Annotated in this window: 44 protein-coding genes (2 of these 44 cut by a window edge); 26 read left to right on the forward strand and 18 right to left on the reverse strand. The window is 73.7% G+C overall.

Going from position 1 to position 57,671, the window contains the following annotated elements:
- Positions 1-1,395: the 3' end of a hypothetical protein gene (locus IPL61_08005; protein ID MBK9031265.1), read on the forward strand. Its footprint begins 5,931 nt before the window's first position; only the last 1,395 of its 7,326 coding nucleotides appear in the window; its start codon lies beyond the left edge, outside the window; its stop codon occupies positions 1,393-1,395.
- Between the two features lie 68 nt (positions 1,396-1,463).
- Positions 1,464-2,417 carry a hypothetical protein gene (locus IPL61_08010; GenBank protein MBK9031266.1) on the forward strand — a complete coding sequence of 318 codons (954 nt, stop codon included), beginning with the start codon at positions 1,464-1,466 and terminating at the stop codon, positions 2,415-2,417.
- Positions 2,418-2,568: 151 nt separating this feature from the next.
- On the opposite strand, the gene IPL61_08015 is transcribed toward IPL61_08010, so the two are convergent.
- From IPL61_08015 to IPL61_08025, 3 genes are all read right to left on the reverse strand, one after another.
- Positions 2,569-3,138, reverse strand: a complete 570-nt coding sequence (locus IPL61_08015) for a zeta toxin family protein (protein ID MBK9031267.1) — start codon at positions 3,136-3,138, stop codon at positions 2,569-2,571.
- A 24-nt stretch (positions 3,139-3,162) separates the two neighbouring features.
- Entirely contained in the window at positions 3,163-3,678 is a 516-nt protein-coding gene (locus IPL61_08020) for a helix-turn-helix domain-containing protein (protein MBK9031268.1), read from the reverse strand.
- 201 nt (positions 3,679-3,879) lie between these two features.
- The gene (locus tag IPL61_08025) at positions 3,880-4,362 is read right to left on the reverse strand and encodes a hypothetical protein (GenBank protein MBK9031269.1); all 483 of its coding nucleotides are present in this window, start codon (positions 4,360-4,362) and stop codon (positions 3,880-3,882) included.
- 214 nt (positions 4,363-4,576) lie between these two features.
- On the opposite strand from IPL61_08025, the gene IPL61_08030 reads away from it, so the two are divergent.
- The 7 genes from IPL61_08030 to IPL61_08060 all read left to right on the forward strand — a co-directional run bounded on the left by IPL61_08030 (position 4,577) and on the right by IPL61_08060 (position 13,600).
- A complete protein-coding gene (locus IPL61_08030) occupies positions 4,577-5,278 on the forward strand; it encodes a PASTA domain-containing protein (protein MBK9031270.1) in 702 nt (233 codons plus the stop codon).
- Positions 5,279-5,291: 13 nt separating this feature from the next.
- Positions 5,292-7,457: a hypothetical protein gene (locus IPL61_08035; GenBank protein ID MBK9031271.1), complete on the forward strand. Its 2,166-nt coding sequence runs from the start codon at positions 5,292-5,294 to the stop codon at positions 7,455-7,457.
- Entirely contained in the window at positions 7,442-8,245 is an 804-nt protein-coding gene (locus IPL61_08040; protein ID MBK9031272.1) for a hypothetical protein, read from the forward strand. The genes IPL61_08035 and IPL61_08040 overlap by 16 nt, the downstream gene beginning before the upstream one ends.
- A 914-nt stretch (positions 8,246-9,159) precedes the next feature.
- On the forward strand, positions 9,160-10,797 hold the full coding sequence (locus IPL61_08045) for a DUF4157 domain-containing protein (GenBank protein ID MBK9031273.1): 1,638 nt from the start codon (positions 9,160-9,162) through the stop codon (positions 10,795-10,797).
- Entirely contained in the window at positions 10,788-11,816 is a 1,029-nt protein-coding gene (locus IPL61_08050; protein ID MBK9031274.1) for a hypothetical protein, read from the forward strand. Before IPL61_08045 ends, IPL61_08050 begins: the two co-directional genes overlap by 10 nt.
- A gap of 13 nt (positions 11,817-11,829) precedes the next feature.
- On the forward strand, positions 11,830-12,966 hold the full coding sequence (locus tag IPL61_08055) for a prolipoprotein diacylglyceryl transferase (GenBank protein ID MBK9031275.1): 1,137 nt from the start codon (positions 11,830-11,832) through the stop codon (positions 12,964-12,966).
- Between the two features lie 13 nt (positions 12,967-12,979).
- Complete coding sequence (locus IPL61_08060; protein ID MBK9031276.1) at positions 12,980-13,600, forward strand: YkgJ family cysteine cluster protein; 621 nt, start codon at positions 12,980-12,982, stop codon at positions 13,598-13,600.
- Positions 13,601-13,902: 302 nt separating this feature from the next.
- On the opposite strand, the gene IPL61_08065 is transcribed toward IPL61_08060, so the two are convergent.
- Positions 13,903-15,387: a beta-lactamase family protein gene (locus IPL61_08065; GenBank protein MBK9031277.1), complete on the reverse strand. Its 1,485-nt coding sequence runs from the start codon at positions 15,385-15,387 to the stop codon at positions 13,903-13,905.
- Between the two features lie 64 nt (positions 15,388-15,451).
- Here IPL61_08065 and IPL61_08070 point away from each other — a divergent pair, with 64 nt between their 5' ends.
- The 6 genes from IPL61_08070 to IPL61_08095 all read left to right on the forward strand — a co-directional run bounded on the left by IPL61_08070 (position 15,452) and on the right by IPL61_08095 (position 21,685).
- Positions 15,452-15,970 (forward strand): hemerythrin domain-containing protein, encoded by a 519-nt coding sequence (locus IPL61_08070; protein MBK9031278.1) that lies wholly within the window; start codon positions 15,452-15,454, stop codon positions 15,968-15,970.
- A gap of 39 nt (positions 15,971-16,009) precedes the next feature.
- Positions 16,010-16,441 carry a hypothetical protein gene (locus IPL61_08075; GenBank protein ID MBK9031279.1) on the forward strand — a complete coding sequence of 144 codons (432 nt, stop codon included), beginning with the start codon at positions 16,010-16,012 and terminating at the stop codon, positions 16,439-16,441.
- On the forward strand, positions 16,438-17,736 hold the full coding sequence (locus IPL61_08080; GenBank protein ID MBK9031280.1) for a hypothetical protein: 1,299 nt from the start codon (positions 16,438-16,440) through the stop codon (positions 17,734-17,736). Before IPL61_08075 ends, IPL61_08080 begins: the two co-directional genes overlap by 4 nt.
- A 569-nt stretch (positions 17,737-18,305) precedes the next feature.
- The gene (locus tag IPL61_08085) at positions 18,306-19,697 is read left to right on the forward strand and encodes an efflux RND transporter periplasmic adaptor subunit (GenBank protein ID MBK9031281.1); all 1,392 of its coding nucleotides are present in this window, start codon (positions 18,306-18,308) and stop codon (positions 19,695-19,697) included.
- Positions 19,698-19,721: 24 nt separating this feature from the next.
- The gene (locus IPL61_08090) at positions 19,722-20,468 is read left to right on the forward strand and encodes an ABC transporter ATP-binding protein (GenBank protein ID MBK9031282.1); all 747 of its coding nucleotides are present in this window, start codon (positions 19,722-19,724) and stop codon (positions 20,466-20,468) included.
- Positions 20,465-21,685: an ABC transporter permease gene (locus IPL61_08095; protein ID MBK9031283.1), complete on the forward strand. Its 1,221-nt coding sequence runs from the start codon at positions 20,465-20,467 to the stop codon at positions 21,683-21,685. The genes IPL61_08090 and IPL61_08095 overlap by 4 nt, the downstream gene beginning before the upstream one ends.
- Before the next feature lie 31 nt (positions 21,686-21,716).
- On the opposite strand, the gene IPL61_08100 is transcribed toward IPL61_08095, so the two are convergent.
- The gene (locus tag IPL61_08100) at positions 21,717-22,097 is read right to left on the reverse strand and encodes a hypothetical protein (GenBank protein ID MBK9031284.1); all 381 of its coding nucleotides are present in this window, start codon (positions 22,095-22,097) and stop codon (positions 21,717-21,719) included.
- A 222-nt stretch (positions 22,098-22,319) separates the two neighbouring features.
- On the opposite strand from IPL61_08100, the gene IPL61_08105 reads away from it, so the two are divergent.
- From IPL61_08105 to IPL61_08135, 7 genes are all read left to right on the forward strand, one after another.
- Positions 22,320-23,102, forward strand: coding sequence for a crotonase/enoyl-CoA hydratase family protein (locus IPL61_08105; protein ID MBK9031285.1), 783 nt, complete (start codon positions 22,320-22,322; stop codon positions 23,100-23,102).
- Between the two features lie 148 nt (positions 23,103-23,250).
- A complete protein-coding gene (locus IPL61_08110; GenBank protein MBK9031286.1) occupies positions 23,251-23,970 on the forward strand; it encodes an alpha/beta hydrolase in 720 nt (239 codons plus the stop codon).
- Entirely contained in the window at positions 23,963-25,459 is a 1,497-nt protein-coding gene (locus tag IPL61_08115; protein MBK9031287.1) for a response regulator, read from the forward strand. Before IPL61_08110 ends, IPL61_08115 begins: the two co-directional genes overlap by 8 nt.
- 96 nt (positions 25,460-25,555) lie before the next feature.
- The gene (clpB, locus tag IPL61_08120; protein MBK9031288.1) at positions 25,556-28,168 is read left to right on the forward strand and encodes an ATP-dependent chaperone ClpB; all 2,613 of its coding nucleotides are present in this window, start codon (positions 25,556-25,558) and stop codon (positions 28,166-28,168) included.
- Positions 28,169-28,181: 13 nt separating this feature from the next.
- On the forward strand, positions 28,182-29,018 hold the full coding sequence (locus IPL61_08125) for a DnaJ domain-containing protein (protein ID MBK9031289.1): 837 nt from the start codon (positions 28,182-28,184) through the stop codon (positions 29,016-29,018).
- 90 nt (positions 29,019-29,108) lie between these two features.
- The gene (gene lon / locus IPL61_08130) at positions 29,109-31,595 is read left to right on the forward strand and encodes an endopeptidase La (GenBank protein MBK9031290.1); all 2,487 of its coding nucleotides are present in this window, start codon (positions 29,109-29,111) and stop codon (positions 31,593-31,595) included.
- Positions 31,596-31,603: 8 nt separating this feature from the next.
- Positions 31,604-32,950, forward strand: coding sequence for a prenyltransferase (locus IPL61_08135; protein ID MBK9031291.1), 1,347 nt, complete (start codon positions 31,604-31,606; stop codon positions 32,948-32,950).
- A 235-nt stretch (positions 32,951-33,185) separates the two neighbouring features.
- Here the strand turns inward: IPL61_08135 and IPL61_08140 are convergent, their stop codons facing one another.
- From IPL61_08140 to IPL61_08165, 6 genes are all read right to left on the reverse strand, one after another.
- A complete protein-coding gene (locus tag IPL61_08140; GenBank protein MBK9031292.1) occupies positions 33,186-33,419 on the reverse strand; it encodes a hypothetical protein in 234 nt (77 codons plus the stop codon).
- A gap of 265 nt (positions 33,420-33,684) precedes the next feature.
- A complete protein-coding gene (locus IPL61_08145) occupies positions 33,685-33,963 on the reverse strand; it encodes a hypothetical protein (protein MBK9031293.1) in 279 nt (92 codons plus the stop codon).
- Positions 33,964-34,921: 958 nt separating this feature from the next.
- Positions 34,922-35,611 (reverse strand): hypothetical protein, encoded by a 690-nt coding sequence (locus IPL61_08150; protein ID MBK9031294.1) that lies wholly within the window; start codon positions 35,609-35,611, stop codon positions 34,922-34,924.
- Between the two features lie 50 nt (positions 35,612-35,661).
- Positions 35,662-35,820, reverse strand: coding sequence for a hypothetical protein (locus IPL61_08155; GenBank protein MBK9031295.1), 159 nt, complete (start codon positions 35,818-35,820; stop codon positions 35,662-35,664).
- Between the two features lie 930 nt (positions 35,821-36,750).
- The gene (locus IPL61_08160; protein ID MBK9031296.1) at positions 36,751-38,787 is read right to left on the reverse strand and encodes a hypothetical protein; all 2,037 of its coding nucleotides are present in this window, start codon (positions 38,785-38,787) and stop codon (positions 36,751-36,753) included.
- A gap of 43 nt (positions 38,788-38,830) precedes the next feature.
- Complete coding sequence (locus IPL61_08165; protein ID MBK9031297.1) at positions 38,831-40,831, reverse strand: ATP-binding protein; 2,001 nt, start codon at positions 40,829-40,831, stop codon at positions 38,831-38,833.
- A gap of 164 nt (positions 40,832-40,995) precedes the next feature.
- Here IPL61_08165 and IPL61_08170 point away from each other — a divergent pair, with 164 nt between their 5' ends.
- Positions 40,996-41,991 carry an SUMF1/EgtB/PvdO family nonheme iron enzyme gene (locus IPL61_08170; protein MBK9031298.1) on the forward strand — a complete coding sequence of 332 codons (996 nt, stop codon included), beginning with the start codon at positions 40,996-40,998 and terminating at the stop codon, positions 41,989-41,991.
- On the opposite strand, the gene IPL61_08175 is transcribed toward IPL61_08170, so the two are convergent.
- From IPL61_08175 to rplM, 5 genes are all read right to left on the reverse strand, one after another.
- Positions 41,992-49,713, reverse strand: a complete 7,722-nt coding sequence (locus IPL61_08175) for a DUF4157 domain-containing protein (protein MBK9031299.1) — start codon at positions 49,711-49,713, stop codon at positions 41,992-41,994.
- 82 nt (positions 49,714-49,795) lie between these two features.
- On the reverse strand, positions 49,796-50,215 hold the full coding sequence (locus IPL61_08180) for a hypothetical protein (GenBank protein MBK9031300.1): 420 nt from the start codon (positions 50,213-50,215) through the stop codon (positions 49,796-49,798).
- A gap of 465 nt (positions 50,216-50,680) precedes the next feature.
- Complete coding sequence (cfa, locus tag IPL61_08185; GenBank protein MBK9031301.1) at positions 50,681-51,880, reverse strand: cyclopropane fatty acyl phospholipid synthase; 1,200 nt, start codon at positions 51,878-51,880, stop codon at positions 50,681-50,683.
- A 127-nt stretch (positions 51,881-52,007) separates the two neighbouring features.
- The gene (gene rpsI, locus IPL61_08190; protein MBK9031302.1) at positions 52,008-52,409 is read right to left on the reverse strand and encodes a 30S ribosomal protein S9; all 402 of its coding nucleotides are present in this window, start codon (positions 52,407-52,409) and stop codon (positions 52,008-52,010) included.
- A gap of 22 nt (positions 52,410-52,431) precedes the next feature.
- Positions 52,432-52,884 (reverse strand): 50S ribosomal protein L13, encoded by a 453-nt coding sequence (gene rplM / locus IPL61_08195; GenBank protein ID MBK9031303.1) that lies wholly within the window; start codon positions 52,882-52,884, stop codon positions 52,432-52,434.
- A 135-nt stretch (positions 52,885-53,019) separates the two neighbouring features.
- Here rplM and IPL61_08200 point away from each other — a divergent pair, with 135 nt between their 5' ends.
- The 3 genes from IPL61_08200 (at position 53,020) to IPL61_08210 (ending at position 56,470) form a co-directional block, all read left to right on the forward strand.
- Complete coding sequence (locus tag IPL61_08200) at positions 53,020-53,874, forward strand: NAD(+)/NADH kinase (GenBank protein MBK9031304.1); 855 nt, start codon at positions 53,020-53,022, stop codon at positions 53,872-53,874.
- A 200-nt stretch (positions 53,875-54,074) separates the two neighbouring features.
- Positions 54,075-55,781, forward strand: coding sequence for a DNA repair protein RecN (recN, locus tag IPL61_08205; protein ID MBK9031305.1), 1,707 nt, complete (start codon positions 54,075-54,077; stop codon positions 55,779-55,781).
- Positions 55,782-56,113: 332 nt separating this feature from the next.
- Positions 56,114-56,470: a GFA family protein gene (locus tag IPL61_08210; protein ID MBK9031306.1), complete on the forward strand. Its 357-nt coding sequence runs from the start codon at positions 56,114-56,116 to the stop codon at positions 56,468-56,470.
- An 86-nt stretch (positions 56,471-56,556) separates the two neighbouring features.
- Here IPL61_08210 and hypB read toward each other — a convergent pair whose 3' ends face one another.
- Positions 56,557-57,363 (reverse strand): hydrogenase nickel incorporation protein HypB, encoded by an 807-nt coding sequence (hypB, locus tag IPL61_08215; GenBank protein MBK9031307.1) that lies wholly within the window; start codon positions 57,361-57,363, stop codon positions 56,557-56,559.
- Positions 57,363-57,671, reverse strand: partial view of a hydrogenase maturation nickel metallochaperone HypA gene (locus IPL61_08220; GenBank protein ID MBK9031308.1) — the 3' portion only. The gene runs 54 nt beyond the window's last position; only the last 309 of its 363 coding nucleotides appear in the window; the start codon falls outside the window, past its right edge; the stop codon is at positions 57,363-57,365. Before IPL61_08220 ends, hypB begins: the two co-directional genes overlap by 1 nt.

Genomic DNA, 57,671 nt, shown 5'->3' on the forward strand with positions numbered 1-57,671 from the left:
GACGAGGCCCGCGCCAAGGATCTCGACGAGCGCGAGCGCGACCTGACCCGCGCGATCGCCGAGCGCGACGGCGCCGGCATCGAGAGCGCGGCCCGGGGCGTGCTGACGGTGGCGCCGGCCCACCCGCAGGCGTTCCGGGTCCTGTACGAGCGGGCCGAGGCCCGCAGCGACTGGACCACCGCCGCCGAGCTGTGCGCCGCGCGCGCCGCGGCCGAGAGCGATCCGACCGAGCGCGCCAGCCACTGGTTCGAGCTGGGCCGGCTCCACGCCGATCGCCGCAGCGACATCCGCGCGGCCAAGGCGGCCTGGACCCGCTCGCTCGACACCGAGCCGACGTTCGCGCCCGCGCTCGACAGCCTCGCGGATCTCGCCTACCGCGAGCGCGACCTCGCCGTCGCCGATTCGCTCTACGCGCGGCTGCCGGTCAACACCTCGCGCCTGCCGCCCGACGTCGTCATGCTGCGCCGGGCCGAGATCGCCGAGGCGCTGGGCGAGGACGGCCGCGCGCTGCAGCTGGCGCAGAACGCGGCGCGGCTGGGCCCGTCGCGGCGCGACATCTACGCGACGTGCGCGCGCCTGGCCAGCCGGGTCGGCGATCTCGACGCCGCGCTGCGGGCCGCGCGCAGCGGCCTCGAGCTGATCGTCCCCGACGACATCGCCGCGCTGTCGAGCGCGCGGCTCGAGCTGGCCGAGCTGTGCAAGCGCGCCGGCGACACGATCGGCGCGGTCTACTACCACGAGCTGGTCGTCGCCGACGAGCCGCACCACGCGCGCTCGCTCGAGGCGCTGGCCGATCTCTACGTCGAGCGCGGCAACTGGGCCGGCGCGGCCCGCGCGCTCAAGGGCCTCGCCGCCACCGCGGCCTCGCCCGACCGCCGCGCCGAGATCCTCTACCGGCTGGGCGACCTGACCCTGGCCCGGCTGGGCGACGTCGCCGGCGCCGACGACGCGTTCCTGCGCGCCGCCGATCTCGACCCCAGCCACCAGCCGACGCTGCGCCGGCTGATCGACGTCTACTGGCGCGGCGGCGACGCCGCGGCGCTGCTCGAGATCGCGCAGGAGCTGGCCGCCGCCGGCGCCCTGCTCGAGCCGGCGACCGCCGCGCCCACGCTGGCCCGGGTCGCGATCGCCGCCGCCGCGGCCGGCGCGCTCAACCTCGCCGCGACCGTGGTCCAGAGCTTCGGCGCCGAGGCCCCGGCGCGGCTGGCCGGCGCGCTGGTCGAGCTGGTCGGGCGCGCCGGCGAGCTCGGCCTCGATGGTGGCGTCGCCGCGGTCGCCGAGCTCCACCGACGCGGCCACGGCCCGGCGCTGGCGACCGTCGCCGAGCCGGCCCGCGGGCTCGGCGGCGCCGGCCAGGCCGCGGCCCGGGCGCTCGACCAGGCCGCGCCGCATTGACCGCCCGCATTGACACCTCGCGGCGACGGCGACGTATAGTCGGCGTCTCCCTTCGCTGAGGTCTCGCAATGCTCGCTCGCTCGCGCTCGTTCGCTCGCTCGGTGCTCGGCGCCGCGCTCTCCGTCGCTCTCTCCACCGCGCCGGTGGCGGCCGTGGCCGTCGTCGGCGCCGGCTGCGGCGCCTCGGCCAGCTCGATCGGCGGCGGCGTCCACCGCGGTGGCGCCTCCGACCCGACCGCCTTCGCCGCGGCGATCACCGCCGGCGACGCCGCCTTCGCGCAGCGCGGGGACCGCGCCCAGCTCGAGCTCGCGATCGCCAAGTACGAGGAGGCGGTCAAGCTCAAGGACGACGACTACGAGACCTACGAGAAGCTGGCCCGCGCCAACTACCTCCTCGCCGACGGCTGGCTGTTCTTCGAGCAGGCCGAGAAGAAGGAGCTCTTCCTCAAGACCTACGAGAAGGGCTTCCAGTACGCCGAGCGCGGCCTCAAGGCCCGCTACCCCGGCATCGAGGAGCGGCTCACGGCCGGCGTCGATCTCAAGGACGCCGCGACGCTCGTCGACAAGCCCGGCATCGGGCTCCTGTACTGGTACGCGACCAACCTGGGCAAGTGGGGCAACGCCCAGGACATCACCGTGGTGCTGACCTACAAGGATCGCATCTACGCGATCATGGAGCAGGTCTACAACCTCGACACCCAGTTCTTCTACGGCGCCGCCGACCGCTACTTCGGCGCCTACTACTCGATCGCGCCCAGCTTCGCCGGCGGCGATCTCGACCGCAGCTGGAAGCACTTCGAGACCACGATGAAGATCGAGCCGCGCTACGTGGCCACCTTCAACCTGGTCGCCGAGTTCTACGCGCCCAAGAAGCAGGACGAGGCGCTGTTCGACTCGATGACCCAGAAGGTCCTCGACGCGCCCGTCGACATCATCCCCGAGCTCGCGCCCGAGACCGCGGTCGAGAAGCGCAAGGCCGAGCTCCTGCGCAAGCGCAAGGCCGACGGCGAGTTCCCGTTCTGAGCCGGACGTTGTCGGCGGTGGCGACGAAGCGACCGATGGCGAAGCGATCACCTCGTCGACGCCGCCCCGACGATCCGCGCAAGGCACGGGTTCGCCGCGCGGCTCGGTGAGCGGGCCGGCCCCGCCGTTGAATCCGAGCCACGCACCAGGCTCAGCGCGCGACCGGGCGGGCGATCGCTGGCGGCAACCACGACGGAGCGGGGGTCGCCAGGTGGACGCAGGTTCCGCGCTGAAACTCAGCGACGAGGATCGGCGCTGCGTCGGAGCCATCGTAGAGGTGGCTGAGATCGAAGACCGCGATCGCCGCTGGTAGGTTTCGGAGACTCCCGTCGTAGATCTCTCGGAGCCGCGCCGGAGGCGCGCTGTGGCCACCATCGAGCGCGCGCAACGCGACCCGTTCGATGTTGACTGCGACGTCGGAGGTCGCGATGTAGACGAGCTGTGTCAGGAAGCCGCCCGCCTTGGCCGCCACGGCCTGCCGGATCGCAGCGTCGCTCCGGAGGGTCGTCTCGACCGCGAAGCTGATCCGGCCGGCGATCTGCGCCGTGACGAAGGCCTCGCATTCCTGTTGCGCCTGCGTCCGCACATGGTCAGGGATAGCCACGTAGGAGCCGTGGAGCGCGCGACATCGGTCGTCGATATTGAAGTGGCTGTGGCCCGATGAGGCTACCGGGAACATCCGCGACTTGCCGCTCCCAGATGGCCCACCGACGACCAGCATGACCGGTTGGGGTGCCGCCACCGATCAGACATCCGTGCGTGAACCTGGCAGCATATCGTCGGGAAGATCGACCACCCGGCGTCCCTCGACATCGACCACACCCGCGTCGCGCAGGCGCGCCTGCTGATCACTGACCTGCTGAGCGCCGCGCGCGATCGATGTCGTACACCACGCGCGCAGGCCATCCGCGGCCGCCGCGAGGTCGGGCGGCTCGTTCTCCACCGCCGCGAGGTCGTAGCGGTACATGGCCCGGTCATGACGCAAGCCGACCGCCCTCGCATACTGGCTCACCAATTCTCGGCGCAGGTCGCGAGGGAGCTCGAGCCAACGTGCCGTCTCGACAAGGGTCAACGTCTCCACCGAGACCTGCAGCACCTTCCCCAACTCCTCGAGGCTCACGCCTCGCGCGATGCGCCCTGCCCTGAGCCACACCGAAAGCGCGCGCGACGCACGCGGGTTCGCGGGACGCTTGGTGGCGGCCCGGATCTTCTTCCGCTCGCCAGGCGGCTCACTCTTGGCTAACGCGGCCGCGCGCTTCACCGCTGTACCGTATCACGAACGATCACCTGCGGCCTGGACACCCATATCCACGTCGGGGCCGAGTGATTTCGGCGAGTTCACATCGCTGCGGGCGACGGGCCCGGGACGGCCTCTTGCACATGGCCGCGCCGTCCGGCGCTCGACGATGACGCCGAGCGGCAAGGGTACTTCGTCGAGGCGGGCGAAGGCAGCCTGCGCTCCTCAGTTCTCGTCGCGGCGGTCCTCCCCACCGCCGTCGCTCGGTGGCCGCTCCGGCCCGCGCAGCGGCGCGGTCGGCTCGTCCTTGACCTCGCGCGGGACGGGTTCGGCCTCGGGCACGAACAGCGCGAGCGCCGCGGTGCGCGCGCCGATCGGCGAGGGCGGGCCGCTCGCCTGCGCCAGCCGCGCGCGGACGAAGTCGGTCAGCACGATCGCGTCGGGCAAGATCGACTCGTCGATCTCCCGGAGGCTCGGCATCAGCTCGGCCAGGAACCGCGCGCCCTTCATCACCCCGGCCAGGTTGCCGAGCTGCACCGGCGCGAGCCGGGCCTCGGTCGCGCCGCCCGACACGCGCACGCCGCGCGCGCCGGCCAGGTGCCCGACCTTGACCGTCAGGTCGCACAGCACGCCGCGCCGCAGGTGCTCGGGGAACGAGTGGGTCGCCGCCGTCCACGTCAGGCGCCCCGGACGCCGGGTCGCAGCCACCCGGATCGGAGGCAGTGTGCAGATCGCGCGTCGGGAAGACGTGCATCAGCTCCGGTCGAGAAGGCGCGCGGCGAGGCGTCCGTCGCCGCGCGCTCGGCAGGCCGCGCGCCCGGGCTCCAGTGCGGAGGCTGACCTCGCGTCCACGACCGCCACCACCGGACCTCACCCCTCGCGGGTGATTCTCGGGTCGCGGCGCACCGGGTAGCGTGGCGCGATGAAGATCGTCCCACTCGCGTGTGTCGCGCTGGCGGCGTGCTCGTTCTCGGGGAAGCTGGGCGGCTCGACGCTGTCGTCGGGCTCGGGCCCGTCGTCGACGTCTTCGTCGAGCGGCGACTCGACCCGGCAGGCGCCGATGCCCGACGTGCGCGGCAAGACCCCGGCCGAGGCCGAGGCGCTGCTGCGGTCGGCCGGGTTCAACGTGGCCAGCACCACCGAGCTAGGTGAGGACCTGTGCGGCGAGGGCGAGGACCACCAGATGGCCAAGCAGGGCACGATCTGCAAGCAGCGGCCCGAGGTCGGCGCCACGACCTACGGCGGCACGGTGCGCCTGACGTACACGCTCGAGAAGGATGCGTGGGAGGGCGGCAGCAACGGCCCCGGCGAGTGGCGGCGGGTGCCCGACGTCGTCGGCAAGTCGATCGACGTCGCGCGCACGATGCTCGCCCGCGCCCAGCTGCCGATCGAGACCAGCTTCGAGGTGATCGAGGTTGTCGAGCCCGGCTGCGCCGCCAAGACGATCTGCAAGATCTCGCCCGGCCCCAAGCAGCGCAAGCAGGTGCGGATGCAAGGCCGCCTCTACGTCGGGCTGCCGCAGCCGCCGGTCGCGCCGCCGCCCGCTGCCACGCCGCCATCGGCCAACCCGATCGATCCGCCGCCGCCGCCACCGCCCGCCGCGAAGCCCGACACGTACTTCTGATCTGGAGCCCGCCATGACCCTCCCTCGCACACGCCGCGGTCGCGCGGTCCTGCTCTTCCTCGCCATCGCCGTCGCGGCGCTCGCCGCGTCGATCGCCTTCGCGGGCGACGCCGAGGATCGCGAGAGCTACATCCGCGACATCGACTCCAAGCTCGGCTCGGCCGCGGGCGAGCTGTCGGGCGTGAAGTCCGACTCCGACGACGGCGACGTCCGCGACGCCGACGGCTACGTCGATCAGGTCCGCGACCTGGTCAGCCGGCTCGACGGCGTGAAGGGCGACGACGCCAAGGCCCGCGAGATCGTCGACCGCTACCCCGGGTATGTCGAGAAGTACAAGCGCGCCAGCGCCGCGATGCACAGCCTGAAGGGCTACCAGAACGCCAACGTCACGATCATGAAGGCGTGCCAGGACAAGAACACCGAGCTGGTCGCGCAGGCCCGCGACTTCGAGAACCGCAACGACCCCGACGGCCTCGAGAAGCTGCCGCGGCTGGCGGCCGAGGCCAAGAACCTGACGGTGAGGTTCCTCGAGGAGGCCGAGAAGGCCCGCTCCCAGATGGAGGACTGGAAGCGCACGGTCCAGTACTTCGACGTGACCGACGGCACGTGGGGCGACGTGCGCAGCGTGCTGCACCGCGAGGCCGAGGAGATCTACAGCTACTTCAAGAGCGACCTCGACACGGCCAAGGAGCGGTGCCGCGACCTGGTCGCGGGCGCCGACCACCCGGTCGTGCGCGAGGTGCTCGGCAAGCTGGCCAACAGCTCGGCCGGGCGCAAGGAGGTGATGGACAACCTCACGCGGCTCCTGGGCGAGATGGCGGCCAAGCTCAAGGAGGTCCAGGGCGCCTCGGGGGTCTACGCGGTCGACAACGTCCGTGAGAAGCTCGACGCCATCGACAGCGCGCTCCAGATCCTCGACCGCACCCGCGGCGCCGACCCGAAGGCCAAGGAGCTCGCCGAGCGCTGGCCGGCGATCGCGCGCGAGGCCCGCGCGTCGCTCGCGCCGCTGCGTGAGCTCAAGACCAACCACCACGCCATGGACGAGCTGCCGGCTCGGTGCCGCGAGCTGGAGTCCAAGCTCGACAGCTTCATCGCCAGCAACGGCGACGACGCCGACGGCATCGACAAGATCCCGGCGTTCGCGACCGAGCTAGGCAACCCGGTCATCGTCGGGCTCGCCAAGGCCAAGGAGCGCCTCAACCAGATGGCGCGCGACCGCGACTCGGTCCAGCGCTTCAGCAGCTCCGAGGGGCCGTGGGCGGCGGTGTCAGCCGCGTACAAGGACGCCTCGTATCATATCTACGAGGAGTTCGAGGACACGCACGAGAGCACCCTCGAGGCCTGCCAGTACCTGGTGAAGACCGTCGACCACCCGAAGGTGAAGACGGCGCTCGACAAGCTGCGCTCGAACTCCGGCGCCGCGATCGACGTCCTCACGCGGGAGGTCAACGAGACCGTGCTGCGGGCCAAGGACACCTACCGGCTCGACTGCGAGGCGATGACCAAGATGTGGGAGGCCTACTGCGAGCTCGACTGGGAGCCGATCGAGGACACCGACACGTCGAAGGCCGACAGCACCGCCGCGTCGCTCAAGAGCTCGATGCAGGCCAAGATGGGGCCGCTGATCGCCGAGATGGCCAAGCTCGAGGTCCGAGCCAAGGCCCTGACCCGTCGCCGCGAGACCAAGGACCAGGCGACCCGCCTGCTCGTCGCCCTGGCCAAGGAGCAGGAGCGCCTCGAGCGCCTGGCGCCCAGCCAGGTCTGGCGCGGCGTCAACGACACGATGAAGTTCTACGCCACCGAGTGGGGCAAGCAGCAGCACCGCCGCATGACCGCCAGCTTCAGCTGCGACGTCGGCGACCAGCCGTTCGGCAGCGCCGGCCGGCCCGACTGCATCAAGGCCAACGGCTGCATCATCCTGGAGTTCAAGTCGAAGGATGACGATGCGCGCGCGGACGGAGAGAAGAAGCTGAGCGAATACCTGCCCCAAGTGTTGGCCTACTACCAGGCCCACCTGGACAGCGGCAACAAGACCGCTCCGGACAGCGACAAGGGCGGCAAGGCAATCATGAAGGCGTTCGAAGACTACGGTTGCATCAAGGACAAGCGCATCGACCTGCGGACGAAGGTCGAGCCGTACGACATGTGCGACCGGGTCTACAAGTGCGTCGAGAACTGAGCGAGCGGACCTGCGCGTTCCTCTGGGTTACCGCGCCGCCGCGAGAGATCGAGCCGCTGATCGCGGCGTTGCTGCAGGCGTTCCGCGACTTCGGCGAGAAGCCTCGGCGGATGTGGCCGCTCACCCGCACCAAGAAGAACAGCTACAGCGAGGCTCGGTTTGTGGCAGCGGTGCGCGCCGACGAGACCACGTCAGTGACGGTCAAGGGGCTCGGGCTGGCGCAGGTCTCCGTTCATCTCGACCTGCGCACCGATCGTCGCTACCCCGACTTCTCGCCCAAGCGATACGTCGAGCTGACCGCGCCGGTCGTCACGCCCGACGACCCGCGCTTGCTCGAGTTCCTCCGAACTGCGTGCGCGCTGTATCCTGTGTCGCAGGGCGGCGTGTTCCGCGCCGAGAACCCCGACCATGCCGGCGCCGAGGCGTCGTTGTGCAACACCAGCACGTTCGACCCTGAGGCATCCAGGCGGATCGACTTCGACGCGGGCAATCGCGACGATGCCTCGCTCAAGGTCCGCCGCCTGTACCCGGTCACGATCATCGGTCCCGAGATCTGGGCGGCGCTGCCGCCGCTACCTGAGGTCGCCCCGCCGCTGGTGGTCCGCGACCTGGCCGACTGCAAGATGGTCACGGCCTGGCCGACGCTGGTCGACCCGCACGACCTGCAGTTCCTGCTGGGCACGCGCGCGCTGCGCCGCTGGCTGTGGCCGCACACGATCCAGAACCCGGCCGACGATCCGCACGAGGTCGACATCCGCCTCAAGTGGGCCGAGCTGCTGCCGTGGTAGGCGGGCGGAGGCGGTACGTGCAGGCGGGACGGCTTGCGCGACCAGGTTCGACGCCGGGCCCGCGCCGCTGGACTGCTGGCTGCCAGCTGCTGCATCGCGGCGTGCGGCGAGGCGCCGCCGACGACCTGGGCAGCACGATGACGCGCGACCAGGCCCAGCACTGGGGCGCGTCCTGCGGCCATCTCGTGCCAGCCTCGGGCCGGACTGGGCGCTCACCGTCACCCAACCCCGCCCCTCTCCGTGACGCGGACGAAGCGCCAGGGACCGCGCGCGGCGATCGCTGCTCTTGCCGCGTCTTCATCCAACGATGAACCCCGGGTCGCCGTCCTGGCCGTCCTGGCCGTCCTGGCCGTCCTGGCCGTCCTGGCATCAATGCCACTCACAGGACTCACAGGATCCTTCCCTGGATCACGCGTTGTTCGATGTAGTGATCTGCCAGCACTCTGCTCATGAGATCCCATCTATTGAATTGGCCAAGAAGTCGCGACGACGCGCCCCCGGGAGCCGAGCGGCGACTTCGGCGGCACCGCCGGCCGGCCCGGCCGGCGGTGGCCACGGCCAGGTCGGCAGCGGCAACGACAGCCTGATCCACCGCTGCCCCCCCGGGGCCCGGACCAGGCTGACAGCGAGGAAGCAGGCCCATTCCTTACCGTGCGGCAGCCGATCGATTCACGAGTCAGCTGCGCACGAGTCACACCCAGACGACGACCCGTGACAGATCACATCGCCGAATCACACGCCACTCGGCCACAGGAGCGCCACAGGCTGACCGGCCCTGGGTGAATCGGGGTGAATCCCCTCTGCGCTTGGCGATGAAGCGCGAAAAACTCCCGTTGAGCCGGGGAGTTCTCTGAGGCATTCTTCGTACTCGGTAGGGGCAGTGGCACGCGTCGGCCTTGCAGAAGGAGCGGGACATGTCGGGAACTCGAAGCAACGACGATCGGCTCGCGAACCTCTATGGGGACGTCGAGGCGCCGTTGTCCTATGGCCGGGGCGGAGTCGCCCCCGGCAAGCGGAGCCTGACCGCGAGCCTGTTCTCGTCGAGGCCGCGGCTCGCGGTACCCAGCTTGCTCGAGGGCAACGCCAGCGCGGGTGCCCGCGGACCTGGACCGACCGCGGGGCCGCTGCTGGTCGAGGACGGCGGGCCGGCGGGGCCCCACCAGATGACCAAGAGCCAGTTCCTCGCCGAGGTCGCCGCGATCATGCCGGGCGAGGACGTGTCGCAGTGGCAGGCGAAGGCGTGTTCCGCGATCGAGACCGAGCTGAAGACGCGCGTGCCGAGCGCCGCGGGTGCCCGCAGCGCGCGCGAGTACGTCAGCGCGATCCGGGCCCAGGCGACCCAGCCGGCCGATGCCGCACCGGCGGTCGGCGGCCTGGCTGCGCTCCTGGCCTCGCCCAACGAGCACGCCGCCGCCGACTTCATGCGCTCGGGCCAGATGGGCGCCGGCCAGGCGCTGGGCGGATCGGCGCGCGCCGCGATGGAGGCTGCGTTTCTCCACAGCTTCAGCGACGTCCGGATCCACACCAGCGAATCGGCCGGCCAGCTCGCGGCGGCGCTCGGCGCGCGCGCGTTCACGGTCGGCAACCAGATCGCGTTCGCGCCTGGCCTCTACGATCCCGGCTCGCCGCTCGGTGACGCGCTGCTCGCCCACGAGCTGGCCCACGTGGTCCAGCAGCGCGGCGCCACGTCGCTCGGGGGCGGCAGCAGCGCCGCCCTCGAGGCCGACGCCGACCAGGCGGCGGCGCTGGCGGTCTCGGCGCTGCACGGCGGCGAGATGTCGGCGCAGACTCCCGCGAAGCCATCACTGCAGGCCGGCTACGGCCTGCAGCGTTGCCCTGGCGGCGGCGGCGGTGGCGGCGCCAGCGCACTGACGTTCAGCTCGTCGGCGTTCGCCGCCGGCGCCGGCGGGTCGGTCACGGCGACGCCGACCGCCTCACAGTTGCAGGTCCAGAGCAGCGCGTACGCATCGACGGGCACGGTCCAGGCCACGGGCGGTACCAACGCGGACGCGGCCGGATGGGACGTCGGGTATCTGCAGACCGTGACCTCCTTGACGCCGATCGGGACCTATACCCGCCCCGCCGCCGGCACGCCGACCCAGCTCGCCATCACCGTCCCGAACAACACGCGCGATGGCAATCCGGCCGGGACCGCGCCCTGGTACGACAGCGCCAACCCGGCGGGGACCAAGGCGTTCACCACGACCGGATCGACGGAGACCGTGACGCTGTGGGATCGGCCGAGCATGACGTTTCCGTGGGATACTCCAGACGGCGTCGGCAAGCTCGCCAGCACCAGCGGCAAGGCCAAGTTCGCGGCGTGGGTGGCGGTCCGCAAGCGCGCGAGCCCAAACACGGTCCAGTACATCAACTGGGAGACGTGGGAGGTGGACTTCTCGACGACGACCAACTACGCGGCGAGCGGTGCCAAGACCGTCGCCGGGATCACCGGCGCGACGACCGCCACTGGATCGGGTGCAGGTCAGGGCGCGAACACGCCCAACCTCACCGGCACGGTCGGCAACAACCTGATCGCCCTCACGTGGACCTGACGTCGACCTGCCGTCGCGCCGGGCTGGCGGCGCTGGTGCTGCTCGCCGGCTGTAGCAAGGGCCGCAACGATGTCCACGACGGAGTTGTTCGCGTGAACCCACAGCAACAAGGTCTCTACACCCCGCCCGCGACGACCTCGGTGGACCTGGCCGGCGTGATCGCGGTCCGATGCACCGCGACGCCCCGCGCGGAGGCGCCGGTCGGCGCGGTGGCGGCGGGTGGGTTCCCGGGCCTTTACCGCCGCGACTTCGATCTCACCGACTGCACCGCGGTCCGGGGTCGGCTCGACGCCGAGGTCCGCGCCATCCACGGCTACACCCTGCTGGCCCCGCTCCAGCGCGTCGACGAACCGCTGAGCCCGACCCTGGCCCTCGACGGCGGGCGCGCCTTCGACCGCCCCGCCGCGGGTCCGGTGCCGATGCTGGTGCTGGTCGGCGGTCCGGCCGTGGCCGCGCCGATGGGGTTCCAGGGCCGGGTCGCGACGCTCGTCGACGTCGCCGGGGTCGAGCTCGCTGAGCCGGTGCGGGCGTTCACGCTGACCGGCGCCGACCTCGGGCTGGCGACCGCGCTGTCCACGCTGGTCGGCTGGCAGCCGGCGCGATCGGTGGCGACGGCGAGCGCGGCCCGCGCGTCCGGTCACGCGCTGGTCGCGATCGACGCGCTGCGGGTCGCCGTCGCCGACAGCGCCACCGACCAGGTCGAGCTCCTGGCGGTGGATCTCCTGGACCCGAGCCGCCCGGCGGCCGTGCGGGTCGCGGCCATCGAGTTGCTGGGCGCCGCGATCGCCGCCGCGCCGGTCGGCTCGGCCCAGGCCGATCGGTTGATCACCGCCGCGGTCGGCGGCTGGGAGGCGGAGCGGCGCGCCCACGTCGACACCGCCTACGCATCGGCGCTCAGCCGCACGGTGCCGCAGCTCCGCGGCTCGGCCCAGCTCGCGCGCGCCCGCGCCCTCGCCGTCGATCACCAGCTCGACCAGCTCACCAAGCTCCTCCACCAGCTCGCGGCCGATCTGGAGTGACGTGCTCGACGCCGTGAATCGCACGCTCGACGGGCTGGTGCGACCCGAGGTCCCGATCCTCGGCCGACCGCGCTCGGCGTTCCGGGTGTGCGGGTTCGCTGGCGCCGTCGCCGCCGCCGCGCTGACGATCGGGCTGGCCTGGTACACCGGGCTGTCGATCGCCCCGGTCGCGATCCTCCTCGTGACCGCCATCGTGGTGTTCCTCGTCGGCGCGATCGCCAGCAAGGCGATGCGGGGCGCGCCGAACCTGGTGTTCCATCGCCACGCGATCGCGATCGGCGCGGCGGACGCGGGTGTGCTCGCGGTGCTGGGCGAGCCGGCGCTGCCATACCTCGACCTCGTCGGGCTCGGGCTCGGCGCGTTCCTGGCCTGCGGTCGGGTCGGCTGCCTGATGGTCGGGTGTTGTACCGGCCGGCCATCGCGGCTCGGCGTCCGCTACCGGCGCGAGCACGTCGACACCGGGTTCTCGCCGGTGCTGGTCGGCGTGCGGTTGTTCCCCAGCCAGGCCGTCGAGGCGGTCGGTGTGCTGGCGCTCACGACCGGCGGCGCGATCCGCGTCGCCCTCGGCGCGCGCCCGGGCGCGGTGCTCGCGATGCTCGTCGTCGGCTACGCGGTCAGCCGGTTCGTCATCGAGCTCACCCGCGGCGACCGGTTCCGGCCGGTCGTGGGCGGGTTCTCCGAGGCGCAGTGGATCGCCGCGCTGGCGGTCGGCGCCGTGATCGCCGCCGGGCACGACGGCCTCATCCCCGAGGAGCGCTGGCACGTCGCCGCCGTGGTCGGCCTGGGGTTCGCGATGTTCTTCATCCTGTCGTGGCGGTACCTGAGCGACACGCCGCGCCACCAGTTGCTCCATCCGCGCCATATCCACGAGTGCGCGGTGGCCCTCGATCGGCTGGGCTCGTCGCCGTCGTCGCCGGGCCGCGCGATCACGGTCGCCACGACCTCGCTCGGGGTCCGGCTGTCGCTGGCGCCGCTCGCGACGCCGTCGGGGCGAATCGAGCACGTCGCGATCTCGCACCGCGACGGCCCGATGCCGATCGAGGCCGCACGGATCATCACCGACCTCATCTGCCAGCTCCGACCATCGGCCGGCCGCCACCAGATCGTCTGCGGCGCGCGCGGGGTGTTCCACCTGTTGATTCACCGCTGAACCGTGAGGCCTCATGGACGAGCCTGACCCGCAGCCCGCACCGCCCATCGTCGCTGCCCCCGCGCTCCGCCGCGATCTCGACGACGGCCTCCGGTTCGCGCACGTGCTGGCGATGCAGACCAAGCGCGACGTCACCGAACTGGCGTCGCGCTTCTTCGCGCTGCTCGAAGAGATGGCGAGCCGCGGCCAGCTCGACCTGCCGAAGTACGACGAGCGGCGCGCGCTCCGGCTCGAGCAAGAGGAGCAGCGCGCTGCCAGCCGGGCCCACGTCCAGATCGCACCGGTGCCCGACAAGTACGCGCTCACCGACCTGCCCGACATCGACTGCGCCGCGCGCATTCCGCTGTGCCGGGCGCGGTGCTGCACGCTCACGTTCCCGCTCTCGTTCCAGGATCTCGACGAGCGCGTCGTGCAGTGGGAGTACGGCCGGCCGTATCAGATTCGCCGCCGGTCCGACGGCTCGTGTACCCACTGCGCACCCGACACCCGCCAGTGCGGCGTCTACGCGCAACGGCCCGCGGCGTGTCGCATCTTCGACTGCCGTCAGGACTCGCGGATCTGGCTCGACTTCGAGCGCCGCATTCCGGCCCCCGAGCCGGACCCGGCCCGCGTCGCGGCCGAGCCGTCGAGGTAGCGAATCGACTCCTTTCTTCTGCGCTACCGGCGCCGACGTGGCGGCGATGGCCGCGTCAGCGCCGACAGGTGTGGGTCGACTTCGGGAGGCGCCCGGCGGCGACCAACGTCTTGCCCGCGCGATACAACGTCTCGGCCTGGGCCTCGTCCGCGTGGGCGGGGATGGGGCCATCGGCGTCGCTGGGCGATCGGCGGACCACCGCAGCATGAACGACGTCGCCACGGCGGCGGGTCGACGCCCCGCCCCGCCGACGATCACCGCTGGCGCCCGAGCGATCCGTCGGTGGCCGACGCAGGTCGCGGCTACGGCGCCGGGGTCGGCGCAGGCGCGGTCATGCGGTCGCCGCGCAGCTCGACGCCGCGCTGGACGACGATCATCTCGACGGCGTGGCCGTCGACGATCCGGAAGCGGACCTGGGCGCCGAGCTCGACGACGACGTAGCGGCCGCCGCCCTGGGACTTGAGCGCGGGGCCGACGGCGCCGGCCGGACCGACGCGGAGGACGCCGTCGGTGTAGCTGACCGGCACCTCCTGATCGACCATCTCGAAGCGGTAGGTGCCGAGCAGCGGCGCGGCCTCGTCGGCGCCGACCGGCAGGTCGAGGACCTGGGGCACGGGCACGTCGAGGACGACGCGGGCGAGCGCCTCGCCGAGATCGCTGGCGACCGGGCTGGGCGTGTTGACCAGCACCGCGATCGCGAGCTCGTCGGCCGGGTAGTAGGCGACCCAGCTGACGAAGCCGTTGATGCCGCCGCCGTGCGAGATGACCGGGTGGTCGCCGAGGACGCCGACGCCGAGGCCGAAGCCGTAGGGGTAGGTCGTGCCGTCGGCGAGCCGCACCGGCGTCGTCATCTCGGTGAACGCCGCCGGGGTCACGACCTGGCCGGTGGCGAGGGCGCGGATCCAGGTGGTCAGATCGGCGACGGTCGAGCACAGCGAGCCGGCCGCGTACGGGTGGGCCATGTCGAGCGGGTCCGCCGGCACCAGCGCGCCGTCCTTGGCCTCGTAGCCGCGCGCGTCGCGCGGCCCGGTCTGGGTCGGCCGGCAGTACGCGGTGTCGGCGAGGTGCAGCGGCGCGACCACGCGGTCGCGCACGAACTCGGCGTAGCTGACGCCGGCGGCCCGCTCGATCACCAGCCCGAGCAGGTAGTAGCCCGAGTTGCTGTACGCCCACTTCGCGCCCGGCGCGAAGTCGAGCGGCTCGGCGGCGAACTTCGCGACCAGGTCCGCGCGCGGCATGGCGTCGGCCTGGTGGGTCTCGAACCACGGCAGGTCGGTGTAGTTCTTGACGCCGCCGGTGTGGGTCAGGAGCTGACGGATCGTGATGACCTGCCCGCGGGTCGGGTAGTCGGGCAGGAACCGCGTGATCGGATCGTCGATCGCCAGCGCGCCGTCGGCCGCCAGCAGCACGATCGCCGCGGCGGTGAACTGCTTGGTCACCGAGCCGACGCGCAAGATCGCGTCCGCCGCCATCGGCGCCTTGGCCTCGAGGTCGGCCTGGCCGTAGCCGCGGATCAAGATCGGCTGACCGCGCTGGACCACCGCGACCGTCAGCCCGGCGATCGGATGGTCGGCGTCGGCGAGCCGGGCCCGGGCCAGGCCGTCGAGCCGCTGGGCCAGCGCCGAGTCGGGCGCCGGTGCCGGCGGCGGCGCGGCGACCGGCGCGGCGTGATGACAACCGACCAGGACCAGCGCCAGCGCGCCGGCGACCAGCGCGCCGGCGACCAGCGCGCCGCGGCGCGCGCGCCGATGGATCGAACGCAGCGAGACGATCGAGAGGTGCGACATCGCGGCCGAGCATAGCCCCGGCCGCGCGACGCGACGACCGGGCCAGGCGCGGTACGGTCCCGCCATGCGCCGAGCTCCTGGCCTGAACGCGTCGCCGCCCGAGGACACCGTGATCGCGGCGCTCGAGGGGTGCCACGAGCGCATCCGGCGGTTCGGCGGCCTGGCCGAGCGCGTCGCGGTCGAGGCCGCCACCGACGCCGAGCGCGCCGAGGCCGCGGCCGCGGTGGTCCGCTACTTCACGATCGCGCTGCCGCTGCACGCCGCCGATGAGGACCTCAGCCTGGCGCCGCGCCTGGTCGGCCGCGACGCCGCGCTCGACGCCGCCCTGGCGCGCATGACCGCCGACCACGTCGAGCACGCCGCGGTGCTCGACCCGGTGCTGGCCCTGTGCCGCCAGCTCGCGGCGGCGCCCGCGACCCACGCCGCGCTCGCGCCGACGCTGGGCCCCGCGGCGGCGGCGATGGTGGCGGCGTTCGCCGCGCACCTGGCGCTCGAGGAGGCGATCGTGTTCCCGGCGGTCGCGGCGCTGCCGGCCGCGGTCCAGCGCGAGCTCCGCGCCGAGATGCTGGCGCGCCGGGCGTAGGCCGTGGCCGGGGCGAACAGAATGGGCTAGCCTCGCCGCATGAAGCAGGTGCGTCGCTATCGACGAAGGGGGAAGGGAGGTGGGCTCATCGATGAGTGGCCATCGACGGCGATGGCACCGGAGGAACTCGCAGAGCGAGTAGCGTACATTGGCAGCGCGGAGCACAAAGCGCGGCCCATCGATCCCGCCTTCGACTTCGCGCCTGCCCTTCGGTCTGACGCCTCGCGGTGCGACCCGGCGGCCACGAAAGACCAGGCCCAGGCCGCGCTCCAGGAGGCCGTCCGACGACGATGTGTCAGCCGCGTCTTCGTCGGTGAGTTCCCCCAATACGTATGGGGCTGGTTAGACGGCGCGCACGCGGCGCGCCTCATCAACAGCGAAGCGGGCTGGTACAAGGCGTGGCCGATCACCCGCGATGAACTGCCCGCGGATCACGAGGGGGTCCTCACCCCGCTCGAGCCCGACCAATGACGCGCCTCCAGTTCCTGATTGAGTGGGAGGAGGCGCCGGGGGTCCGGTCGCCGGTCGTCGCCGCGACCTGGGCGCGCCTCGAGATTCGTCTCGATGGGCGCCCGATCACCCAGTTCTGGAGTGAGTCAGCGAACGCGGTTCGCACGGGTGTCTACGGTTCGATCTTCCCGCTCGCGCGGTGGCTGACGACGAATTGGTGGCACCTGACGAGCGAGGGCCTCCCGACGCTAGAAGTGATGCGCGGCGGCCGCCGCGCGCCCGCGCGCGCCCGCGCTTGGGTGGGGCGCCACTGCTTCGTGTACGCGCGGGATGGGATGGCCTACCCCGACCTCTCGTTCTACCGGGAGGACGAAGATCGCGTCGGCGTCCGCTGGGTCGCCGATCCGTCGACGGTCACGACGGCGGGGAGGTTCCTCGGCGACGGCGTCGCTCAACTCAATCGGCGCGATGTCGAAGTCGCACTCGCCAGCGTGATCGAGAGCGTGATCGAGCGCACGACGGCCATCGAGCACGAGGACCTGACCGAGTTGCGCAGCGACTGGCGGGCGATCGGCTCTGCCGATGGCGATGAGCGCACGCTATGCGAGCGCCTTGCGACCCTCGGACAGGACCCGTACGCCCCAGATCTCGATGAGCATGTCGAGTTCCTCCTCGCGAACCCCATCGATCTCACCGAACCCGTCTTGCGCGACGTCCTTGCGGCGACCGACGCCACGCGACTTGGAGGCGCGCTCGCGGCCGCGCACACCCTGGTCGCGCGACTGCCACTCGCGACGCGCAGCCATCACCCGCCGTTTGACCCGGTCTACGACGCACGCCCCTACGTCGCCGGATATCGCCGCGCTGACGCGTTTCGCCGACAGTTCGCGATCGACCCGACGCAACCGCTGCGCGATCTCGACGCCGCCATCGAGCGCGCGATTGGCGTGATCGATCAGCAGTGGGTCTCCATCGACGAGACTGGCATCGAGGGCGCGATCCAGCGCAACGGCACCTGCGCGATCGCTGCGGCCGGCCGGGCGGTCCCCTCGTCGCGACGATTCCTGCTGGCCCGAGCGCTGCACCACTGGACCTGCGTGACAACGGAGCACTCGTCTCGACGACTGTTGACCCGGGCGACCGACTGGCAACAAGCGGCGTCGCGTGCGTTCGCGGCGGAGCTGCTCGCGCCAGCGGCAGCCCTGACCGCGAGGATGCGCGATCACGGCGCATGGGACCTGATCGAACTCGCCGACGAGTTCCAGGTCAACCCGATGGTCATTGCGCGCCAGATCGAAAATCACGGACTTGGGTAAGGCTGCGCGAGATCCTCCGATGTTGTGGCCGGCCGGAAGGACGCCCGGCGGACTCGCCGGCATGACGGCTCCGTGGATCGACGACCGCGTCCCGCGCTGAGATCCCGTAGGCCGGCGCGTCCTCGCCGCGCGCCCGGCGCTCACGCCCGCTGCGGCGGCGCAGCCATCGCGAAGCCGCCGGCGAGCGCGCTGGTCGCGAGTTGCTGCTCGAGGATCGCGACCTCGGCCTCGGCCTGGGCGAGCTGATACCAGGTCACCGCGAGATCTGCGGACACGGTGATCGCGGCGGCCTGGAGACCGAGCGCCGAGGTCCGGGCGCTGGCGGCGGCGCCGTCGCGGGCGGCGCCGATGCCGCTCCGCAGCGCGCTGCGGAACCTGCAGCGACGGCCGCGGACGCCCGCGGGATCCCGCGATCCCGATCGCGAGCCGGCGTGGCAGCCGCGGACCTCGACTGCGGTTCCGGCCGGTCCGCCGCAGCCTGCGGCACCGCAGGATCTGCAGATCGACCCCGCAAGCACGCGACATCGCGGCGCGACGCGCTGGGCCCGACGGTTGCACTACCAGCGGCCATGAAGCCCATGTCCTCGACGCCGGCGCCGCTGCGCATCGCGCGCCGGATCGCCCCGATCCTCGCCGTCGTCGCCGTCGTGGTCGGCGGGTCGCTCGCGTGGCACCACTACCGCAACCAGCCCGCCACGGTCACCTACACCACGACCGCGGTCGAGCGCGGCGCCGTGCGCCAGCTCGTGACCGCCTCGGGCACCTTGTCGCCGGTGCTGCGCTCGACGGTCGGCAGCCAGGTGTCGGGTCGCATCACCGAGATCCTCGTCGACTTCAACGACCACGTGACGCGCGGCCAGGTGCTGGCGCGCCTCGACAAGCAGCTGCTCCAGGGCCAGGTCGCGCAGGCCCGGGCCCGCCTGGCGTCGGCGCGCGCTGAGCTGACCCGCGCGCAGGTCACCGCGGCCAGCGCCAAGGTGACCTACGACCGCGCCGCCGGCCTGATCTCGTCCGGCGCGATCGCCGCCGCCGACGTCGACGCCGCCAAGGCCGCGCGCGACACCGCCGCCGCGTCGATCGTCGCCGCCAAGGCCAGCATCGTCGAGGCGCAGGCGTCGCTGGCCGCCGCCCAGGTCAACCTCGAGTACACGACGATCACCGCGCCGATCGACGGCGTGATCATCTCGCGCTCGGTCGACGCCGGCCAGACCGTCGCCGCCTCGCTGCAGGCGCCCGAGCTGTTCGTGATCGCCGGCGACCTCGCCAAGATGGAGCTGCACGCCGCGGTCGCCGAGGCCGACGTCGGCCAGCTCGCCGACGGCATGACCGTCGAGCTCGCGTTCGACGCCTACCCCGAGCGCACCTTCGTCGGCGCGGTCCGGCAGGTCCGCAACCAGGCGACCACGACCTCGAACGTCGTCACCTACGACGCGGTCGTCGCGGTCGACAACGCCGACGGCGCGCTCCGCCCGGGCATGACCGCGACCGCGACGTTCGTGGTCGCGTCGAGCGACGGCCTCGTGGTCGCGGCCAAGGCGCTCAAGTACCGCCCCGCCGGCGCCCCGCCGCCGCCCGGCCGCGCCCGCAGCTCCGAGGGCCGGCGCCCCGCCGACACAAGGCCCGCCGCCGACACGCCCGCCGCCGACACGCCCGCCACCGACACGCCCGCCACCGACACGCCCGCCACCGACACGCCCGCCACCGACAAGCCCGCCACCGACCGGCCGCGTACGCCGCGGGCCGCGGTCTGGGTGCTGCGCGCCGGCGTGCCGGTCCGGGTCCCGGTCACCGCCGGCCTCACCGACGGCACCACCACCGTCGTCACCGGCCCTGACCTGAAGGACGGCGACCTCGTGATCACCGCCGACTCGTCGAGCAGGTCGGGCGCGGCCAGCGCGCGCGGCGCCAGCGCCCGCGGCGGCGCCGGCGGTCGACGCGGCGCCCCGCCCCCGCTGCTCTGACCCACCGCCCACCAGGAGCCCACCATGTCCGCCCCCCTCATGGACGTCCACGCGCTGACCCGTCGCTACGGCACCGGCGACGCGATCGTGCACGCGCTGCGCGGCGTCGACCTGCAGATCAGCGCCGGCGAGTTCGTCGCGGTCATGGGCCCGTCGGGCTCGGGCAAGTCGACGCTGATGAACCTGCTCGGCTGCCTCGACGCCCCGACCACCGGCGTCTACATGCTCGACGGCGAGGACGTCGCCGGGTTGTCGCGCGATCGCCTGGCCGAGGTCCGGAACCGCACGCTCGGCTTCGTGTTCCAGAACTACAGCCTCCTGCCGCGCACGTCCGCGCTCGAGAACGTCGAGCTGCCCGGCCTGTACGCCGGCACGCCGCGCAAGGAGCTCAGGGCGCGCGCGGTCGAGGCGCTCACCCGGGTCGGGCTGGCCGACCGCCTGGACCACCACCCCAACCAGCTCTCGGGCGGCCAGCAGCAGCGCGTCGCGATCGCGCGCGCGATCGTCAACCGGCCGGCGGTGATCCTGGCCGACGAGCCGACCGGCAACCTCGACACCCGCACCAGCCTCGAGATCATCACGCTGTTCCAGGCGCTGTCGCGCGACGGGATGACGATCGTCTACGTGACCCACGATCCCGAGACCGCGGTCTTCGCGTCGCGCCGCATCGTCGTGCGCGACGGCCGGATCGTCACCGACACCCGGCAGCAGCCCGAGGACGCCGCCGCGGCGCTCGCCGCGCTGCCGGCGATCGAGGAGGAGCTGTCATGAACCTCTGGCGCACCACCCTGGTCGCGCTGTCGGCGCTCGGCCGCACCAAGGCGCGCTCGCTGCTCACCGTCCTCGGCGTGATCATCGGCGTCGGCGCCGTCATCGCGATGGTCTCGATCGGCGAGGGCGCCAAGGCCCGGGTCGCCGCCCAGTTCGAGGCGATGGGCACCAGCACGCTGGTCGTCACCTCGGGCGCGTCCACCGCCGGCGGCGCGCGCGGCGGGGCCGGCTCGCAGCCGACCCTGACCTGGACCGATCTCGACGCGATCCGGGCGCTGCCCGAGGTCGGCGCCGCCGCGCCCCAGCTGCGCGGCAACGGCCAGCTGCTCGCCGACGGCAGCAACTGGCAGGCGCCGATCACCGCGACCACGTCGGCCTGGTTCACGGTCCGCGCCTGGGCCGCCGCGCGCGGCGAGCTGCTGAGCCCGGCCGACGACGCCGGCGCGCGCAAGGTCGCCGTCATCGGCAAGACCGTCGCGACCAACCTGTTCGGCGACGACGACCCGATCGGCCAGACCATGCGGATCGATCGCACCCCGTTCATCGTGATCGGCGTGCTCGAGGCCAAGGGCACGTCGGCGATGGGCCAGGACAGCGACGACGTCGTCGTCATCCCGGCCAGGACCTTCCTGTCGAAGGTGTCGGGCGGCAACGCGCGGTTCCTGTCGGGTCAGGTGATCGTGATGGCGGCGTCGCCGGACACCGCCGGCGCCAAGCTCGCGATCGAGGAGCTCCTGCGCGAGCGGCACAAGCGCCGCGCCGGCGAGCCCGACGACGTCTCGGTGCGCGACCTGAGCGAGATCGCGAAGGCGCAGGCCGCGAGCGCGAGCACGATCACGTCGCTCCTGGCCGGCGTCGCGCTGGTGTCGCTCCTGGTCGGCGGCATCGGGATCATGAACATCATGCTGGTCAGCGTCACCGAGCGGACCCGCGAGATCGGCCTGCGCATGGCGATCGGCGCCAAGCCCCACCACGTCCGGCGCCAGTTCCTGATCGAGGCGGTCGTGCTGTCGCTCGCCGGCGGGGTGCTCGGCATCGGCTTCGGCTTCGCGGCCGGCGAGTACATGGCGGCCAGCTTCGGCTTCCCGCTGCTGGTCCGCCCCGACGTCGTGATCATGTCGGTCGCGGTGTCGGCCGGCGTCGGCGTGCTGTTCGGGTTCTACCCGGCCCACCGGGCGTCGCGGCTCGATCCGATCGTCGCGCTGCGGCACGAGTGAGCGCGGGCCGGGGCGACGCGCGCGCCCGCGGTCAGAGCGGCTTGCCGATCTGCGCGCAGACCGTCTTGGCCTTCTCGGCGTCGCCGTAGTACCGGTTGATCCCCTCCATGCCCTGGCCCTGCATCTGGACGCAGGAGAAGACGACGCCGTCGGTCGGGCACGCGCCCTCGAGGAAGATCTGGCCCTCGGCCGAGCACCGGGCCTTGGCCTCCTGGGCGGTCCAGGTCGAGCCGGTGTACTCGAGGCAGACCTTGAGCTCGCCGGTGGTCGCGCGCTGATCGCACGCGGCGATGACCTTGCCGGCCTTGGGCACGGTGGCGCCGCCGCCGCCGCCGCCGGACTCTTCCTTCTTCTTGCCGCAGGCCAGCGCGAGCGGGGCCACGAGCATGACAACGAGGATGCGATGGTTCATCGGGCCATCGTCACCGGCCTGCGGCGCGATGTCGCGGCCCCGGGGGTGGATTTTCGATGGCGACCGATCAGCCGCGTCGTCCGCGTCCACCGGCGGTGACGGCGATCCGCCGCCAAACAGGACCCGCGCCCGGCGCGGTCGACGCGCAGCGACGATGGCCCTGCGGCCGGTTCCGCGCCGCGGCGCTGGCCGACCCGGCGCCGCCGCGGGCACCATGCCGGCATGACCACCGGCACCGTCTCGCTCGACCGTCGCGGCCACGTCCTCGTCATCGGTCTCGATCGCGCCGCCAAGCGCAACGCCTTCGACCTGCCGCTGTGGGACGCGCTGTGCCGCGCCTACGGTGAGCTCGATCGCGACGACGACCTCCGGGTCGGGGTGCTCCACGCCCACGGCGATCACTTCACCGGCGGCCTCGATCTGCCGCAGTGGGCGCCGGTGTTCGCGAGCGGTCAGTGGCACATCCCCGACGGCGGGCTCGATCCGCTCGGCCTCACCGGCCCGCGCCTGCGCAAGCCGATCGTCGCCGCGGTCCAGGGGATCTGCCTGACGATCGGCATCGAGCTCCTGCTCGCCACCGACCTGCGCGTCGCCGCGGCGACGACCCGCTTCGGGCAGATCGAGATCAAGCGCGGCATCTACCCGGTGGGCGGCGCGACGCTGCGCTTCCCGCGCGAGTGCGGCTGGGCCAACGCGATGCGCTGGCTGCTCACCGGCGACGAGTTCGACGCCGCCGAGGCCCTGCGCATCGGCCTGGTCCAGGAGGTCACCGCGGCCGGCGCGCAGCTCGACCGCGCGCTGGCGCTGGCCGACGTGATCGCGGCCCAGGCGCCGCTCGGCGTCTACGCGACGCTGGCGTCGGCGCGGGCCGCGGCGCCCGCCGCCGAGGCCGCGGCCGCGGCGCGGCTCATGCCCGACCTGCAGCCGCTGCTGGCGTCGGACGACATGCAGGAGGGCCTGCGCGCCTTCGTCGGCCGCCGCCCCGGCGCGTTCACCGGCAAGTAGCGCTCACCCTGGGCCTGGAGGGCGGCTGCACGAGCCCGGCGGCGCGCCGGGCGGCGACCTCGGCCGCGGGCCGGCCGCCGCGGTGCCGGCGCGCGAACGGCTCGACTTTCGGCGAGGGCCGCGGGACCATCGTCGCGGGGGGCATCCGATGACCTGCTTCGTCCTGGTGCACGGCGCGTTCCACGGAGGCTGGGTCTGGGGGCGGGTCGCGGCGCGCCTCCGCGCCGCCGGCCACGAGGTCCTGACCCCGACGCTCACCGGCTGCGGCGATCGCCACCACCTGCTCACCCGCGAGCTCGGGCTCGAGGACCACGTCCGCGATCTGGTCGCGACGCTCGAGCACGAGGACGTCCGCGCCGCGGTCGTGGTCGCGCACAGCTACGGCGGCACGGTCGCGACCGCCGCGGCCGCGCGCGTGCCCGACCGGCTCGCGCGGCTGGTCTACCTCGACGCCCAGGCGCCGGTCGACGGCCAGAGCGCGAGCGGCGCCATGGCCGAGGGCACCAGCGCCGGGCTCGCGGCGCTCACCGACGACACCTGGCTGCTGCCGCCGCTGCCGCTCGCGGCCGTGGGCGTGGTCGAGCCCGCCGACGTCGCCTGGGTCACGCCGCGCCGGCACCCGCACCCGATGCGCACGCTGCTCGAGCCGGTCCTGCTCGGCGCCGGCGTGGTCGACCGGATCGAGCGCGCCTACATCGAGTGCACGCAGCACGCCGCGCTGGCCGCGCTGTTCGGCGTCGACCCGCTGCGCCCGTTCGCCGAGCGGGCCCAGCGCGAGGGCTGGCGCCATAGCCGGCTCGACGCGCCCCACGACGTCATGGTCACCGCGCCCGCCGCCGCCGCCGCCGCGATCCTGGCCCATGCCTGATCAGCTCGCCTCGGTGATCCACGCGCTCCGGGTCGGGATCGTGGTCCAGGGCCCCAGCACCGAGGTGCTGATGTGCAACCCCGCGGCGCTCGAGCTGCTCGGGCTCGACGAGGATCAGTACCGCGGCCGGACCTCCTACGACCCCGAGTGGAACATCACCCGCGAGGACGGCGAGGTGTTCGAGGCGGCGCAGCGGCCGATGTCGCAGGTGCTCGCGACCGGCCAGCCGGTGCGCAACGTGGTCATGGGGGTCTACCGGCCCCGCCGCCGCGATCGCGTGTGGCTGATGGTCAACGTCGATCCCGAGTTCGACGAGGCCGGCCGCATCACCCGGATGATCGCGACCCTGTTCGACATCACCGAGCGCAAGCAGCTCGAGGGCGCGCTGGTCGAGGCCCGCAAGCTCGAGAGCATCGGCCGGCTGGCCGGCGGCATCGCCCACGACTTCAACAACCTGCTCACGGTCATCACGACCGCGACGTCGATGGCGATGCGCCGGCTCGCGACCGACGATCGCTGCCGGGCCGAGCTCCAGGTCAGCCTCGAGGCCGCCGAGCGCGCGGCGGCGCTGACCCGGCAGCTCTTGACGTTCGCGCGCCGGCGCGAGCTGTCGACCGACGCCAGCGACGTGGCCGGCGTGGTCGCCGCGATGGCGCCGCTGCTCGAGCGGATCGTCGGCGCCCACGTCGCGCTCGCGCTGGTCACCTCGCCCGACACCGGCGCCGCCCAGATCGCGGCGGTCGAGCTGGAGCAGGTGCTGTTCAACCTCGCCGCCAACGCCCGCGACGCGATGCCCTCGGGCGGCACCCTCCGCGTCACGACCGGGCGCGTCGACGTCACCCACGACGGCGCGCTGCCGCGCGGCAGCTACGTCCGGATCTCGGTCGCCGACGACGGCGAGGGCATGGACCCGGCCACCCGCGAGCGCATCTTCGAGCCGTTCTTCACCACCAAGGATCTGGGGCGCGGCACCGGCCTCGGGCTCGCGACGGTCCAGGGCGTGGTCCACCAGCACGGCGGCCACATCGCGGTCGACAGCGCGCCGGGGCGCGGCTCCACGTTCGTGATCCACCTGCCCCGCACGGCGGCGGTCGCGGCGGCGCCGCCGGTCGAGGTCGAGGTCGGGCGCGGCGCCGAGACCATCCTGGTGGCCGAGGACGAGGACGCGCTGCGCCGGCTGGTCACCGCGATCCTGGCCGAGCTCGGCTACCAGGTGCTCGCCGCCCGCGACGGCGCCGACGCCCTGCGGGTCGCCGCCGCCCACCCCGGGCCGATCCACCTGTTGTTCACCGACTTCGCCATGCCCAAGATGAACGGCCTGGCCCTGGCCACCACGCTCGGCGCCCTGCGCCCCGAGGTGCGGGTGCTCGTGACCTCGGGCTTCGCGCACGAGCGCCGGGTCACCCGCGACACCTGGCACGTGCTCGACAAGCCGTTCACGCCCGAGCAGCTCGCGGCGCGGGTGCGGGCCATCCTCGACGGCTCCTGACCCCAGGCCGGGGTGGTGGGCGGATCGCTCGAGCCCAGGTTTCGTGATCGCCCCGCCCTTGCCTGTTTCGTATGGGTGGTTACATCTGGAGTCGCCATGCGATTCGACAAGCTGACCGTCAAGGCCCAGGAAGCACTCGCGTCTGCGCGGGACCTCGCGAGCGCACGCCGCCACCCCGAGGTCCTGCCCGAGCACCTGCTGCACGCGCTGATCAGCCAGGACGGCGGGGTCGTGCCCCGGATCCTCGCCAAGCTCGGCGCCGACCCGCGGGTCGTCACCACCGACCTCGACCGGGCGCTGGCCAAGCTGCCGACCGTGTCGGGGGCCGCGGTCGAGGTCGGCATCTCGAGCCGGCTCAAGGACGTCTGGGAGGCGGCCGCGACCGAGGCCGGCAAGCTCAAGGACGAGTTCCTGTCGACCGAGCACTTCGTGCTGGCGCTGGCGCCGACCAAGGGCGCCGCTGGCGACGCGCTGCGCGCCGCCGGGGCCACGCCCGAGGCGCTGCTCGAGGCGCTCCAGGGCGTGCGCGGCAACCAGCGCGTGACCGATCAGAACCCCGAGTCGACCTACGAGGCGCTCGACCGCTTCACCCGCGATCTCACGCGCGACGCCCAGCAGGGCAAGCTCGATCCGGTGATCGGCCGCGACGAGGAGATCCGCCGCACCATCCAGATCCTGTCGCGCCGCAGCAAGAACAACCCGGTGCTGATCGGCGAGGCCGGCGTCGGCAAGACCGCGGTCGTCGAGGGCATCGCCGGGCGCATCGCCGCCGGCGACGTGCCCGAGAGCCTGCGCGGCAAGCGCCTGCTCGCGCTCGACCTGGGCGCGCTGGTCGCCGGCGCCAAGTACCGCGGCGAGTTCGAGGAGCGCCTCAAGGCGGTGCTCAAGGACGTGGCCGCGGCCGAGGGCCGGGTGATCCTGTTCATCGACGAGCTCCACACGCTCGTCGGCGCCGGCGCCGCCGAGGGCGCGCAGGACGCCGCCAACATGCTCAAGCCGGCGCTGGCGCGCGGCGAGCTGCGCTGCATCGGCGCGACGACGCTCGACGAGTACCGCAAGCACATCGAGAAGGACAAGGCGCTCGAGCGCCGGTTCCAGCCGGTCCGCGTCGACGAGCCCAGCCTCGACGACACGATCGCGATCCTGCGCGGCCTCAAGGAGCGGTACGAGGTCCACCACGGCATCCGGATCCGCGACGCGGCGCTGATCGCCGCGGCCCGGCTGTCGCACCGCTACATCCCAGCCCGGCAGCTGCCCGACAAGGCGATCGACCTCGTCGACGAGGCCGCGTCGCGCCTGAAGATGGAGATCGAGAGCGTGCCGACGCCGATCGACACCATCGAGCGCAAGGTCGTGACCCTCGAGATCGAGCGGGCCGCGCTCGAGCGCGAGGACGACGCCGCCGCGCGCCGGCGCCTGCCCGAGGTCACCCGGGCCATCGCCGAGCTGAGCGAGCAGGCCACCGGCATGCGCGCGCAGTGGCAGCACGAGCGCGAGCTGATCGCCGGCCAGCGCACCAAGAAGGCCGAGCTCGAGGCCGCGCGCGGCGAGGTCGAGCGCCTGACCCGCGCCGGCGACTACGCCCACGCGTCCGAGCTGCGGTTCGGCGACATCCCGCGGCTCGAGCGCGAGCTCGCGGCCGCGGCCGAGCAGCTCGCCGGCGGCAAGCAGGCCGGCGGGTTCCTGCGCGAGGAGGTCACCGAGGACGACATCGCCACGGTCGTCGCCAAGTGGACCGGGATCCCGGTCGAGAAGATGCTCGAGGGCGAGGCCGGCCGCCTGGCCCACCTCGAGGACCGGCTGCGCCTGCGCGTCGTCGGGCAGGAGGCCGCGGTCGGCGCGGTCGCGCGCGCGGTGCGTCGGGCCCGGGCCGGCCTCCAGGATCCCAACCGCCCGATCGGCTCGTTCCTGTTCCTCGGGCCCACCGGCGTCGGCAAGACCGAGCTGGCCCGGGCCCTGGCCGACCTGCTGTTCGACGACGAGCGCGCGATGGTGCGCATCGACATGAGCGAGTACCAGGAGAAGCACACGGTCTCGCGCCTGGTCGGGGCCCCGCCCGGCTACGTCGGCTACGATCAGGGCGGCCAGCTGACCGAGGCGGTGCGCCGCCGGCCGTACTCGATCGTCCTGCTCGACGAGATGGAGAAGGCCCACCCCGACGTCTGGAGCGTGCTCCTGCAGGTGCTCGACGACGGCCGCCTGACCGACGGCCAGGGCCGCGTCGTCGACTTCAAGAACACCGTCCTGATCATGACGTCGAACGTCGGCTCGCAGCACCTCGTGCGCATGCGCGACGCGGGCGCCGACGCCCGCGCGATGGAGGCCGCGGCCGATCGCGAGCTGCGCGCGACCTTCCGGCCCGAGTTCCTCAACCGGATCGACGACATCATCTTCTTCGCGCCGCTCGGCAAGGAGCAGCTCGCGCCGATCATCCGCATCCAGCTGGCGCGGTTCGGCACGCTCCTGGCCGACAAGGGCCTGACCCTCGAGCTGACCGATCGGGCAGTCGCCCAGATCGCCGAGGAGGGTTACGATCCGACCTATGGCGCCCGGCCCCTCAAGCGCGCGATCGGCAAGCTGGTGATCGACCCGCTCGCCCTCGAGCTCCTGGCCGGACGCTACCAGGCCGGCGACGCGATCCTCGTCGACGTCGGCGCCGACGGCGCGCTCACGTTCGGCAAGGATCAGCGCCACGGAGCGGCCGCGTAGGCCGGACGCACCCATGTCGATCGACTTCGATCCGGCCGTCGACTACTACAAGGCGCTGGGCGTGGCCTCCAAGGCCACGGCCGACGAGATCAAGAAGGCCTACCGCAAGCTCGCCAAGCAGTTCCACCCGGACTCGACCGGCGGCGACAAGGGCAAGGAGACGCGCTTCAAGGACATCAGCAACGCCTACGACGTGCTCGGCGACGCCAAGAAGCGGGCCCAGTACGACGAGCTCCGCGCGATGGGTGGGCGGGTCCGGACCGGCCCGGGCGGCGCGGGCTTCCCGGGCGCCGCTGGGCCGTTCGGCGGCAGCCAGGTGTGGGATCTCGGCGACCTGTTCTCGCAGATGTTCGCTGGCGGACCGGGCGGCCCCGCCGGACCGAGCGCGCCGCCCCGCGGCGGCGGCGGGCGGCGCAGCGTCCGGTTCGAGCGCGGCGACGACGACGGCGGCTGGGTGTTCGAGTCGCGCCAGGGCCCGGGCCAGGGCCCGCCGCGACCCGCGGTCGCCGAGTCGCGGCTGCAGGCCGCCGACGGCTCGTGGCTGACGGTCAAGGGCAACGACGTCTACTCCGACGTCCACATCCCGTTCCACCACGCCATCCTCGGGACCGTGGCCGAGGTCGCGACGATCGACGGCACCGCGTCGGTGAAGATCCCGCCCGGCACGTCGAGCGGCCGCAAGCTGCGCCTGCGCGGCAAGGGCGTGATCACCGACGGCGGCGGCCCCGGGGATCACTACGTCACGGTCCAGCTCGACGTCCCCGCCGAGCTCGACGACAAGGCCAAGAAGCTCCTGCACGAGCTCACGGCGCACCTGGCCCAGACCGCGACCGCCGGCAAGCGCAAGTGACCCGCCGACACCTGATTGACACCCGCTCCCGCCACGACAGGCCCGGCATCTCGGGCTAAGGTCCAAGGACTCACGTCCGCTCGAGGAACCATGCCCAATCCCGCCCCCGCCCACGGCCAGTTTCCGGTCCTCCCGCTCCGCACCGAGATGCACCTCCCGGGGCGCGTCGCCTCGCTCGAGATCGGCCGCGAGGCGTCGATCCGCGCGGTCGAGGCGGCCTCGCGCGACGACAACCAGCTGGTGGTCATCCCTCAGCGCGACCCCGATCTGCGCGACATCGCGCCGCGCGATCTGGTCGAGGTCGGCGTGCTGGCGGAGATCGTCTCGGTCATCAAGCACTCGCCCGGTCGCTTCACCGCGGTGCTGCGCTTCACCCGCCGGGTCAAGATCGACGGCATCGTCGCGAGCGAGCCGTTCCTGGTCGCGGCCGTGTCGCCGCTGGCGGTCCGCTCGAGCGCGCCGCCCGAGCGCATCGCCGCCGACGCCGCCCGGGCCCGCGACTACCTGACCGCGCTGATCGCCGACGCCCACGCCACCCGCGAGGCCAAGGACAAGGAGGCCAAGGAGGCCGGCAAGGAGACCAAGGAGGCCAAGGATCCGGCCCGGGCGCACGACACCGCGCGCGACGCCCTGGCCGCGCTGGCCGCGGTCACCGATCCCGACCTCGTCGTCGATCACGCCGCGCCCTACGTCGAGCTGCGCCGCGACGAGATGCTCGCGATCCTGCTCGAGACCGACTCGGCCAAGCGCCTGGCGACGGTGCTGCCGGCGCTCGAGCGCCGCGCGACGGTGCTGCGCCTCAAGGGCGAGATCGGCGCCGAGCTCGAGGGCACGACCTCGGTCACCCACCGCGAGAAGGTGCTGCGCGATCGCATGCGCCAGATCCAGGAGGAGCTGGGCGAGGCCGACGAGAACGCCGAGGTCGACGAGCTGCGGATCAAGGTCGACGCCGCCAAGCTGCCGGACGAGGTCCGCGCGGTCGCCAAGAAGCAGCTCGCGCGCATGGCCGGCATGGCCACGGCGTCGCCCGAGTTCTCGATCGCCCGCACCTACGTCGAGACCCTGCTCGACATCCCGTTCGGCAAGTACACCGACGACACGCTCGACGTGCCGGCCGCGCGCGCGATCCTCGAGGCCGAGCACGCGGGCCTCGACAAGATCAAGAAGCGCATCCTCGAGTTCCTGGCCGTGCGCAAGCTCGCGCCCGGCAAGCAGGGCCCGATCCTCTTGTTCGTCGGGCCGCCCGGCGTCGGCAAGACCTCGCTCGGTCGCTCGATCGCGCAGTCGCTGGGCCGCAAGTACGTGCGGATCTCGCTCGGCGGCGTCCGCGACGAGGCCGAGGTCCGCGGCCACCGCCGCACGTACATCGGCGCCCTGCCCGGCCGGATCATCAACGGCCTCAAGAAGGCCGGCTCGATGAACCCGGTGTTCGTCCTCGACGAGATCGACAAGATGACCGCCGACATGCGCGGCGATCCGGCGGCCGCGCTGCTCGAGGTGCTCGACCCCGAGCAGAACAAGGACTTCACCGACCACTACGTCGAGGTCCCGGTCGATCTGTCGAAGGTGATGTTCATCGCCACCGCCAACGCGCTCGACTCGATCCCCGGGCCGCTGCTCGACCGCATGGAGATGATCGAGCTGCCCGGCTACACCGCGGTCGAGAAGCTGGCGATCGCGACCCGGCACCTCGTGCCCAAGCAGCTGGCCGAGCACGGCATCGAGAAGGGCAAGCTGGTCCTGACCGACGACACCCTGCGCGAGGTCATCCACGGCTGGACCCGCGAGGCCGGCGTCCGCAACCTCGAGCGCGAGATCGCGGCCTTGTGCCGCTCGGCCGCGGTCGCGATCGCGTCCGAGGAGGCCGACAGCGTCCACCTCGATCCGGCCGACCTGCCGGCGATCCTGGGCCCGGCCAAGTTCAGCCACGACCTGGCCAACCGCAAGCCCGAGGTCGGCGTCATCACCGGCCTGGCCTGGACCCCGGTCGGCGGCGACGTGATGTTCATCGAGACCCGCAAGTACCAGGGCAAGGGCGAGCTGCGCCTGACCGGCCAGCTCGGCGACGTGATGAAGGAGAGCGCGACCGCGGCCCACTCGTGGGTCCGCGCCAACGCCGCCCGGCTCGGCATCGAGCACGAGCACATCGCGTCGACCGACCTGCACGTCCACCTGCCCCAGGGCGCGGTCAAGAAGGACGGGCCGTCGGCGGGCGTGGCGCTGACCGTCGCGCTGGTCAGCGCGCTGTCGGGCCGGCCGATCCGCAACGACATCGCGATCACCGGCGAGGTCGATCTGCGCGGCAACGCGCTGCCGGTCGGCGGCATCAAGGAGAAGCTGCTCGCGGCCCACCGCGCCGGCATCAAGATCGCCTTCATCCCGGCCAAGAACGCGAAGGACCTGGTCGACATCCCGGCCGAGATCCGCGCCGAGCTCGACATCCGGCTGATGAACAAGATCGACGACGCGCTCGCCGTCGTGCTCGAGCCGGCCCCGCCCGCGCCCGAGGCGCCGCCGTCGACGATCCCGCCGCCCGCCAGCCCCGGCGGCAAGCTCGTCACCGACACGCTGAGCTGAGCGCGGCGATGGCGTGGTGGCCCTGGGGCCGGCCGCTCGACGCCGCCGGCGTCGCGCGGCTCGCGGCGAAGCTCGGCCAGGCCCACGACCCCGAGCGGGCCTGGGCGCTGGCCGAGCCGCTGCGCGCGGCGATCGCTCACCCCGACGTGGCGCTGGCGCTCGCCGACAACCTCAGCGCGTTCGGGCCCGAGCGCGGCCTCGAGCTCGCGCGCGTCCTCTTGGCCCAGCACGGCGACCGACCGACCGTCCTGGCGGCGCTCGGCCGCGCGAGCGACGCGCTCGTCGATCTCGACGACCTCAACCGGCCGCCGCCGACCGACCCCTGGTTCGCCGAGGTCGTCGACCGCCTCGGGCGCGCGGTCGAGGCGACCACGGGCGACCTGCACCTGGAGCTCCTGCGGGCCCTGGCCGCCGCCGCGACCACGCTCGGCCGCGCTGGCGACGTGACCGCGGAGCGCGCGCACCGGGCGATCGCCACGCGCGCTCCGGACCTCGCCTCGATCCACTACAACCACGGGCTGTTCTTCAAGACCCGGGGCCGGTGGGCCGAGGGCCAGGCCGCCAACCAGCGCGCGCTCGACCTGCGCGAGGACGACGACGAGGCGACCTGGTGGAACCTGGGCCTGTGCGCCACCGGCGCCGGCGACGGCGCCACCGCCCTCGCCGCGTGGTCGCACCTCGGGCAGAAGGTCGCGCTCGGTCGCTTCGACCTGCCCGAGGGCAGCTACCGGATGGCCAAGGTCCGCCTGGCCCAGCGCCCGCTGGCGGAGCGCGGCCCCGACGCCGACGATCCGGGTCGCGGAGAGAACGGCTGGGTCGAGCGGCTGAGCGGCGGCCACGGCATCCTCCGCGTCGCGGTGTTCGCCGACGACCTCGGCCTCGAGTACGGCGACGTGGTCATGTTCGACGGCGCGCCGGTCGGGTACCACGGCGACGAGCCGCTGTTCCCGCACCTCGCGACGCTCCGGCGGCAGCGGTATCAGGTGTGGCGGTTCGCCGGCACCCAGGCGACGCCGCGGCAGCTGCGCGACCTGTCCGCGGACCTGCCCGAGGACACGATCGTCTACCCGCACACCGAGCAGGTGCGGATCCTGTGCGGCGCGTGCGCGCGCGGGCGCGGCGGCGACGGTCACGACCACACCGCCGAGGAGCGCCACCACGTCGTGCGCGGCAAGGTGTGCGCGCCGCCGCACCTCGCCCCCGCCGACGTGCTCGCGGCGCTCGACGCCGCGATCGCCGCGTCGCCGGGCGCCCAGCTGTACGCGCCGGCGCTGTCCGCCGCCGCTGGCGACGACGCCCGGGCCGACGTCGACCAGCGCCGCTACGCCATGCTCACGACCGACGCCGACGCCTGACCGCGAGCGCGCGGCGCGCACTGGTCCACCACCTTGACCCCGTCGCCGGGTGGTGACCGCGCCCGCGTCCGCTGGGTGCGCCAGGTGGACGGCGATCATCGCCGAGCCCGTCCGCGTCGCGCTCCGCCGCTCGCCCTCGCCCCGCTGGGCCCGATCTGCTTCCACGCCGCGTAAGCCTACCGTCCCCGCGCCGCCGACGCTATCGCCGACCCTCGGCCGCGCCGCGACCGTCCGCTCACCCCAGCTGGGCCACGAGCCGCTCGCTCTCGGCCCAGAGGCGGGCCGCCAGCGCCGGGTCCTCGCCGAGCGCGCTCGGCCTGGCGACGTTGCAGTTGCGGAAGTAGGCGCCCGACACGCCGGCGACCGCCGGGTGGCACGCGACGTAGCACTGCGTCGCCGCGCCCTGCGCGATCGACTTGAGCAGCACCGGGGACACGACGCCCCAGAGCGCGCCGACGGCCGCGCCCATGCTCCCGGGTCAGGTTGGTCGCGATGACACCGGGATGGATCGCGTTGGCCGTGCGTCCGGAGCCGCCGAGGCGCCGCGCGCGCTCCTTGGCGAAGAGCAGGTTGGCGAGCTTCGAGCGGCCGCAGGCGCCCCACGGGGGTGTAGCCGCGCTCGCCGGCGAGGTTGTCGGAAGTCGATGCCCGCGCGCGGCGCCCTCGGCGGTGCGCGGTGCTCGACACCACGACCACCCGCCCGTCAGGGGCCAGCTGGTCGAGCAGGCCGGTGATCAGCATGAAGTGGCCACGAGGTGGTTGGTCAGGAACTGGCGCTCGAGCCCGTGCCGGACCGTCAGCGTGGGCAGCGCCATGATCCCGGCGTTGGCGATGATCCCCGCCAGCGCACCGCCGTCGCGCCGCACCGCCTCGACGCAGGCGCGCACGCTCGCGGGCTCCGACAGCTCGCACGCGACCGGCACCGCCCCGGGCGCGCAGGCCCGCGATCGCGGCCCGGGCCTTGTCGACGGTCCGGGCCGCCGCGAGCACGCGCGCGCCCGCAGGTGGAGCACCCGCAGCGTCTCGAGCCCGATGCCCGGAGGTGGCGCCGGTCAGCAGGAAGGTCTTGCCCGCCAGGTCGCGGCCGGCCGTGACCTGCTCGGCGGTAGAGGCGGCGCCGAAGCCGCTGCGGCCTCGAGGTGTCAGCGAGGCGATGAGACCCATGCGCTGGTCTAGCAGACCCGGTCCGGCTCCGCCGCAGGCGCTACCAGCCCGACGGGCCGAGCTCGGCCCAGGTCGGCAGCGGCTCGGTCATGAGCAGCTGGCGCCCCGCGCGCGCCAGGATCCGCGCGAGCAGGTCGCCGATGGGCGAGTGGTGGTAGTCGTCGAACTCGGCGGGCGAGCGCCAGAAGCGCGGGGATCACCAGCTCCTCCTCGAGCGCGAAGGTGCGCGTCGAGCAGCCGGTCGTGGTCGCGCAACGCCGCGCCCAGCGCCGCGCGGGCCGCCTCGTGCCCTGCGTCGCGCGCGCTGCGACGACGTGGCAGCGGTCGAAGCAGGCGCGCACCTCCCGCTCGGCCTCGTGGAGCGCCGCGTGGCCCCGCTCGGCAGGTCGCGTGTCGACGCACGCGCGCCGCGCGAGGAAGGGTAGAGCTTGTTATCTCTCGTAGGCCTCGTGGCTGCATCGCGCTCATCCACGGAGAAAGAGCTGTTCCGGCGATGGCCGTGTCGGCGGGGGCGCCGCGAGCGCCGCGACCTCTCGGCTCACGCGCGCCGAAAGCTCTCGTGCGAGCCCAGCAACAGCACCTGCGACGGGAAGTGCGGGTGCGACGACCACTCGGCGCGCGCCACGTGGGGGCATGCAGCTCATCAGATCGGAGACCGTAAACCGAGTTCGGGCCACGCAACCGCGGCGCAGCGGCCGGGTCTCACACGGTCAGACGAGCGGTCGCGCGGCGCGGCCGGAACGGCTGCGTCAGCCGATGCGCCGGACCGGGCCCGACCGCGGTGGTCGCCGCGCCCCGCGTTTGCGCTCAGGGCGGCAGGTCCGGAGGGCGTGGCCGCGACGTCGAAGATGCGGATGCGCCGGACCGTGCCGGCCGCGGCCTCGCCCTGGCCGGTGGCGTTGTCGTCGATGAAGAAGTGGGCCGGGCCGCGGGCGCGACCAAGGTCGCGACCTCGGCGGCGTCGACGAACTGGAACACCTGGGCGCCGTCGACGTAGGCGGTCACCGTCGCGGCGGCGTCGCGGCTCAGCGTCATCTGGTAGGTCGTGCCCGCGATCAGCCCGGGTGGGCCGTCGGCGAACGACGAGCCGGCGACCACGACGAACTGCGCGAGGTCGCCGTAGGTGTAGTAGCCCTCGTCGGTGACCAGGTCCTCGAAGTCGAGGATCTTGTGCCAGCCCGACAGCGTGTCGAACGCGAACACCGGATCGACGGTGTAGACCCGGTCGAGCATCGCGCCCGAGACCGACAGCCCCTGGTTCGGGCCGAACTGATAGCCGCCGGCGGTAGACGTGCCGCCGGCCGGCGTCAGCGCCGGCCCGCCGTAGTCGTCCTGGTAGTCGCCGTCGAGGTGGTACTGGTGGATCGGCTGGAGCCCGTCCGGAGCGTCCTCGGTCAGGGCGTCGTCGCCGCCGCCACCGTCGGCCACGGCGTCGTAGCCGACGCGCCCGCACGCGGCCAGCGCCGCGACCAGGATCGGAGCGAGCCAGCGGCCCATGGCGCCGACGGTACACCACCGCCACGGTCCCGGCGCCCAGGACGCCGCGGTCACGCGCCCAGCGCGGCGCGTTCGGCCGCGAGCGCGTCGACCACGCGGGCCCGACGCGCCGCGGCGGCCTCGCGCTCGGCCAGCACGTCGTCGTAGGCGTCGCCGGTGACCACGCGCTCGGCGGCCGAGGTGAGGAGCTCGATGTCGGCGGTGACCACGTCGCTGGCCAGCGGCGCCAGCGCCGCGCGCAGGCCGTAGGCGCGCCGCCCCGCGCCGCCCAGACCGCGCCGGGCGACCCGGTACGCCTGGCGGTGCGCGGCGACCCGGGCCGCGATGGCCGCGCGGGCGGCCCGCCTGCTCGTCGGGCGCGAACACCGACGCGACCAGCGCTCCGAGCGCCGCCGTCGCCAGGCGCGCGGTCGCGGGCGCGCGCCGCCACCAGCGCCACGGCGGCGAGGCGATCGAGCCAGTCGACCTGGCTCGCCGCGAACGACGCGATCCGGCTGGCCAGGTCGACCACGGCCACGCCGCCCGGCGTGTCGAGCGCGGTCGTACCGACGCCGTGCCCGAAGCGCGTGCAGCCGCGGCAGCGCCGCCGCCAGGTCGTCCGCGCTGGCGCCGCGCCGGCGGCCCGGGCGGTTGATCACCTCGAGCTCGCTGGCGACGTCGATCACCAGCGCGTCGACCGATCGCGGTCAGCGCGCCGAGGTCGCGCCGGGGTCGGCCAGGGTCAGCGCAGGCGCTCGAGCTGCTGGTCGAAGTCGAGCGCCACCAGCATCGCCAGCGTCGCCTCGCCGGTGCTGGGCGTGCCGGCGGCGTGGACCATCGCGCCGGCGTCGGCGTCGAGCGTGCGCACCGTCTCGAGCGTGCCGACCGCCACAGCGCGCCGCGCCAGCCGCCGGCGACGCGCTCGGGCTCGAACCGATGGATCACCAGGTGGCGCTGCGTCGGCGGCGCCTGGGCCAGCGCGGCGCTCGGGCGCTCGGCCTGCGCGCTCAGCCAGGCCGCGGTGGGCCGCCGCCAGCGCAGGAGCGGGAAGCGCCGGAACACCGGCACGAGCGCGCGCCGCCCGCGGGCGACCACGCCGAGCGCGGCGGCGCGATCGTCGGCGACGTCGGTGGCGGTGCCGGTCGCCGTCGGCGATGGGGTCAACAGGTCGCGCAGCCCGGGCCCGTCGCCGATGAGCGCCAGGTCGAGCCGGTGGCGGCGGCGCGCAGCGCCTGGTCGGGATCGAGGAGGTCGCGCGGCGAGATCGGCCCGCCGGGCCCATCGAACGGTCGATCGAGGATCACGATCGCCTTGCCGGCGAACAGCTCCGCCAGCGTGCCGCCGCCCGCCAGCGGCCGCTCGAGATCGAGGTGGCCCTCGCGCGAGACGTCCCACAGCGCCAGGCGCGCCATCACGCCGTGCGCGGTCGCCTCCCACCGCGCCACGTCCTCGGCCGAGGTCTGGTGGCTGACGACCAGCACGACGTCGGCGTCCTCGGTCACGAACGCCCGGGCCACGCGCACGGTCACCGCCCGGAGCTGCACCGGCCGCGGCGTCGCTGGGTCAGCGAGCGGCCCGAGCTCGAGCGCGATCGTCAGCGTGAGCGCCTGGTACTCGGGCGCGTCGGCGGTCACGCGCAGCTCGGCCTCGACCTCGCGCGCCTCGCCCGGCGCCAGCAGGTCGATCGGGAGGACCCAGGCCTCGGTGGCGGCGCCTGACCGGCCGTCGCCGGTGATCGTCGCGTGGCGCCCCGCCAGCCCCGCGTCGTCGGCCCGGGCGATCCGCACCTGCAGCGCCCGCGGCGCCGCGGCGCCCGCGCCCAGCGCCACCGTCGAGCGGTTGGTCACGGTCAGCCGCACGCGCGTGGCCTCGCCCGGCGCCAGCGACCGCAGGTGCCGCGGCGCCGACAGCGTCACCGGGTGCCGGATGACGATCGCGCCGAGGGCGCGCGCCGACGCGTCCTGGTAGTCGTCGAACCCGCGCCGGACCTCCGGGCAGCTCGGCGCGGTGCACGATCGTCGTCGACGCCGCCAGCGGCTCCCCGGCTCGGTCGGCGTGTGATCGCGGATCGTCGCGATCAGCTCGCCGTCGACCCGCGCGACCGCGTCGGCCGGCAGGCCCGGCGGACACACGAGGTGGCCGTCGGCGGGCGCGAGCCAGTCGGTCTGGGCGAGGGCGAGCGTGAGCGGGCTGGTCGTCGGCGTCGGCATGCCGCCGACGTTGACGACCTCGAGCCCGGTCACCCGCACCTGATCGCCGGGCTCGTAGGTGCCGTCGCCGCTGCCGTCGACGTGGCGGAACCCGCGCAGCCGCAGGTCGTAGCGCGACGCGTACACGCCGCCGTCGTCGACCTCGATCGTCAGCTGGCCCGGCGCCGCGTCGGCGCCACGCTGCACCCGCGCGTCGCCGCCCCGCCCCGCCGCCCCGTCGTGCCCGTCGCGCCCGGCTGGGTTCGAGTGGTGGGTGGTGTCGATCCGGGTCTGGCCGTTGGCGTCGGTCGACGAGTCGGTCTCGGTCCACGAGTACGACGAGCCGCCGCGGCCGCCGACGCCGCCCTGGCCGCCACGGCCGTTGACGCCCGGCGCGCCGCCGGCGCCGCCCGCCACCGCGTGGTCGATCAGCATCAGCGCCGCGGTCGCGTCGGCGGCCACCCGCACGACGATCGCGCCGCCGCGCCCGCCGGCGCCCCCGCTGGTGGCGTCGCCGCCCGCGCCGCCCGCGCCGCCATCGCCGCCATCGCCGCCGCTGCCGTGCCGGGTCGCGTCGGCGCCGTCGCGACCACGCCCGCCCGCGCCGCCCGCGCCCCCATCGCCGCCACGTCCGCCGGCGCCGCCGACCGCGCGCAGCGCGATCGCGCCGCGCTCGCCCACGAAGCCCGCGTGCTCGACCGCCGCCACGCCGCCGTCGGGCCGCCGCCGCTCGCCGCGCAGGGTGAAGGTCCCGTCGGCGAAGGCCAGCGTCACCGCGATCGAGCCCGCGTCCTCACCGGCGACCGCCGCGCCCGCGTCGCCGCCGCGCTGACCGTCGCTGGCGGCGAGCAGCACCCCGCCGCGACCGCCGTCGGCGCCGTCGGCGCCGGCCGCCCCGTCGGCGCCGCGCGCGCCCGACACGTCGACCCGCGCCAGCTCGCCGGCCGGCCCGGCGGCGGCGCCCACCACCAGCTCCCGGTACGGGGCCCCGCCGCTGGCGACGGTCATCGACCGACCTCGCCCCCGCGTAGGTCGAGGTCCGCGCCCGCGGTCACGTCCGGGATCCCGCCAGCACGCGGCCCATCGACCGCGCGACGTCGCGGGCGGCGTGCTCGAGATGCCGCTGCCCGATCGCCACGCCCTCGGTCGCGGCCAGGAACGCGGCGGCCAGGGTGGCGTTGCGGATGTGGCCGCCGCAGAAGTCGGGGAAGCGCGCGGCCAGCGTCGACGCGTCGAGGTCCGCGCCCACCGGCGCCGCCGCTGGCAGCAGCGCCCGCCACAGGCGCTCGCGCTCCTCATCCCCGGGCGCTGGGAACTGGACGTGCGCGGCCAGGCGTCGTCGGAACGCGTCGTCGATGCTGCCGTCGAGGTTGGTCGTGAGGATCGCGATGCCGGCGAAGCTCTCGATGCGCTGGAGCAGGTAGTTGACCTCGAGGTTGGCGTAGCGCTCGGTCGCGCCCTTGACCTCGGTCCGCCGGGCGAACAGCGCGTCGGCCTCGTCGAAGAGCAGCAAGACGTGCCCGGTCTCGGCGGCGTCGAACACGCGCCCCAGCGACTTCTCGGTCTCGCCGATCCACTTCGACACCACCTGCGACAGGTCGACCCGGTACAGGTCGAGGCCCAGCTCGCGCGCGACCAGCCCCGCGACCATGGTCTTGCCGGTGCCGGGCGGCCCGCTGAACAAGACGGCGATGCCGTCGCCGCTGACGTGGCGCGCGAAGCCCCACTCGGCCAGGACCTGGTAGGCGTGGCGCGCGCGCGCCACCACCACGCCGATCTCCTCGCGCGTCTCCTCGGGCAGCACCAGATCCTGCCAGTCGTTCTTGACGTGGACCGCCCGGGCCAGCCCGCCCAGGCGCTCCTGCGTCGAGCGCCGGACGCCCTCGGTGAGATCGGCCGCGATCGGCGCCTGGGCGCCGCGGCCGTGCATCACCACCTGCGCGGCGCGCCAGGCTCGCTCGATCGCGCCCGGCACCAGCCGGAACCGCAGCGCGATCTCGGCCAGCACCGGCTCCGACACCTCGACGCCGGCGTCGTCGGCCGCGAGCGCCCGCCGCCACAGCGCGAGGCGCGCCTCGGCTTCCGGAGGCGCCACCTCGTAGCGCACCAGCGCGTCGGCGCCGTCGAGCTCCACGCTGCCGGCCGTGGTCGCGATCGCCACCGACACGCCGACCTGGGCGGCGAACGCGGTCAGGGCGCCGCGGCGCGCGGTGGCCTCGGGGCCGTCGCCGGCGACGGTCTCGCCCCCGACGACCATCGGCACCGCGCCGGTCAGCGCGACCTCGCGGCGCAGCGCGTGCAGCACCTCGTCGATGTCGGCGCCGCTGGCGACCCGCCCGAGATCTGCGGCCACCACGTCGCGCCCGATCCGCCGGGCGGCCTCGGCGACCACCGTGCGCCGGCCGACGCCGGCCGGGCCCGTGACCACGACGACGACCGGGCGCCGCTCCCCGAGGGCCAGCGCGATCCGCTCGGCGTTCAGATCGACGCCGTCACCCAGGATCAACATCGACGGGACCTCGACCCGACCGCCGATGGCGGCCAGCGCGGCGTCGACGCCGTCGCCACCTGCCAGGAACGCGCTGACGCGCTCGGGCACCAGCAGCGGCGTCAGCGGTCCGATCGGCGCCGCCGACGTGACCACCACCAGCTGGTGCCGGAGCAGCGGGTGCCCGGCGCCGAGCCGGCCAGCCAGGCGCCGGATCCGCGCCGGCGCCCAGCCGACGACCCGCGCGAACGCCACCAGCGTCACGCCGCGCTGGGGCTCGGCGACGAGCACGTGCAGGTGCGGCGCCAGCAGCGGGTCGCGCGCCCACGCCACCGCGAACCACAGGAACTCGACGTCGTCGGGCTCGAGCCCGATCCGCGCCGCCAGGGCCGCCATCCGGGTCGACGGGTAGGCCGCGCGCGCCTCGTCGATCAGGGCGAGCTCCACGGCCAGGGGATCGTCGGTCTCGACGCCGCCCCGGATCGCGATCATGCCGCGCAAGCGGAACGACTCGAGCGCCGCCTCGAAGCTCGCGCCGGCCCCGTCACGATCGTCGCCAAGCACGCCTGCAGCTTACCGCGATCACGCGTCCCGACGCTGCGCCGCGGCGGGCAGACGACGTGACGCCGCGGCGTCCGCGCCATCCCCGGCCGCGCCGCGCTGTCGACGCGTCGGCGCATCAGCGCGGCCCTGCCGACCCCCGCCGGCCGCGGTGTAGCATGCAGGCCATGCGCGCCCTCACGGCCATGGCCGCCACGCTCCTGCTCGCGTGCGGCAGCAAGAAGCCCGCCGCGGCGCCCCCGCCGGCCGCCGCCGACGCGGCCGCGCCCGCCCTCGTCGACGCAACGACCGCGATCGCCGACGAGCCGACCACCCCGCCGCCGCCCCCGACCCTCAAGCCCGGTGGCGAGGGCGACTGCACGCCCGCCTACGCGCCCCGCCCGACCCGCGATCCCAACCCGATGTGCAAGATCGCCGGCGGCACCTTCACGATGGGCGCCGCCCCCGACGATCGCAGCCCCACCGCCGCGCGCGCGCGCCCGCAGCGCCAGGTCACGCTGTCGCCGTTCACGATCGATCAGTTCGAGGTCACCGTCGCCCAGGTCGCGCACTTCCTCAACGCCGCCGGCAACGCCTGCCCGACCGCTCGCGGCGGCGCCTGCTTCGTCACCGCCAACGACGGCGGCGACTCGCCGATCGCCGTCACCGACGGCACGTTCACGGTGATCGGCGGGCACGCGCGAGAGCCGATGGGGTTCGGCACGCTCGCGGGCGCGGACCGCTACTGCGCGTGGGCCGGCAAGCGCTTGCCGACCGAGGCCGAGTGGGAGTTCGCGGCCCGCCACGATCCTCGGTCCGGACGTGATCGCGCGTACCCCTGGGGCACGACGTTCAGGACTGGCGTCGCGAACTGTGACGACGCCGCGTGCGCCGACGGCTTCGAGCGGGCCGCCCCGGTCGGCACGTTCGACGGCACCGGCGGACACGGTGACGGCCGCTCCCCGTGGGGCGTCCATGACCTCGCCGGCAACGCGGCCGAGTACGTCGCCGATTGTTACGTCGAGCCCTATCCCGCCTGCGCGCCGTGCGCCGATCCGGTGGTGCGGCGCGAAGACTGCGCCGCTGGCGAGCGGGGCGGGTCGTGGGCCAGCCCCGCGGACCACATCACGGCGAGCTCGCGGCAGATGGCCGCGAGCCCCGGCTTCCGCTGCGCGGCGCCCTGATCAGTCCGCGGCCTCCGGCACGTAGGGCAACTCAGCGTCGAAGCTATCGCCGTCGGCGATCGTCTGCCATCGGTCCTCGGCGTTCCGGATCCGCGTCCCCTCGGGCACCTTCACCGCCTTCAGGTGCATCTTGACCAGGTAGCCGTCACTGAGCTTGCGCGTGCTGATGACCTCGAGCACCTCGAGCGCCCGAGGGCCGATCACGAGGGCCTTGTCCCGGAGCACGACCCGATCGTCCCGCAACGCGAACGAGCGTCGCATCGCGGCCAGGACCTGCGGGCCACCGCCCGACGCGAAGACGTCCTTGGCGGACACGTCGTAGAAGTACGCGAACGCGATCGATCGAAGCACACCACTCGGGGTGGTCGCGGTCCAGACCACCGTGAACTCGATGATGCGCTTCCCGGCGTCGCCGCTGACCTCCCCGCCGATCGTCACGTCGATGCCGTCGAGCGTCGCGACCTCGCCCGTCGACGTCGTCCGGGTGAGCTTGGCCGCGATCGTCTCGGCGATCGCGGCGGCGTTCGGCCCCAGCGTCGCCGTCCGTTCATCCCACGTCACGTACCGCAAGGCGTCGGGCCGCTGGACCTGCCACAGCCGAGTGTCGTCGACGACGACCGGTTCGGTCGCCTCACCGCCGCCGGCCGCGGCCTCGCCGTCGGCCTCGTGCTCGCCGTCGTGGTCACCGTCCGCGGCTGGCTCCTTGGCCGGGTCGGCCTTCAGCTCGTCGGCCGACAGCTCGCCGTCGCCGTCCGTGTCGAGGCCGTCGCCGGTCGCCCCGCCGCCCGAGCTGGCGTCGTCGTGCTCGCGCTCGTCGGCCCAGAACGCGTCGTCGAGCGACTCGTCGACGTCGCCCTCGGCGCTCGCGCTGCCGCCGCTGCCACCGCTGCCGCCGCCCGTGCGCGCGCCGCCGCCGGCCGCCGCCGTGGCCGCGGCGTCGGCCCGGGCCTGGGTCCGCGCGTCCTTCTTGGCCTGGTCGGCGGCCTGCTGGTTGCGCTGCCGCCACGCCTGCACCAGCTCGGCCGAGGTCGCGCCCGGCGTGCCGTCGTCCTTGGTCTTCGGCCGCCACCCCTGCTGCTTGGCCATCTCGACGAACAGCTGCTGCACGAACGGTCGCTCCGACTCGAACATCGGCAGCGCCTTGCTCGCGCCGGCCCTGGTCGGCACCGTCACGACGCCGCGCTCGAGCAACGTCGCGAGCTGCTCGATCGAGAGGAACCCGAACTTCTGGATCAGGTAGCTCTGGTGGGTCGGGTCGTAGCCCTCCTTGGAGTCCTTCCACATCGCCTCGGCCAGCGCGAGCTGGTCGGCGTCGGGCTCGGGCAGGTCCTTCAGATCGACCAGCGCCTCGTCGCCCTCGGGCGCCGGCGCGCCGTCGGGCAGCTTGGCCGGATCGGTCTGGCTCGGCTCGCGGTCGCTCGCCTGCTTCTTGGCGCCGGCGGCGATGCGCGCCGCCACCGCCTTGCGGAACTTCTCGGCGGCGGCGGCCTTGGCGGTCTGGGCCGCGGCGTCGTCGGGCGCCGCGTCGGCCTTGGCCTTGGCGGTCGCGTACTCGGTGAAGCCGGCCTCGATCGTCGCCTCGAGCGTGGTCAGCTCGTCGACGTTGAGCGTGCCGGTCGGCGCGCCGGCGGCGTCGTCGTCGCTCAGCAGGCCCAGCTCCGCCAGCTTGGCCTCGACCGCGACCGCCTTCTCGATCGCCTTGGGATCCTGCTTGTTGAGCCAGGCCAGCTCCTCGGCCGACGGCATCTCGCCGCCCTTCTGGCCGTCGGGCAGCGTGACGCCCGCGGCCTTGAGCCGCTTCTTGAGCCGCGCCGCGTACACGAGCTGCTTGGTCGACGCGTCGTTGCTCATGAAGATGAGCGCCGCGTCCTTCCACGACATCGTCTTCAGCTTGTCGTAGATCTCACCGGCGTTCTCGAACGCGTGCATGAACAGCTCGGGCTCGTAGAGCAGGTTCTCGACTGTCTCCTTGGGGTTCGTCACCAGCCCTTGCACGCCGCGGATGATCTTGATCGCCAGCCCGACGTAGGGGATGAACCCCGCCAGCCGCTCGAGGAAGCTGAGCGACAAGGACAGCGAGATCGCGAACGGGTACGCCGCGCCCGGCATGTCGATCGCCGCCCGGCCCAGCTTCACGTACTCGCCGGCCAGGAGCGCCTTGCCGAACTGGCTCGCGAGCTCGGAGGCGCCGGGCACCTCGAGCCACAGCCGGGTCTCGTTGGCGGTGTGCTGATCGACGAACGACGCCAGGATGTCCGGCAGCAGCGGCAGATCGCCGACCCGGACCTCCTCGCCGACCCGCTCACCGCGGTTCTCGATGGCGACCTTGAACAGGTGGTTGGCGAACGACCCGCCGACGACGTCGGGCGTGAGCAGGCCCATCGCCGAGTCGGGGGTGGCGTCGGGCCCGACGATGTCGTCGAGGTTCATCAAGATCGTGACCAGCTTCTCGGCGGTCCAGCCGGCGTGGATCTCGATCGTGCGCGTCCCCTTCTTGCCCTCGTGGACCGAGGTGACCCCCAGCTCGACGCCGAGCTGATCGCCGGCCTGCTCGGGCGCGACGTCGCGCTTGAGCCCGAGGCTCATGTGGGTGCCCTGCTTGGGCTTGGGCTTCTTGGGGCTGGCGAACTTGCGCTGGCGCGGCAGCACCTGCGCCAGCAGCGCCTCGAGGCCCATCGACAGCGTGACCTGCTTGGCGTCGGCGATCGCGATGCCCTCGGCGTGGTCGCCCGCCGGCGGCTTGTCCTTGGGCGTGAACACCTGCCCGACCAGGTTGACCGAGTGCGTGCCGTCGCCGAGCTCCTGGATCGGGCTCTTGCCGAGGTCGAGCGCGAGGAAGTCGTCGAGCCCGAGCCCGAACGTGGTCAACGTGTCGCGGAACAGCTGGTGCATGCCGCCGATGCGCTTGGCGTCCGCGGGCATCGTGGCGTCGCTCGCCAGCGCCAGGTCCTCGACCTCGAGCGCCATGCTCTTGGTCGCGATCCGGAACTCGGTGGGCACGAGCCCGGCCAGCTCGCCCTTCGACACCACGTCGACCAGGTTGCTCCACCCGAACGTGGCGTACAGGTGGTCGGCGTCGCCGTCCTTGCCGCGCTGCAGCCGCAGGCCGCTGGCCCGGGCCTCGACGCCGATCCGCCGCTCGGTCAGGTCGCCGCCGATCGCCGCGCCGGCGCGCTGGGTCTTCCGCAGCACGTTGCCGACGGCGGTCGTCGCCTGCTTGACCTTGGCCGCGACCACGCGCTCGGCCTCGTCGAGGAACCACTCGGCGACGTCGAGCTCGACGCCGCGGCGGGGCGCCCCGGGCTCGTCGGCCGCGGACACGAGCGCGACCCGCAGGTGCTGCTCGCTGGCGTTGGCGTGGACCTCGGCCCGCGGGCCGACCGCGGCCTGCACCCACGACGGGCTGTCGGGCACGTCGATGTCGGCGACCTTGGGCAGCCTCGACACGTCGAGGCCGACGCCGACGGCGAACCCACCCTCGGCCCGGTCGTAGCGGGCCTCGTCGGGCACGAGGTCGCCCACGTCGAGCCCGTCGAAGAACCGGTGCAGGCGCCACATCGCGTGGCCGTGCGGCTGGACGTCCTGCTGCTTGGTGCCGGGCTTGGGCTTGGGCCCGAAGCCGAGCACGATGCCGTGGGCGGCCTTCGACTCCGGCCACAGGATCCGGACGCCGCCGTCGATGTCCGTGGTCGACTGGCCGCCGATCTTGGCCGCCAGCCCCGCGAGCCGCGCGCGATCGATCCGGATCACCATGCCGCGGTCGGTGCCGGTGACCTTGGCGAACAGCACCGCGTCGTCGCCGTCGGCGAGCAGCTCGACGACGACGTCGGCGCCGGCCGGCGCGCCCAGGTGATCGCGCACCAGCGGCGGGGCGTCGAACCGGGCCGAGGCCTGGGCCTTGCCCTCGGGCCGGGTCGCCAGCACCTGGCCCGCCTCGGGCGTGGCCGGCGCCTTGTGATCGCCATCGACCACGCGGCCGTACTCGAACGACGCCAGCTCGGTCGTCGGCGCGCCGGCCTTGCCCCCGGTGGTGACGTGGAACTGCAGCTCGACCGGCACGACGTCGCTGGGCTGGAACCCATCGAGCAGCCGCGTGAGCTGGAAGCCGATGTGGGCCTCGTCGTCCCACAGCCGCAGGACGCCATCACCGCCGAGCGCGACGTGCGGCAGCGTGGGGTCGTCCTTCTTGATCCGACCGCCGAACTTGCGCTTGAGCCAGGCCCACGCCTTCTCGAACGGCCCCAGCAGCGCCGCCAGATCGAGCTGGAACGACAGCTTGTGCTGGCCCCCGAACAGATCGCCGAGCGCGCCGTCGAGGAACGCCAGGTCGAGCGAGATGCCGAGCCCGAGCCCGTCGAGCCCGAACACCTCGAAGTCGAACTTCGGCAGCGCCGGCAGGTCGACGCCGATGCCCGACAAGAGCCGCTTGAGATCGACCGCGGGCCACGCGATCTTGCCGAGCGACGTGCCCGCGAACGGGTTGTGCAACGCCGGCAGCCACGACAGCGACAGGCCCGGCAGGCCCGGCAGCGCGATGCCCTCGAAGTCGGGGATCAGCCCGTCGAGCGAGAACCCCGACAGGCTGATGTTGGGTGCCAGCCGCGACAGATCCCAGCCGATCCAGCCGCCGCCGCCGCCGCCCTTGAGCGTCGGCAGCTGGATCCGCAGCACCCGGTCGACGATCGCCATCACGCCCCGGCCGATCTTGGCCGCGACGGCGGCGGCCTTGGCCGCGAACCCGCGCGCGCCGTCGACGGCGGCGCCCAGCGCCTGACCGAGCACGTCGAGCATGCGCTCGCCCAGCGCCCCCAGCCGCTTGAGCTGCTCGAGCAGCTTGACGACGTTGACGTAGCCGAGCAGGCCCTCGTCCTTGTCGGCCTCGCCGGTCGCGGTCAGCGCCAGCATCTGATCGGCGAAGTAGACGCCGAGGAACACGTCGTCCTTGCCGTCGGCGATCGCCAGCACGTCGCGCCGCACCGACGGCGCCGGGATCGCGAAGCGATCACCGATCAACCCGGCCGGGCGGTCGAAGGCGCCGCGGACGAGGCCGGCGGTGCCGGGCGCCTCGAGCGCGAGCTCGTCGGGGATCAGCGCGCTGAGGTCCTTGGCGCCGATCAGCTTGCTGACCCGCCAGGCCGCGCGCGCGTACGGGACCGGCTTGTCGCCGTCGGCGGCCTTCTCGCCGAGGCGGATCTCGAGCGCGGCGTCGTCGCCGATCTTGACGCCGCCCAGGTGGGGCACCGGCGCCCGGGCGCCGCGGCCGCTCGCCGGCGGCAGCTTGGCCTTGATCTGCGCCGCCAGCCGCGCCACGTCGAGCGACAGCCGCAGCGCCTCCTGACCGTCGCGGTGGCCGCTCTTGGCCTCGGCGTAGGCGATCAGGTGGGGATACTCGCCGGCGATCGCGACGTAGCCGGTCGCGCCAGGCGCGAGCCCGAGCGTGGTGATCGCGGTCTCCGGCAGCGCGACGCCGTCCTGCTCGGCCAGCGGCGCCGCGGGCCGCTGCGGCGCGGCCGCGCCGTCGGGGCGATCCTTGGCGGCCTCGGCCGCGGCCTCGGGGCCCGCCGCGACGGCGGCGCCCAGCTCGAGATCGGCGTCGTCGCCGTGGTAGCGGATCTCGACCGGCGCCAGGTCGGTGGCCTGGGCGCCGTCGAGGAGCCGCACGAGCGAGAACCCGAGCATCGGGGTCTTGTCCGGATCGCGCGCCTGCCCGTCGAAGATGCGGATCAGCCCGTCCTGGCCGAGGTGGATCCAGCGCTTGACGGCGCCGCCCGCGGCGCGCAGCTTGCGGACCAGCCAGCGCGCGGCGCTGGCGATGGCGCCGCCGGCCTTCGCCAGCAGCTCGAGCAGCGCCGACAGATCGAGGTTCACGCCGAACGTCGACGGCCCGCCCTCGCCCCAGTCGAGATCGGGCCACAGCCGGCCGAGATCGAGCGCCAGCCCGAGCTCGAGGCCGGCGAAGTGCAGGTCGAAGTCGATCGAGGGCAGGCTCGGCAGCGACGGCAGCCCCAGGTTGCCGAACAGATCCTTGAGGCGCCCCAGGTCGACGCCGAACGATCCCAGCTTGGGCCACTTGAGCCACGGCACCGACAGCCGCGGCAGCGCGCCCAGCTTCAGGCCCGGCAGGTCGAACGACCACGACGTCGGCCACAGCGCGCCGAGGTGGAAGCCGCCGCCGCCGCCGCCGAGCCGCGGCAAGAGCATGCGGAAGTCGAACGCGAAGAAGCTGCCGAAGTTGCCGCCCAGGTCGAAGCGCAGGAGCCCGCTGGCCCAGTTGAGGAAGTCGCGGCCGCCGCGCTTGAGGCGATCGAGCAGCCCGTCGAGCAGGTGCCAGGCCTTCTCGCCCAGCGCCTTGAGCTTGCCGACCAGGTACGCCAGATCGATCTCGGCCACGACGCCGGTGGTCGCGGCCGCGTCGGGCTTGATCGCGACGGCGAGCTTGCCGTCGCCGTAGTAGACGGTCGCGTGCACCGGCAGGTCGTCGGCGAGCCCGAGGACGCCGTGGCGCAGCTCAGGCGCGGCGAGCTCGAGGCTGCCGAGCGCGGTGCCGGCGTCGGGCAGCGCCGTGGCCGCCTTGACCTGATCGTCGGCGAACTGCTCGACCCGCCCGGCCTTGGTCGCGAGGCGGGCCTCGATCGGGCGCAGGCCGGAGGTGCTGCCTTGCCACGCGCCGCGCACGGCCCGCACCACGTCGATGACGACGAAGCTGCCGGTCTGCGGATCGCCCCAGAGGTGGATCTTGACGTGGCCGGCGCCGGCGCCCGTGAACCGGCCGGCGGCGCTGGCCAGGAACTCCTGCGCCTTCGGCAACAGCTCGGCGACCTGAGCCCCCGCCGGGCCGGCCAGGATCGTCAGCAGCTTGTCGAGGTCGACCTTCGCGACCAGCGTCGAGCCGCCCGCGGTGATCGCCAGCGCGAGGTCGGTGCCGACGATCGCCAGCGCCACCGTGACCGACACCTCGGGCGCGATGCCGAGGCCCGTGGCCACGTCGGCCGGCAAGCGCCCGGCCTCGAGCGTCACGCGCACCAGCTCGTCGCCCGGCGCCGGCGCCGCCTTGAACAGCCCGAGCGAGGTCGCGGCGACGTCGCCGGTCGCCGGGACCGCCGCCGGATCGAGCGGCTTGCGTTGCACCACCGCTGGCGCCAGCCGGCCGCCGGCGGTGATCTCGCCGAGCAGCGGCGCGGCCGAGCGGCCAGCCACGACCGCGTCGGCGACACGATCGGCGTGGCGCTCGTGGGGATCGTCGGACGGGCCGAGGCCCTTGTACGACACCACACCCTGCCGCTGCTGCACCACGTGCGCGGCTTCGTGGGCCGCGGTGTGGAGATCGGGGCTCGACGCAAAGCCGACCCGATCGCCGGTCGCGAACGCGGTCGCGCCGATGCTGCGCGCCGCCTCGCCCGCGCCGCCACCGACCTCGGCGCGAACGTTCGACACGTCGTGGGGTCCGAACGCGTCCTGGATCACATCGCCGTGCGGCAGCGCCGATGACGCGCCCGCGACGCTCGCCGTCGCGACGGCGCCGGCCTGCTCGGCAGACCAGGTCGACATCGCCTCGCGGTGCCCGTCGGCGTGCGCCTGCACCGGGCCGATCTCGCCCGCGCCCTGCTCCGCCGACCACGCCGCCATCGCGGCGCGGTGGGCCGCGGTCAGCGCTGGCGCCGCGACCTCCAACTCAGGGCTGTCGACGGCGGCGCCGTCGCGATGCGTGCGGGTACCCTTCATTGCACCAGCACATTGTACGTGCGATGAAGGTTCGACCTTCCTCGCGAATGTCGTGAATCTTCTCAGACGCTTGCGTCGGTCCTCAATCGCTCGCGCAGACCGAGCCCGGCTCGCACCGCACGGCGCAGCCGTCGCCGTCGCACGAGAACTCGCAGGTCGCGCCGCTGGCGCAGGTCAGATCGCAGCCGCCGCCGGGGCATTCGATCTCGCACGCCGAGCCGCCGGCGCAGGTCAGGTCACAGCCGCCCTCTGGGCAGGCCCACTGGCACGCGCCGCCGCTCGGGCAGGTCGCGACCGCGCCGCCGGGCAGATCGCCCTGCGTGGCCACCGCGCCGTCGGCGATCACCGTGGCGCCAGCGCCGTCGCCGTCGTCATCGGCGTCGTCGCCGTCCTCGACCTCGGCCGACGACGGGCCCATCGGCTGCGCCGCCGGCGCGTTGGCGATACACGCGGCCTGCGCCGCCACGACCACGGACACCGCGAACAAGGACAAGCTCTTCATCGATCGACACTCCCCGGGTGGACGGCCACGATGGTAGAGCCCCGCCGGGGCGGCCCGGTTGACCGGACGCAGACGTTTGAGACCGCGCCGCCGAAGCCGGAGTAGGAACCGGAGCCGGAACCGGAGCCGGAACCGGAGCCGGAGCCGGAGCCGGAGCCGGAGCCGGAGCCGGAGCGGAGCCGGAGCATCGGAGCCGGAGCCGGAGCCGCCGGAGCCGGAGCCGGAGCCGGAGCCGGAGCCGGAGCCGGAGCCGGAGCCAGGCCGGAGCCGGAGCCGGAACCGGGCCGGAGCCGGAGCCGGAGCCGGAGCCGGAGCCGGAACCGGAGCCGGAGCCGGAGCCGGAGCCGGAGCCGGAGCCGGAACCGGAGCCGGAACCGGAGCCGGAGCCGGAGCCGGAGCCGGAGCCGGAGCCGGAGCCGGAGCCGGAACCGGAGCCGGAACCGGAACCGGATCCCGAACGCGGTCCTAGCTCATCCGACAGTCGGGCTGGAGCCGCCCGGTCTTGGTCAGCACCACCTGCAGGAGCTGCCCGTCGCGCGACCGCGACGCGCCGGCGGCGGCCAGCAGGTAGAACTTCCACATCTGGTAGAACTTCCGATCGTAGCGATCGGCGATCTCGGGGTAGGTCCGATCGAAGTTGGCCCACCACGCCATCAGGGTCGGGTCGTAGTTGGCGCCGAGGTTGTGGACGTCCTCGACCACGAACAGGCCCTCGACCGCGCGGGCCAGCTGCGCCAGCGACGGCGCGACCGCGTCGGGGAAGATGTACTTCTCGATGAACGGCACCGCGTGGCGGACGGTGCGGTTGTTGGCGATCGTGTGGAACATCGCGACGCCGTCGTCGACCAGGCACCGATCGATCACCTCCATCACCGCGCGGTAGTTCTTGGCCCCGACGTGCTCCATCATGCCGATCGAGACCACGCGATCGAACGTGCCGGTGACGTCGCGGTAGTCGCACAGCCGCAGCTCGACCGGCAGGTGCTTCCAGAGCTGGCTGCCGAGCGCCACCTGGTCCTGCGACAGCGTCACGCCGACGACCGCGCAGCCGTACTTCTCGGCCGCCCAGCTCGCGAACCCACCCCAGCCGCAGCCGAGATCGAGCACGCGCATGCCGGGCTTGAGCCCGACCTTGCGGCACACCAGATCGAGCTTGGCCTCCTGGGCCTCGGTCAGCGTCGTCGCGGTCTTCCAGTAGCCGCAGGTGTAGACCATGCGCTCGTCGAGCATGCGCGTGTAGAGGTCGTTGCCGATGTCGTAGTGAGCCTGGATCGACGCCCGCGCGCGGGCCTTGCTCTGCAGGTTGAGCACCGCGGTCTTGACCGCCAGCGTGCGCATGCGCCAGCTGCCGGTCAGCTTCTGCTTGAGGTTGGCGCGCAGGACCTTGTCGATCATCACGTCGAGGTGGTCGACCTCCCACCAGTCCTCCATGTACGACTCGCCCAGGCCGATCGAGGCGTCGCGCAGGAGCCGCTCGTAGAAGCGCGGGTCGTGGATCTGGGGATCGCCCGGGCGGGTGCCGCCGATCTGGAGATCGGCCAGCTCGAACAGCTCACGCACGACCGCCTCGGCGTCGCGGGCGCGGTCGGGGATCCGCACCGCGGGCAGCACGCGGTCGAACAGCGTGCGGAGGGGGGCGGACCAGGGGGCGGCGTCGCTAGGCATCCCAGGGCTGTCGCACATCTTCGCACCGCGCGACAGGGCCAAATCGGCCCGTCATGCGCGCCCGCCGAAAATACGAACCGCCCGCGTGCACGAGGTGCACCGGGCGGCGACTCCTGAGCCAATCGGCTCAGCGCTTCGAGAACTGGAAGCGAGCGCGCGCGGCCGCCTGGCCGTACTTCTTGCGCTCCTTCTTGCGCGGGTCGCGCGTGACGTAGCCGACCGCCTTCAGCTTCGGCCGCAGCTCGCGGTCGATCTTCATCAGCGCCCGGGTGATCCCGTGGCGGACCGCGCCGGCCTGCGACGAGATCCCGCCGCCGCGGACGGTGGCGTGGATGTCGTACTGGCCGAGCAGGCCGACTTCCTCGAGCGGCTGACGGATGACCATCCGCGCGGTGGCGCGCTTGAAGTAGTCGTCATCGACGCGATCGTTGATGTTGAACGTGCCTTCGCCGGCGGTCAGCCAGACGCGAGCCACCGCAGTCTTGCGGCGGCCGGTGGCGTAAGTCTTCGGGGGAGCAGCAGCGGCCATGTCGATGTCTCCGGAGCGGGGATCAGGCTTCGATCGTCAGCGGGCGGGGCTGCTGCGCGCTGTGGTCGTGCGCGGCGCCCTTGTAGATCTTCAGCTTCTTGATGATGCGGCGGCCGAGCGGGCCCTTGGGCAGCATGCCCCAGACCGCGTCGCGGATCGCGCGCGCCGGGTCCTCGGCCAGCACCTGCTTGGCCGTGCGGGTCTTGATACCGCCCGGATACAGCGTGTGCTTGTAGTACATCTTCCCATCGAGCTTGTTGCCGGTGAGCTTCGAGCTCCCGGCATTGATCACGATGACGAAGTCGCCCATGTCGACGTTGGGCGAGTAGGTCGGCTTGTGCTTGCCGCGCAGGACCGACGCGATCTTGGTAGCCGCGCGACCGAGGGTCTGCCCCTCCATGTCGACGACGTACCACTCGCGCTGGGCCTCTCCGGCTTCCTTGGTGAGCCAAAAGCTCTTCTGGGTCGTGCTCATGACGGTTCCGTTCGCGGGCACCGCGGAAGGACCGCGGCGAAGGGGGATCGTCTACAACCTGGGGCGCCCCACGTCAAGGGCTCGCGCACGGTTGGGGCGATCACCACCCGGCGCGCCGCCGTGGTACCACGCTGCGTGGCCCAGGTCGGCTTCGTCCTCAAACCCCAGTCCACCGAGGCCCGCGAGCTGGCGGACGATCTCGCCCGCTGGCTGCTCGGCTGCGGCCACACCCCCGTCCTCCTGGCCGAGGACGGCCTCGACGTCGAGGGGGCGGTGGTCGTGCCCGAGGACGACCTGCCCGCGGTCGAGCTGGTGTGTACCCTGGGCGGCGACGGCACCATGCTCCGGGCGAGCCGGGTCGTCGGCGACACCGGGATCCCGGTCCTGGGCGTCAACCTGGGCCAGCTCGGGTTCCTGGCCGGCTTCCTGCCGGACGAGGCCCGGGCGGCCCTGACCGCCGCGCTGGCGGGCAACCTGCGGGTCGACGAGCGCAGCCGCCTGACGGTCACGGTGTTCACCGGCGACCAGGTCCTCACCCGCACCGCCCTCAACGACGCGGTCCTGCACCAGGGCGCCATGGCCCGCATCGTCGACTGCGACGCCTGGATCGACGACGCCTTCGTCGCCAGCTACCGCGCCGACGGCGTGATCGTGTCGACCCCGACCGGCTCGACCGCCTACAACATGGCCGCCGGCGGGCCGATCATCATCCCCGGCGCCGCCGGGCTGACCCTGACCCCGATCTGCGCCCACTCGCTGACCAACCGACCGCTGGTGGTCCCGGCCCACGCGATCATCCGCCTCGAGCCCCGGCCCGAGGCCAAGGACGTCGTGGTCACCGTCGACGGCCAGTGGGCCCACCCGATCGTCCCCGGCGACCGGGTCGAGATCACCGGCACCGCCCGGCCGCTGCGCATGCTGGCCGGCCCCCAGAGCTACTTCGACGTGATGCGCGACAAGCTCCACTGGGGCCTCCGCGGCGCCCGGTAGCGGCAGCCGCGGGCCGACGGCCACTGACGCGCCGAGCCCGACCGTCGCGAGATCTCCCTGCGGTTGCGCTGGGCGGCGGCGGACGCCGCGGTGCGCCGCCGCGCGAGATCACGCCCAGGTCACCAGCGATCCAGCCGCGACCACTCGGTCCGCGACTGAACACTTGCCCAGTGTCAGGGTCGTGGTGCAGAGTCGTCCTCGTGCTGCGCCACCTGCGGGTCACCAACTTCGCAATCCTGTCTGACGTCACGCTCGAGCTCGGGCCGGGGCTGGGCGTGCTCACCGGCGAGACCGGCGCCGGCAAGTCGCTGATCGTCGAGGCGGTCAACCTCTTGCGCGGCGGCCGGGCCTCGGCCGACATCCCCCGGGCCGGCGCGGCCGAGGCCACGGTCGAGGCCATCGTCGAGGTGCCGGCCGATCTGCGCGGGCGCGTGACGGCGGTCTTGGCCCAGGCCGGGCTGCCGCTGGCCGCCGATGACGCCGGCGACGTCGACGCGGGCGCCGAGGTGGTGATCCGCCGGGTCATCTTGCGCGGCGGCAAGAGCCGCACCTACGTCAACGGCGCGCTCACCACCGCCGGTCGCCTGGCCGAGCTGGGCGCCTGGCTGATCGATCTCGCGGGCCAGCACCAGCACCAGGGCCTGGTCGATCCCGGGCGCCACCGCGCGATCCTCGACGCGTTCGCCGACGAGGCCGCGCTGCCCGCCGAGATGCTGTGCGCCTGGGACGAGCTGGGCGCCATCGACGAGCAGATCGCCGGGCTCGGCGGCGACGATCGCCAGCGGGCCGAGCGCGCCGACTTCGTGCGGTTCCAGAAGGATGAGCTCGACGGCGCTCGCCTCGAGGCTGGCGAGGACGAGCGGCTCGTGGCCGAGCGCACCCGGCTGTCGGCGACCGAGGAGCTGCGGGTCGGCACCCGGGCCGCGGTCGCGGCCCTCGACGGCGACGGCGACAGCGGCGCGCTCGACGGCCTGGCCCACGCCGCGCGCGAGGTCGACAAGCTGGTGCGGCTCGATCCCTCGCTCGATCCGCTGGCGCGCCAGCTGACCGAGGCCCGGGTCGTGGCCGACGACGCCGCGGCCGCGCTGCGGCGCTACGCCGATCGCGTCGACGGCGACCCCGAGCGGCTCGCCGCGATCGACGACCGGCTCGAGCTCTTGCGCCGGCTGCGGCGCAAGCACGGCGGCGTCGATCTGGTGGCGCGCGCCGCCGAGCTGGCGGCCGAGCTCGACGCCCTGACCCACCGCGATCTGCACCTCGAGACCCTGACCGCGGCGCGGTCCCTGGCCCTGGCGCGGTGCCAGCGCGCCGCCGCGGCGCTGACCGACAGCCGCCGCAAGGCCGGCACCCGGCTGGCGCGCCAGGTCGGCAAGGCCCTCGCCGAGCTGGGCATGGCCGCGGCCCGGCTCGAGGTCCGGGTCGCCGCGGCGCCGCTCGGGCGCCACGGCGCCGACGACGTCGAGGTGCTCCTGTGCGCCAACAAGGGCGAGGACCTCAAGCCGCTGGCCAAGGTCGCGTCGGGCGGCGAGCTGTCGCGGATCATGCTGGCGATGAAGCTGGCGCTGCGCCGCGCCGACGAGGTCGCCACGTACGTGTTCGACGAGGTCGACGCCGGCATCGGCGGCGCCACCGCGCACGCGGTCGGCGCGCTGATCCGCGCGGTCGCCGATCACCGCCAGGTGCTGTGCGTGACCCACCTGCCGCAGATCGCCGCGTACGCCGACGCCCACTACCACGTCGAGAAGATCGAGGCCGGCGGCCGCACCGAGACCCTGGTCCGGCGCCTGACCTCGGGCGCGCGCAAGGACGAGCTGGCGCGCATGCTCGGCGGCAGCGCCACCGCCCGCGCCAAGGCCCACGCCGCCGAGCTGCTCGACAGCGCCCGCCGCCCGCGCGCGCTGGCATGATCGCGGGAGCACCGTCGCGCGCTGGCATGATCGCGGGCGCACCGTCGCGCGCGGGCGTGACCACGCACGCCGTCACCCGCTCGCCCGCACCGTCACCCGCTCGCCCGCACCGTCACCCGCTCGCCCGCACCGTCACCCGCTCGCCCGCACCGTCACCCGCTCGCCCGCACCGTCACCCGCTCGCCCGCACCGTCACCCGCTCGCCCGCACCGTCATCCGCTCGCCCGCACCGTCATCCGCTCGCGCGCACCGTCATCCGCTCGCGCGCACCGTCATCCTACCTCCCACGCTCACCGCACGTCGCGCGCTCACCCTCACCGAAAGGTCCATCGATGTCTTCGTCGTACGCTGGTAGCTGTCACTGCGGCGCGGTCCGCTACACCGCCGAGGTCGATCTCACCGCGCCGGTCGTGTCCTGCAACTGCTCGATCTGCGGCCGCAGCGGCTGGCTGCTCGCGTTCGTCCCGAGCGCGCAGTTCCACCTCGAGGCCGGCGCCGACAGCCTCACCGACTACCAGTTCGCCAAGCACCACATCCACCACACCTTCTGCAAGGTGTGCGGCGTGCGGCCGTTCTCGCGCGGCGCCACCCCCGACGGCGGCGAGATGATCGCGGTCAACGTCCGGTGCCTCGACGGCGTCGATCCGTCGACGCTGACGATCAAGACGTTCGACGGCAAGAGCCTGTAGCCCGCGCACGCCTGCACCGACGGCCGTCGCGCGCGCGGGCCTGGCCAGCCCCGCGCCGTCGGCGCGCCCGGCCGCCCCCGCCCTGCTCAACGGTGGCGATCGTGATCGGGATCGTGGGGCCGCGCGTGGGCGTGGCCGTGATCGTGGCCGGGCCCGTGGACGTGGCCGTGGCCGTGGTGCAGGCGCCCGTCGGACGGCGCCGCCGCCGACGTCAGCCGGGCTCGGCGCTCGGCCAGCCACGCCAGCCAGGCGTCGACGCCCGCGCCGGTCCGCGCCGACACCGCGATCATCCGCGGCTCCGGCATCGCCCGGGCCAGCGCGTCCTCGACCGCGGCCAGGTCGAAGTCGAGGTGCGGCAGCAGGTCGGTCTTGGTCAAGAGCACCAGGTCGGCCTTGAGGAACATCGTCGGGTACTTGAGCGGCTTGTCCTCGCCCTCGGTCACCGACAGCGCCACGACGTTGGCGGCCTGGCCGAGATCGTAGACCGCCGGGCACACCAGGTTGCCGACGTTCTCGATGAACAGCACGTCGAGCCCGGCGATCGGCAGCGCGTGCAGCGCGTGGTGGACCATCTTCGCGTCGAGGTGACAGGCCGAGCCGGTCGTGATCGCGCGCGCGGGGATGCCGGCGGCCTCGAGCCGGGCCGCGTCGCGCTCGGTCGCGAGATCGCCCGCCAGCGCCGCCAGCCGCAGGCCGCGCTGGTGGCGGGCGGTGGCCTCGAGGATCGCGGTCTTGCCCGCGCCGGGCGAGCCCATCAGGTTGACCGCGAGCACGCCGGCCGCCGCGAAGTGCTCGCGGTTGTGCTGCGCGCGCTCGTCGTTGTCAGAGAGGATGCGCCCCTGGACCTCCAGCGGCACGACGTCGGGATCACCGCAGCCACAGTCGGTGCACATCACGTTCCTCCTTGGTCGTCGTCGCCGAGGTCCAGCTCGACGCGCTGCAAGATGATCTCGTCGCCGGTCACGAGCCGCGCCGGCACCTGACACGCGCCGCAGCGCAGCACCGCGCCGCGGGCCAGCTCGACCTGGCAGCGCGGGCAGCGCCAGCAGGCCGGGCGCGGCTCGATCACCAGGTCGGCCTGCGCGCACACGGTGTGATCGCGGAAGGTCTCGAACGCCGTCGCCAGGAGCTCGAGCTCGACGCCGGCCAGCTCGCCGATCGCCACGTGCACGCGCTTGACCGTCCCGGTCGGGTGGGCGCG

It is taken from the genome of Myxococcales bacterium (assembly GCA_016717005.1).
Lineage (GTDB): Bacteria > Myxococcota_A > Polyangia > Haliangiales > Haliangiaceae > UBA2376.

Coding starts and splice junctions, on each gene's coding strand:
- IPL61_08010 (MBK9031266.1), top strand. CDS start 1,464: ATGCTCGCTCGCTCGCGCTCGTTCGCTCGCTCGGTGCTCGGCGCCGCG.
- IPL61_08015 (MBK9031267.1), bottom strand. CDS start 3,138: ATGCTGGTCGTCGGTGGGCCATCTGGGAGCGGCAAGTCGCGGATGTTC.
- IPL61_08030 (MBK9031270.1), top strand. CDS start 4,577: ATGAAGATCGTCCCACTCGCGTGTGTCGCGCTGGCGGCGTGCTCGTTC.
- IPL61_08035 (MBK9031271.1), top strand. CDS start 5,292: ATGACCCTCCCTCGCACACGCCGCGGTCGCGCGGTCCTGCTCTTCCTC.
- IPL61_08045 (MBK9031273.1), top strand. CDS start 9,160: ATGTCGGGAACTCGAAGCAACGACGATCGGCTCGCGAACCTCTATGGG.
- IPL61_08060 (MBK9031276.1), top strand. CDS start 12,980: ATGGACGAGCCTGACCCGCAGCCCGCACCGCCCATCGTCGCTGCCCCC.
- IPL61_08065 (MBK9031277.1), bottom strand. CDS start 15,387: ATGTCGCACCTCTCGATCGTCTCGCTGCGTTCGATCCATCGGCGCGCG.
- IPL61_08070 (MBK9031278.1), top strand. CDS start 15,452: ATGCGCCGAGCTCCTGGCCTGAACGCGTCGCCGCCCGAGGACACCGTG.
- IPL61_08075 (MBK9031279.1), top strand. CDS start 16,010: ATGAAGCAGGTGCGTCGCTATCGACGAAGGGGGAAGGGAGGTGGGCTC.
- IPL61_08080 (MBK9031280.1), top strand. CDS start 16,438: ATGACGCGCCTCCAGTTCCTGATTGAGTGGGAGGAGGCGCCGGGGGTC.
- IPL61_08085 (MBK9031281.1), top strand. CDS start 18,306: ATGAAGCCCATGTCCTCGACGCCGGCGCCGCTGCGCATCGCGCGCCGG.
- IPL61_08090 (MBK9031282.1), top strand. CDS start 19,722: ATGTCCGCCCCCCTCATGGACGTCCACGCGCTGACCCGTCGCTACGGC.
- IPL61_08095 (MBK9031283.1), top strand. CDS start 20,465: ATGAACCTCTGGCGCACCACCCTGGTCGCGCTGTCGGCGCTCGGCCGC.
- IPL61_08100 (MBK9031284.1), bottom strand. CDS start 22,097: ATGAACCATCGCATCCTCGTTGTCATGCTCGTGGCCCCGCTCGCGCTG.
- IPL61_08105 (MBK9031285.1), top strand. CDS start 22,320: ATGACCACCGGCACCGTCTCGCTCGACCGTCGCGGCCACGTCCTCGTC.
- IPL61_08110 (MBK9031286.1), top strand. CDS start 23,251: ATGACCTGCTTCGTCCTGGTGCACGGCGCGTTCCACGGAGGCTGGGTC.
- IPL61_08115 (MBK9031287.1), top strand. CDS start 23,963: ATGCCTGATCAGCTCGCCTCGGTGATCCACGCGCTCCGGGTCGGGATC.
- clpB (MBK9031288.1), top strand. CDS start 25,556: ATGCGATTCGACAAGCTGACCGTCAAGGCCCAGGAAGCACTCGCGTCT.
- IPL61_08125 (MBK9031289.1), top strand. CDS start 28,182: ATGTCGATCGACTTCGATCCGGCCGTCGACTACTACAAGGCGCTGGGC.
- lon (MBK9031290.1), top strand. CDS start 29,109: ATGCCCAATCCCGCCCCCGCCCACGGCCAGTTTCCGGTCCTCCCGCTC.
- IPL61_08135 (MBK9031291.1), top strand. CDS start 31,604: ATGGCGTGGTGGCCCTGGGGCCGGCCGCTCGACGCCGCCGGCGTCGCG.
- IPL61_08140 (MBK9031292.1), bottom strand. CDS start 33,419: ATGGGCGCGGCCGTCGGCGCGCTCTGGGGCGTCGTGTCCCCGGTGCTG.
- IPL61_08150 (MBK9031294.1), bottom strand. CDS start 35,611: ATGGGCCGCTGGCTCGCTCCGATCCTGGTCGCGGCGCTGGCCGCGTGC.
- IPL61_08160 (MBK9031296.1), bottom strand. CDS start 38,787: ATGACCGTCGCCAGCGGCGGGGCCCCGTACCGGGAGCTGGTGGTGGGC.
- IPL61_08170 (MBK9031298.1), top strand. CDS start 40,996: ATGCGCGCCCTCACGGCCATGGCCGCCACGCTCCTGCTCGCGTGCGGC.
- IPL61_08175 (MBK9031299.1), bottom strand. CDS start 49,713: ATGAAGGGTACCCGCACGCATCGCGACGGCGCCGCCGTCGACAGCCCT.
- IPL61_08180 (MBK9031300.1), bottom strand. CDS start 50,215: ATGAAGAGCTTGTCCTTGTTCGCGGTGTCCGTGGTCGTGGCGGCGCAG.
- cfa (MBK9031301.1), bottom strand. CDS start 51,880: ATGCCTAGCGACGCCGCCCCCTGGTCCGCCCCCCTCCGCACGCTGTTC.
- rpsI (MBK9031302.1), bottom strand. CDS start 52,409: ATGGCCGCTGCTGCTCCCCCGAAGACTTACGCCACCGGCCGCCGCAAG.
- rplM (MBK9031303.1), bottom strand. CDS start 52,884: ATGAGCACGACCCAGAAGAGCTTTTGGCTCACCAAGGAAGCCGGAGAG.
- IPL61_08210 (MBK9031306.1), top strand. CDS start 56,114: ATGTCTTCGTCGTACGCTGGTAGCTGTCACTGCGGCGCGGTCCGCTAC.
- hypB (MBK9031307.1), bottom strand. CDS start 57,363: ATGTGCACCGACTGTGGCTGCGGTGATCCCGACGTCGTGCCGCTGGAG.